This is a genomic window from Immundisolibacter sp. (assembly GCF_041601295.1).
Lineage (GTDB): Bacteria > Pseudomonadota > Gammaproteobacteria > Immundisolibacterales > Immundisolibacteraceae > Immundisolibacter.
Genome location: NZ_JBFIII010000006.1, coordinates 1 through 47,187, shown reverse-complemented (window position 1 = coordinate 47,187; position 47,187 = coordinate 1). Strand labels below are relative to the sequence as shown.

Here is a 47,187-nt window from a genome sequence, read left to right as displayed (position 1 = left end):
CGTTGGCATGCGGATTGGCACCCATGCGCCGCACGCCGGTGGGCGCCAGCGCCACCAGTTCGCGGATGGGCGCGCCGAGTGGGTCGAACAACTCGTGCGGCCGGTAGCTGCGCAGCCATTGTTCGAGCAACCGCAGGTGCTCCGGGTTCTTCAGGTCACCGAACGGTACCTGGTGAGAGCGCCAGCTGCCCTCGGTCTTTTTACCGTCCACTTCCTTGGGGCCGGTCCAACCCTTCGGGGTCCGCAGGACGATCATCGGCCAACATGGGCGTTCGGCAACGCCACCGGCACGTGCGCGCTGCTGGATGGCGCGAATCTCGCCGACCACGGCATCGAGCGTGGCCGCCATGGCCTGATGCATGACCGCCGGGTCGTCGCCCTCGACAAAGTACGGCCGGTAGCCGTAGCCCACGAACAGGCTTTCGAGTTCCGCGCGCGGAACACGCGCCAGCAGTGCGGGGTTGGCGATCTTGTAGCCGTTCAGGTGCAGGATCGGCAGCACCGCGCCGTCAGTCGCCGGATTCAGGAATTTGTTCGAGTGCCAGGCGGCGGCCAGCGGGCCGGTTTCCGCCTCGCCATCGCCCACCACGCAGGCGACGATCAGGCCCGGGTTGTCGAAGGCGGCGCCGTAGGCGTGCGACAACGCGTACCCAAGCTCGCCACCCTCGTGGATCGAGCCAGGCGTCTCGGCGGTGACGTGGCTGCCGATGCCCCCCGGGAACGAGAACTGCCGAAACAGCTGTTGCATGCCCTCGCCGTCACGGGTCAGGTTCGGGTACAGCTCGCTGTAACTGCCTTCCAGCCAGGTGTTGGCGACCAGTGCCGGGCCGCCATGGCCGGGACCGGCAACGTACAACACATCAAGGTCGTTCCGGGTGATGACCCGGTTCAGATGCACGTAGATGAAGTTGAGCCCCGGCGCCGTGCCCCAATGACCGAGCAGCCGCGGCTTGACGTGTGCGAGCGTCAGTGGCTCGCGCAGCAGGGCGTTGTCGAGCAGGTAAATCTGCCCGACGGAAAGATAATTCGCCGCCCGCCACCAGGCATCGAGGTCGCGCAGCGCGGTGGCGTCGAGCGGTGCCTTGTCGGGTAAGCCTGGCGGTATGTCCTGAGTCGTCGGGTTCATGGCTGGATCTCCGTTTGTGCGGCCAGGCAGGCGCGAAGTTCGCGCGCGATCTGCAATTCCTCGTTCACCGGCACGACCCAGACGCCGACCCCGGCATCGGTCGTCGATATCCTGGCTTCGACGCCGCCAACGGCCGCGTTCGCTGCAGCATCGATCTGAATGCCGCACCACGCCATGTTTGCGCAGATCCGCTGACGAATGGAAGGCGCATGTTCGCCGATGCCACCACCGAAGACGATTGCCTCCACGCCTCCAAGGACCGCGATGTAGGCGCCAAGATACTTGCGTGCCCGGTGGCAAAAGGCGGTGATCGCGAGACCTGCGCCCGCGTGGCCCTGCGCTTCGAGTGCCAGCAACTCGCGCATGTCGGCGCTCGCGCCCGACAGGCCGAGCAAGCCGCTGTGGTGGTTCAGTGCGGTCTCCAGCCGAGCGGTCGACCAACCCTGCCCACCCAGATGAAGCAACACACCCGGATCGACATCGCCGGGACGGGTGGCCATCACTAAGCCCTCCAACGGCGTGAAACCCATGCTGGTCTCGACCGGTCGACCGTCCTGGATGGCCGCTATCGAACAACCATGGCCAAGTTGCAGCGTCACCACCCGGCCCGCGCCACTCACAGCGCGGCCACGTTGGTCCAGGTAACGATGCGCGATGCCATGAAAGCCGTAGCGGCGAATGCCAAACTCGCGCCTCCACTCGGCCGGCAGCGCATAGGCCATTACATGCTCGGGCAGCGCGTGAAAAAACGCCGTGTCGAACACTGCCACCGCCGGCACTTCGCCCAGTCGTCCGCGACACTCGCGGATCACCGCCAGGGCCGACGGGTTGTGCAGGGGCGCCAACCCGTTCAGTGAGTCAAGCCGCCCAAGCACTGCGTCGGTGACGCGCACCGGCGCACTGAAATGCTCGCCGCCATGCACGACACGGTGACCGACGGCCGATATCCCGGCCAGTAGATCGTGCCGTGCCAGCAGGCCCAGCACGGCCTGGGCCGCCTGCACGTGATCACGTGCTGCCAGCGGCTCGCGCCGTTGCTGGCCGCGGCAGGTCCAGTCCAGCGTCGCCTGTGTACCGAAGTCGCTGACCGTCCCGTGCGCCATCGCGACGGGTTCTTCAGGTAACTCAAACAGCCCGAACTTGAGCGACGAGCTGCCGCAGTTGAAAACCAGAACCGGCCTGGAACTGGCCATGGCGTTTGCTTCGCCGGTTCGGGCGCTCATCAGTCACCGCCCCCGGACCGTAGCAACCCGAAGACGGTGGCCGACCGGGCCGGGGCGCGTCCTACGAACCCGCCAGCCACATGTAGCCCAGGACACCCACGGCAATGCCAAGGCCCAGACCGAGGACAAAAATCAGGACCGGTCGGCGTGCCGTGGCCGGTGCCTTTGATGCGGTCTTGCGGCTGGCCGGCCGAGGCGCGCGTGGAGTCGGCGCGGCAGGAATACCGCCCGGCAGTACCACCGCAACCGCGCACGGACCTTTTTCTCCGGTCTGCGCCTGAAACTCGACCTCCAGATCAGGTCGAAGCAGCTCCTTGTCGCCGGTGAAATCGGTGTAATGGAAAAAATACTCGGTGCCTTGATCGCCTTCGATGAAACCAAAGCCCTTACGGAAATAAAAACGTTTTACGGTGCCTTTCATTGAGCTGCGCTGAAAAGTTGAGTGGCTACGCAGGAATCGCTCCCATGAGGAGAATGCGCAGGTTTAAGAGGGTGGCCGGGAGCACGCGACGGGTCGTTATGAGACCGTGATCCTGACCATGTCGCCGGGCGCCCTGGCCGCCCGCCCATCAATACCCGTTGCGGGTGAGGGGCGCCGAGCATTATAGCCGGGCTGACCCGGCGCCGCCCGCGGCGGCCGCTCAGACGTCTGAGCGGCCTGAAATCGACATGCCGGGGGCCCCTGGGATTGCTGCCGGATCATGCTGCAGTGGCACCGCGCGCAGCAGGCGCCAGGCCAGCAGAACCTGCACCGCTGCCACCAGCAGGCTTGCCGCGTACACCGCCGACACGGCCCGCTGCACCACAACGGCGTCCACCTGGGCGCTCAATCCCGCCAGATTTGCGATAACCCCTGCCAGGGCGGAACCAAACGCGATACCCAGGGTGCGCACCGTGGGAATGCTGCCGGCGGTAATGCTCTCCTCGCCAGCGCTGGCCTGATGCATGGTGAAGGCGATCAGGTGGATGCTGAGCATGCCCACCCCAAACCCGAGCATGGTCAGGCACACGCCAACCGCCATCGCGGGCAGATGGCCCATACCCGCCAGCAGCACGCCGGTCATGGCAAACATCAGCAGCGGTCCGCCAACGATGGCGCGCCGTTCGGCAGCGCCATGCCAGCGCGCGGTGGTCAGCGACGCGGTGGTCCAGCCCACCGCCAGCAGGCTGGCGAAATAACCGGCGTGAAGCGGGCGCAAGTCATAGGCCTGCTGCATCAGCAGGGGCACGAACACCGTAATGCTGGTATGCACAATGGACGAGGCAACGAACAGCCCATAGGCCAGGCCCACCGCCGACCGCAACGACGCCGCCCGGCGCGGAAACAGCCGCTCGCTGCTGCGCCGGTCCAGCGCGAACGCATGCGCCACCATCATCAAGGCAAGCGCCAGAATAGCCAGGCGTAGCGCCTCGCCGGCGGCCTGCCCGGCGCCAGCCACGCACAGCACCCCGCCACCGAGCAGCATTACACGACCGATGGGAAACGGCTGACCGGACCTGGGTGCAAGCGTCCGCGGCAGGTGGCGGGCGGCCAGAATCGTGAACAGTGCAATGATCGGCACATTCACCCCGAAGGCACCGCGCCACCAGCCGGCTTCGGCAAACATGCCGCCCAATGCCGGCCCCAACAGCGCGGCGGCGGCCCACATACTGGAGATCGACGCCAGCATCAGCTTGCGCAGCTGGGCTGTATATAGCTCGCTGACCAGCGCCATCGACTGCGCCACGATGAGCCCACCCCCCAGGCCTTGCACGCCACGGGTGACGAGCAACCACCCCATGCCCGGCGTCAGGGCACAACCGAGCGAGCCCAGCAGGAACAGGCCGCCTGCAATTACATAGGCACGCCGCGGCCCGTGTGCGGCGCGCAGCGGACCACTGCTGGCGGCGCCGACGATGGAGCCGACCATGTACAGCATCGACACCCAGGCGTAGAAACGCAGGCCGCCGATGTCCGCCACCACGGTCGGCATGACGCTGGCGACCAGGAACACGTCCATTGCGTGCAGGGCGATGCCAAGACTCAGCGTGACCGTGACCGGCCCCCGCCCGCCGCGCAGCAGATCGACAAAACCAGCCATCAAGGATGGCCGTCAGATACAGCGGGCGAGGCCGCCGTCCACTTGCACGATGGTTCCGGTGACGTAACTGGCAGCAGCGGAGCACAGGAACACCGCCACGCTGGCGATCTCCGCGGGTTCGGCGGCACGGCGCAGTGGCACGTGGGCCAGCTGTTCGGCCTCCAGTTGCGACACCGACAAGCCGCGCTCGGCCGACTGGCGCTGCATCAGACTGAGCCAGCGGGCGGTGCGCACCGGGCCCGGATTGATGGCATTGACCAGGATGCCGTGCGGCGCGCCCTCGTCGCCAAGCGCCTTGGTCAGGTTCATCAGACCCGCGTTAGCCGCGCCACCGGCCAGGTAGCCGGCAGACGGCTGACGACCGGCCCCGCCAATGATGTTCAGCACCCGCCCGCCACCGCGGGCTACCAGCAGCGGCCAGACCGCGCGTGTCAGGCGCACGTAACCCCAGAACTTGAGCGCAAAATCCTCCTGCCACTCCAGTTCGGTCTTGCTCAGCAGTGATCCGGCGCGGATAGAACCGGCGTTGTTTATCAGCACATCCAGCACGCCGAAGCGCGCCTGATGCGCGGCCACCAAAGTCGCGATTCCGGCCTCGGTGGCCAGATCGGCGGGCACCGCCAGCACCGCGTTCCCGTGGCGCTGCTCCAGGTCTGATGCCCATGCACGCAGCGGCGCCTCGCGGCGGACACACAGTGTCAACTGCACGCCCTCGGCGGCGAGCGCCTCAGCGGTGGCCTTGCCGATGCCCTCGCTGGCTCCGGTAACGATGGCAATCTTGCCGCTTAGCGCGAGTTCCACGGTCTGGCTCCTCCTTAATGATTGAGCGCAGTGTATCGGCAGGCGGCGTGATAATGGTTTGCAACCCGCCGCTGTGCAGAGTCCCCCATGAGCCGCGCTCTCGACTACCTGACCCAAGCCCGCCCGGATGCCATGCAGCCCTATTTCGCCTTTTTGAAGGCAGCCGGGCGGCGGCTGGACCCCAAGACCCGGGCGCTGATTTCCCTGATCAGCAAAGTGCATGCACAGACCGAACGCGGTTTTCGCCAGTACCTGACGCGCGCGCTACGCAGCGGCGCCAGCGCCGACGAAGTGCTCGACGCATTGCTGATGGCATTTCCGATGCTGGGCCTCACCCGCGTGGTGTGGGCAATCGATCAACTGCTGGCTCTGGACCTGCCGGAGTTTCGCCTGAGTGCGCTCGGGGCGACCGCCGACTGGCATGCGCTACTGCCGATGGACGAGCTCCCGGCGCGCGGCACCCTACGCCGCGAGGTGCGGGGCCGCGCCGTATTCATCCACCGTCAGGCCGACACGCTGATGGTGTACGACGCGCGCTGCCCGCATCAAAGCACCGACGTCCCGGAACTGGCCATCCAGGGTGAACGCCTGACCTGCCCGGGGCACGGCTGGGTGTTCGACCTGAACAGCGGCGCCTGCATCGAAAAAGGCAAGCGACCACTGCTGGCGCTGGCCCACAAAGTGGAAGACGGCCAGCTATGGGCGTTCTGGTGAACCTTTGTCGGCTGCTACCGGTGGCGCTGCTATTCGGCCTGGCGGGCTGCGCGCCGTTACTCACAACCCTGACGCCCGGACCAGCCGCGGTTACCCGCGGCGTGGCATTCGACCCGGACACCGGTCTGAGGCTCGACGTGTATGCCCCGCCACAGGCGAAAGACGCGCCCGTGGTGGTGTTCTTTTACGGGGGGCGCTGGCAGGACGGCTCACGCCGCCACTACGGCTTCATCGGCAAAGCGCTGGCAAGCCGGGGCGTGGTGGTCATGGTGCCGGACTACAGGGTGTACCCGACGGTGCGTTTCCCGGCGTTTCTGGACGACTGCGCACGGGCGGTGGTGTGGGCCCACGAGCACGCGGCACAGTTCGGCGGCGACGCCGGAAAACTCGTGCTGATGGGCCATTCCGCCGGCGCCTATAACGCCGCCATGCTGGCGCTTGATGCCGACCTACTGGCAAAGGCTGGCGGTTCGCGGCAGTGGCTGCGCGGCATGATCGGGTTCGGCGGGCCTTACGATTTTTTGCCCATCACCGACCCGATTCTGCGCCAGGTGTTCGGGCCGACCGAGCAGTGGCCAGGCACGCAACCGGTCAACTTTGCCAGCGCGGGCGCGCCACCGCTGCTGCTGCTGCACGGCGCGGACGACACAACCGTGCGGCCGCGAAACAGCGAGTCGCTGGCGGCGCAGGTCAACGCCCAGGGCGGCACCGCCACCAGCGTGTTGTTCCCGGACCTGGGCCACGTGTGGCCGCTGGTTGCACTGGCCGGCCCCCTGCGCTGGCGCGCCAATGCACTCGACCAGGTCGATGCCTTTGTGCGACAGGTCACCGCCGCGCCCGAGCACGGCGGCTGAGGAAACGTTGACCTGTTCCGCTTGCCATGAATGCCGGGCTTGGCCAGCCGTGATTCAGACGATGCCGGTCACAGCCCGAGTTTTTGCCTGATCAGCTGGTTGACCTGCGCCGGATTGGCCTTGCCGGCGGTGGTTTTCATTACCTGCCCGACCAGGAAGCCGAGCACCTTGTCCTTGCCGGACAGGAGCTGCTCAACCTGCTCCGGGTTGGCCGCCAACACCCCGGCGACCGCCGATTCGATGGCCCCGCTGTCGGTGAGTTGCCGCAAGCCCCGGGCATCGATGATGCGATCGGCGTCACCCTCCCCCAGCCACATGGCGGCAAACACGTCCTTGGCCATCTTGCCGGACAGGGTGTTGTCGCTGATGCGGCGCAGCAGTCCGGCCAAGGCGGCCGTGCCGATGGGCGCCGCGCTGATGGGTAGGTCGTCGCGATTCAGCGCGGCAGCGAGTTCGCCGTTGATCCAGTTGGCGGCAAGCTTGGCGTCAACACCGTTCGCGAGCACCGCCTCGAAGTAATCGGCCAGTTCCCGCTCGGCGGTCAGCAGGTCGGCGTCGTAGCTGGACAGGCCATGCTGGTCCATGAAGCGCTGGTGTTTGGCGGCCGGCAGCTCCGGCAAAGCGGCACGAAGCTCGTCCAGCCAGGCGGCTGACACCTCTACCGGCAACAGGTCGGGATCGGGGAAATAGCGGTAATCGTTGGCTTCTTCCTTGCCGCGCATGGCACGGGTTTCGTTGCGATCGGCATCGTAAAGGCGGGTTTCCTGGACGACCCGGCCGCCGCTTTCCAGCCGCTCAATCTGACGTTCGATTTCGACGTTGATGGCGCGCTCGACGAAGCGGAAGGAGTTGATGTTCTTGATCTCGGCGCGGGTACCCAGCTTGCTGTCGCCCACCTGGCGCACCGACACATTGGCGTCGCAGCGAAACGAGCCTTCCTGCATGTTGGCATCGGAGATTTCCAGATACCGCACCAGGGCGTGCAGTTTTTTAAGGTAGGCCACCGCCTCGGCGGCGCTGGACAGTTCCGGCTCGGACACAATCTCGATCAGCGGCGTACCGGCGCGATTGAGGTCGATGCCGGTCTGGCCCTGGAAGTCCTCGTGCAGGGACTTGCCGGCGTCCTCCTCGAGGTGCGCGCGGGTGATGCGGATACGCTTGACGGTGCCGTCCGGCAGGCCGATGTCCAGCTGGCCACCGGCAACGATCGGCAGCTCGTACTGGCTGATCTGGTAGCCCTTGGGCAGATCCGGGTAGAAGTAGTTCTTGCGCGCGAACACCGAGCGGGGCGTGATCTGGGCGCCGATCGCCAGACCGAACGTGACCGCCATGGCCACCGCCTCGCGGTTGAGCACCGGCAGCACCCCCGGCAGGGCCAGATCGACGGCGCAAGCCTGCGTGTTAGGCGGCGCGCCAAACTCGGTCAACGCGCCGGAGAACAGCTTGCTACGCGTGGCAAGCTGGCAGTGGACTTCAAGGCCGATGACAGTTTCCCAGGTCATCGGCTCAGGCCTCCGGCGGGCGGCGCAGGTGCCAGTCGGTGACCTGCTGGTAGCGGTGCGCCACATTCAACAAGGACGCTTCGTCGAAGTCGCGGCCGATCAGTTGCAGCCCCACCGGCAACCCCTGCACCAGTCCACAGGGCACGGACAGTCCGGGTAGGCCGGCCAGATTGACGGCCAGCGTGTAAATGTCCGACAGGTACATGGCCACCGGGTCGTTACTTCTCTCGCCCAGCCGGAACGCCGGGCCGGGCACGGTGGGGCCGGCAATCACATCCACCTGCCCGAAAGCCTCCAGGAAGTCGTTGCGTATCAGCCGGCGCACCCGCTGCGCCTTGAGGTAATAGGCGTCGTAATAGCCGGCCGAAAGCACATAGGTGCCGATCAGAATACGCCGCTTGACCTCGGCGCCAAATCCTTCGCTGCGGCTGCGTTGATACAAGTCCTGCAGGTCTGCCGGATTGTCGCAGCGGTAGCCATAGCGCACACCGTCGTAGCGGGCGAGATTGGACGATGCCTCGGCTGGCGCGACCACGTAATACGCCGGGACTGATAAGTGCGTATGTGGCAGGCTGATGTCGACCAATGTGGCCCCGAGCCGCTCCAGTTCTGCCAGCGCAGCCCGCACGGCGTCGCCCACGGCGGGGTCGAGGCCGGCGTCGAAATACTCTCGCGGCAAACCGATGCGAAGACCTTGCAGCGATACGCCAAGCGCGGCCGTGTAATCCGGCACCTCGCGCTCGATACTGGTCGAATCGCGCGGGTCGAAACCGGCCATCGCCTGCAGCAGCAGCGCCAGATCCTGTGCACTGCGTGCCATGGGGCCGCCCTGATCCAGGGAGGACGCGAATGCAATCATGCCGTAGCGGGAGACCCGGCCATAAGTGGGCTTCAGGCCACAAATGCCGGTCAGCGCCGCTGGCTGGCGGATGGAGCCGCCGGTATCGGTGCCCGTCGCCGCAGCGCACAGCCCCGCCGCTACCGCCGCGGCCGAACCGCCGCTGCTGCCGCCGGGCACGCGCTGGCTATCCCATGGATTGCGCACCGGGCCGTAGAACGAGGTCTCGTTGGACGAACCCATGGCGAACTCGTCCATATTGGTCTTACCCAGCACCACGGCACCGGCGGCGGCCAGACGCATCACCACAGTCGCGTCATAGGGCGCGATGAAGTTGTCCAGCATCCGCGAGGCGCAACTGGTGCGCACGCCGTCGGTGCAAAAAATGTCCTTATGGGCAATCGGGATGCCGGTCAGCGGACCTGCACTGCCGTCGGCAAGCGCGGCGTCGGCCGCCCGCGCACCGTCCAGTGCGGCCTGTTCGGTCACTGTCAGGTAGGCATTGAGCATGCCGTTTCTGGCGACGATCCGTGTCAGATAGGCCGTCACCAGTTCATTGGCCGAATAATCACCTCGACGCAAGGCGGCCGCCTGCTGGCTTATGGTGTCATCAAGCATTGGCAAAAGCCGTCTGAAAACGCTGGCGGCGGTGTAAACTTTGCGTCATTCGATGACCTTTGGCACCAGATACAGGCCGTCCTGCACCAACGGGGCACCGGCCTGAAAATGACGCCGCTGGTCTGTTTCAGTTACCGCGTCAGGGCGCAGGCGCTGGCTGGCATCGACGGGATGGGCGAGCGGTAACACCTGCGAGGTATCGACGCTGTTCATGCGTTCCACCAGTGCCAGTATGGCGTTCAATTCCGCCGCATATACCGGCAACTGCTCTGCGGGTACCCAGATACGAGCCAGATGTGCCGCTTTGCGGACCTCATCGTTACTAATCGACACCTGCTTCCTCACCGTCGGTTGTGATCGTGCCGGGCCATTGCTAGATTGCGCCGCGACAGTACTTTTATCGCCTTGCCAACACCTTAAGGCTTGCCGGACCCACTAAATGTTCAAAAAACTGTTTGGGCTTTTCTCGAGCGATCTCGCCATCGACCTTGGCACCGCCAACACCCTGATCTCGGTCCGTGGGCGCGGCATCGTGCTGCAGGAGCCATCGGTGGTGGCCATCCGCCATGGCGCCAGCACCAACGGGCGCAAGGTGATTCAGGCGGTTGGCATCGAGGCCAAGCGCATGCTGGGCCGCACGCCGGGCAACATTACCGCCATCCGGCCGCTGAAAGACGGCGTAATCGCCGACTTCTACGTCACCGAGAAGATGTTGCAGCACTTCATTCGCAAAGCGCATGAGCGCGGTTTCTTTCGTCCCAGCCCGCGGGTGGTGGTGGGGGTACCGTGCGGTTCGACGCAGGTCGAGCGGCGCGCCATCCGCGAATCGGCGCTCGGCGCCGGGGCCCGGGAAGTATATCTAATCGAGGAACCCATGGCCGCTGCCATCGGCGCCGGATTGCCGGTGAGCGAGGCTACCGGCTCGATGATCATCGACATCGGGGGTGGCACCACCGAAATCGCCGTGATCTCCCTGAACGGCCTGGTCTATTCCGAATCGGTACGCATCGGCGGTGACCGCTTCGATGAGGCCATCATCAACTACGTACGGCGTAATTACGGCACCTTGATCGGCGAGACGACCGCCGAGACCATCAAGCACCAGATCGGATCCGCCTACCCGGGCGACGAGGTGCGTGAAATTCAGGTCAACGGCCGCAACCTGGCCGAGGGCGTGCCGCGCGCGTTCACGCTCAACAGTAACGAGGTGCTCGAAGCGCTGCAGGATCCGCTCCACGGCATCATCGCCGGGCTGCGCAAGGCCCTGGAGCAGATTCCGCCAGAGCTTTCATCGGACGTCGCCGAACGGGGCATGGTGTTGACCGGTGGCGGTGCACTGCTGCGCGGTATCGACAAGCTGTTTGCCGAAGAAACCGGTCTGCCGGTGGTGATCGCGGACGAGCCCATGCTGTGCGTGGCCCGCGGCGGCGAGATGGCGCTCGACTTCATCGACCAGGTGACCGACATCTTCGACGAGGAGTGAGCCGGCGCCGCGCTGGCGGCCTGGCCGCGTTGCTATCCGTGCCCCATGCCTAGTCTGTTCCGGCGCCGACCCTCGCTGGCCTTGCGTGTGCTTTTGGCGGCGCTGGCAGCGTTGCTGCTGCTGTTCGTCGACCAGCGTGGAGCAGCCCTGGAGCCACTGCGCGGGGTGGCCCTGACCCTCCTGCACCCGCTACAGCAAGCTGTGGATCTGCCCTTTCGAGCCTGGTCCTGGGGCGCTGACGGCTTGCGCGAGAGGCAAGCCCTGCGCGAGGAAATTCTGGCCTTGCGCGAGGATCGACGCTACCTGCGCCTGCAAGTACAGACGCTGGCCGCGGTGCAAGCCGAGAACCAGCGGCTGCGCGCGCTGGTCGATTCCGTGGTGCGAACGCCACAACCATTGCGGGTTTTGATCGCAAGTACCGTCCGGGTCAGCCTTGACCCCTACGTCGGTCAGGTGCAGGTCGACAAAGGCCTGATGCACGGGGTGTTCATAGGTCAACCGGTACTCGACGCCGACGGCGTGATCGGTCAGGTACTGCATGTCGCTGCGCAGACCAGTCAGGTACTGCTGATCACGGATGCCCGCCACGCGATTCCGGTCAAATCCATACGCAGCGGCGTGCGCGCCATCGCGTCGGGCCGCGGCCCCCCAGGTGCACTCGACCTGCCCTTTCTGCCCAACCACGTGGATATTGAAGTCGGCGATGTGTTGGTCACATCCGGTCTGGACGATGTATTCCCGCCGAACCTGCCGGTCGCCATGGTCAGTACCATCAATCGTATCGGCGAAGGCGAATTCGCCGAAGTGCAGGCGACGCCTAGCGGGCATCTGGACCGTATTCAGGAGGTGCTGCTGGTGTGGCCACCGGAAGCCGCGGTGGAACCTCCGGTTGACCCAAGCGCCGGGCCTGCCGACTCACCGGTCCAATGAGTGCCGCAGCCGCCCAGCCCGGACCCCTGGCGGTCGTCCTCAGCGTGGTGGCGGCCTGCCTGTTAACAATGGCCCCAGTGCCGGCCTGGGCCACCCACTGGCAGCCACCCTGGCTGGCCCTGGTACTTGCCTATTGGTGCCTCGCGCAACCCGACCAGGTGGGCATCAGCGTGGGCTTCACACTCGGACTGCTGCATGACGTGCTGACCGGAACGCCGCTGGGCCAGCACGCCCTGGCCCTGTCGGTGCTTGCCGCCATCGTGCTGTGGGTGCACCAGCGTATTCGCGTGCTGCCGCTTCCCCAGCAAGCGCTGCTCCTGGTGCCGGCGCTGGCCCTGCATCAGGCCTTGCTGGCGCTGGTCACTGGCAGCGGCGGCCGGCCTTTGGCAATGACCATGCTGCTGCCGGCACTCAGTGGCGCGTTGGTGTGGCCATGGCTCTTTCTGACTTTGCGCGATCTGCGCCGCGGCAGCCGTTTCTAGGACCATGCCCCGCCAGCGCCAAACCATCAAGGATCCCGCGGCGGAGCTACGCCTGTTCCGTAAACGGGTAGTTCTGGTGCTTGCACTGATGGCCCTGATCGGTGGATTGCTTGTGGCGCGCCTGGCCTGGCTGCAAGTGGTACAGCACGACCGCTACGCCACTGCGTCTCATAACAACAGCATTCGGGCCGAGGTAATCGCCCCCGCACGCGGCATCATTACCGACCGCAACGGCACGCTGCTGGCAGAGAACGTATCGAGCTTCAGCCTCTACCTGACCCCAGAGAACGTACCGGATCTGGATGCCACGCTACGGGGGCTGGAAGCGTTGGTCAGCCTGCGCCCGGCCGATCTCGAGCGCCTTGCCCAGTTACGGCGCAGTCGGCCGCGCTTCGAGGCTCTGGTGTTGCGTCGCTATCTGGACGAAAGCGAGGCCGCCCGTTTCGCGGTACATCGACACAATTTCCCCGGGGTCGAGTTGCGTGGCGATCTGTCCCGCCATTACCCCCACGGCCCACTCACCGCGCACGTGGTCGGCTACGTTGGACGGGTCAATGAAACAGAACTGGTGCAGGCCAGTGCCGAACAACGCGCCACCGACAGTATCGGCAAGTCCGGCGTGGAGAAATCCTACGACGCCGAATTACAAGGCCGGGTCGGCTATCAAGAGGTGGAAGTGGACGCCCAGGGACGGCGACTGCGGATACTCAACCGCAGCCGCGCTCAACCCGGTACCCCGCTGCGCCTGAATCTTGACCTTGACCTGCAACTGGCCGCCAAGACCGCATTGGCGGGCCGTGCCGGTGCCGTGGTGGCCCTCGACCCCCGTGACGGGCAAGTTCTGGCGATGGTCAGTGAGCCCACCTTCGACCCCAACCTGTTTGTGGGTGGTATCAGCGTGGAAGACTACCAGCGCCTGCTGACCAACCCGGACCGGCCACTCATGGACCGGGCATTGCGCGGCCTGTACCCGCCCGGATCCACGATCAAGCCGCTGATGGCGCTGGCCGGACTTACCAGCAACACTGTCAGGCCAACGGACCACGTCTGGTGTCCAGGCTGGTACCGGCTAGGCAACTCGCCGCGTCGCTACCGCTGCTGGAAGCGCGAGGGGCACGGCCAGGTCGACATGCACCGGGCCGTACCGCAGTCCTGCGACGTGTATTTTTACGACCTGGCACGCAGGCTGGGCATCGATCGCATGCACGACTCGCTCAGCCGCTTCGGCCTGGGTGCGCTGACCGGCATCGATCTGCCGGGCGAGTTGGCCGGGGTGCTGCCGTCACGAGCCTGGAAACGCAGGGTCCGCAAGGAAATCTGGTACCCGGGCGAAACGCTCAGTGCCGGCATCGGTCAGGGTTACAACACCGCCACCACACTGCAACTGGCGATGGCCACTGCACTGGTGGCAAGTCGCGGCACAACCCCCACGCCGCGGCTGGTGCCACCGCCCCTTGGCCTGCCGGTCTCAGCAGCGGAACACCCACCCGTAGCCAGTGCCCAGCAGTGGCAAACGGTGAGCGATGGCATGCACGCCGTGGTGTCACCCGGCGGTACCGCTTACCGGGCCCTGCAGGACGCGCCTTATAGCGCGGCCGGAAAAACCGGGACGGCACAGGTGTTCGGCCTGAGTCAGCGCGCCGACGATCGCGGTCGCGATGTTGCCAAACACCTGCTTGACCATGCGCTGTTCATCGCTTATGCGCCGTTTGAGGCGCCACGAATTGCGCTCGCCGTACTGGTGGAAAACGGCGTCTCCGGCAGTGGCACCGCCGCGCCGGTCGCCCGTTTGGTGCTGGATGCGTGGCTGCTAGGCGAGGGTGACCGGTGATCGGCTGGTCCGCACCATGGCGGCGAGTGGATATTGACTGGCCCCTGCTGACCGGTCTGATCGGCCTGTGTGGCGTTGGCCTGCTGCTGGCGTACAGCGCCAGCGGTGGTGATGCGCGCGCCCTGCATAGCCAGGGCGCGCGGATTCTGATCAGCCTGCTGTTGCTGGGGGTGGTGAGCCAGGTGCCGGCAGTCTGGCTGCACCGCCTGGCGGCGCCTGCCTATCTGCTGACCGTGCTGCTGCTGGTGCTGGTGGACGCGATCGGCGCCATCGGTCAGGGCGCGCAGCGCTGGCTGGAGCTTGGACCACTGCGATTCCAGCCGTCGGAACTGGCCAAACTGGCGGTGCCCATGATGGTGGCCCGTTACCTGAGCGATCGTCCCCTGCCACCGACACTGCGAGACGTCGCGGCCAGCGCCGCGCTTGCACTGCTGCCGGTGGTGCTCATCGCCGCCCAACCGGATCTTGGCACGGCACTGCTGGTGACCGCAGCCGGCATGTCAGTGTTGTTCCTGGCGGGCCTGGGCTGGCGCCTGATCGGTCTTTTTGGGGCGCTGGCCGCGGCCACGGCGCCTTTGCTGTGGTTCTACGGCATGCGCGACTACCAGCGGCAACGGGTACTGACCTTGTTCGACCCCGAGCGCGACCCGCTGGGCAGCGGTTATCACATCATTCAGTCCAAGATCGCCATCGGTTCGGGCGGCTTTTACGGCAAGGGCTGGCTTGAAGGTACACAGACCCGCCTGCATTTTCTGCCCGAAAGCGCCACCGATTTTGTGTTTGCCGTGTTCGGCGAGGAGTTCGGATTATTGGGCGCCATCGGCCTGTTGTTGCTCTACGGCTTTATCATTGGCCGTGCCATGCATATCGCCAGCCAGGCCAGCGACGGTTACGGGCGCCTGCTCGGGGGCGGACTGGTATGCACTTTCTTTGTTTACGTCTTGGTCAATATCGGTATGGTCAGCGGCATTCTTCCCGTGGTCGGGGTGCCCCTGCCGCTAGTCAGTTACGGAGGCACATCCATGGTGACGTTAATGCTCGGCTTTGGCATGCTCATGAGCATCCGCGGCCACCGCAAGCTGTGGCCGGCATGAGCCGCCTGCTGGGGCTGTTGCTGGCGACCGCGTTAACGGCGCCGGCGTCGGCAATGTCACTGGCCGACCATCCGCCGCTGCGCGAACTGGTCGACCGCCTGGTGCAAAAGGATGGTTTCGACCGCGCCTCGGTCGAGCGGACGTTGGCCGCCGCCAGCTACCAGCAGAGCATCGTCGATGCCATCAGCCGGCCAGCCGAGAAAATGCCCTGGCATCGCTACCGGCCGATTTTTCTCACCCAACAGCGTATCGACGGCGGGGTGGAATTCTGGCAACAGCATGCCGAGTTGCTGGCACGCGCCGAACGCGACTTCGGCGTTCCGGCCGCGGTAATCACCGCCATCATCGGTGTCGAAACCCGCTATGGCGCCATCACCGGCCGCTACAAGGCGCTTGACGCACTCGCCACGCTGGCGGTCGCAGGCCTGTCCCGCAGCGGTTTTTTCGCCGGCGAGCTGCGCGAGTTGCTACTGCTGGGACGGGACGAGCACCTTGACCCGCTCACCTTGACCAGTTCGTACGCCGGGGCGCTCGGTCTGCCGCAGTTCATCCCGTCGAGCTATCGCGCTTATGCGATCGATTTTGACCAGGATGGTCGTCGGGATCTGCTCAGCAGTCCGGCTGATGCCATCGGCAGTGTCGCCAACTACCTGCATCGCCACGGCTGGCAACCCGGACAAGCGATCAGTGCCCGGGCGACGGTGACACCGGCGGGCGCGGCACTTGCCAATGGCGACCTGCTGCCGCGGCATACCCTGGAGGCGCTGCGCCAGGGCGGGGTCAGTGTGCTTGGCGACGATTTCGAGGTGCAACCCAATGGCCCGGCCAGCGCCACACCGCTGAATGCGGCACTGATCCGTTTCGATGGCGATGCGGGAGATGAGTACCACCTGGGATTTCGAAATTTCTATGCCATTACACGCTATAACCACAGTGCTCTGTACGCCTTGGCAGTGACGCAACTGGCGGCGGCTATCGATGCTCAGCACGGCGCGACACCTTGACGGCAGGCCCGGTATCAGCGGTGTCCGGCTCGGCCTGGGGCTGCTACTGGCGGTCCTGGTCGCCGGCTGCGCCGGCCCGACAGCGCGACCCGGACCCGACTACCGCAAGGACGGCCCGCCAACAAGCCCGGTCGATATCAGCGCGATCCCGGACGCCGTGCCGCGGTTCGAACCACTGTGTATACCCTGTCTGCGGCCCTATCGGGTCGACGGTGTCGATTACCAGCCGCTGCCCAGTGCCGCCGGTTACCGTGCTCGCGGCACGGCCAGCTGGTACGGACGCGAGTTTCACGGGCGTCCCACTGCCAACGGCGAGTCTTATGACATGTTTGCCATGACCGCCGCCCATCCGACCTTACCCATCCCCAGTTACGCGCGCATCACCAACCTGGGCAACGGCCGCAGCGTCGTGGTCAGGATCAACGACCGCGGACCGTTCCGACGCGAGCGCCTGATCGACGTGTCCTACGTCGCAGCGGCCAAGCTCGGCCTGATCGGCACCGGCAGTGCACCGGTCGAGCTGCGCACCGTACTGCCGGGCGACGCCGTCGTTGCTCGACACGAAGAACCCGTTCCCGCCGATGGGGTCTACCTGCAGGTGGGCGCGTTCGCCGACGCCGGGACGGCGCAGCGCCTTGCCACCCGCCTGCGCCGCGAGGCGTTCCCATCGGTCAGCGTGCACACAGCGGACACCGGCGGACGACGCTTGCATCGGGTACGCATGGGGCCCTTGCCCGGCACACTGCTTGAATCGACCCTGGCGCGACTGCGCGACCTGGGCCTCACGGCGCTGCAGGCGGCGGTGCCCTGATCCGGACTTTCACCCTCTGCGTGCCGGGCCCGCCAGGGCGCCAGCACGCTTACACCCAAACCAAGAGTAGGCATGTACCGTAAATTCCGCTTCGACAGGCGCGTCCTCGGCCTGGCCCTGATGGCCATTGGCACCGCTGCGGCGGCCGCTCCGGTACCGAGCGCGCCACAACTTTCCGCCCGCAGCTATGTGTTGTACGACTACCACACCGGCCAGGTACTGGCGGCCAAGGATCCCGAAACGCCGCAGCCGCCGGCCAGCCTGACCAAGATCATGACCGCCTACATCGCCTTCGATGCCTTGCAAAAGGGCGATCTTAAACTGGACGAGCAGATCACCATCAGTACCGACGCCTGGCGCACCGGTGGCTCGCGCAGCTTCATCGACCCGGCCAAGCCGGTGCCGGTGGAGGTCCTCGTCCACGGCGTGCTGACCCAGTCCGGCAACGATGCCACAGTGGCCCTGGCCGAACACATGGCCGGCACCGAAACCGCCTTTGCCGACCTCATGAATGCGCAGGCCGAGCGCCTGGGGCTTACCCAGAGTCACTTCGTCAATTCGCACGGCCTGCCTGCAGACGATCACTACTCGAGTCCGCTCGATATGGCGCGCCTGGCAGCAGCGACCGTCCGCGACTTTCCCGACTACTACCCCTGGTACTCACTCAAATCCTTCAGCTGGAACAACATCACCCAGCCGAACCGTAACCGGCTGCTGTTCTGGGACAAGAGCGTCGACGGCCTGAAGACCGGCTTCACCGATGCCGCTGGCTACTGCCTGGTGACCTCGGCAAAGCGCGAGGACATGCGCCTGATTGTCAGCATCATGGGCAGTGCCAGCGATCGCTCCCGCTTCCAGGAAGCCCAGGCCCTGTTCAACTGGGGCTTTCGCTTTTACGAAACTCATCGCCTGTTCCCGGCCGCCGAAAAACGGACTGACGCACCGGTATTCGGCGGCGCCCAACGCTCGGTGGCTCTGGGCCTCGCCGAAGATACCTACGTCACCGTGCCACGCGGCAAGTACAAAGAACTGGCCGCGGTTGTGGAGGTTGCACCGCGCCTGACCGCGCCCGTCGCCAATGGCTCGGCGCAGGGCACGCTGCGCGTCAAACTCGGCGACGAGCTGCTGCTGGAGCGCCCGCTGGTTGCTCTGGAGGCGGTCGAGGAAGGCAGTATCTTCAGACGCGCCGTTGATGCTGCCCGTCTGTGGTGGCAGGAGTAGCCGTGGCCAATGCCTTGCCGGGCGAGGCGGACACCACGGTTTTTCTTGACGGGGCGTTCCTGCCGTTGTCGCAGGCGCGGGTGCATCCACTCGATCGGGGCTTTATCTACGGCGACGCGGTATACGAAGTAATCCCCGCCTATGGCGGCCACTACCTGCGCCTTGATGCCCACCTGGCACGCCTGGAGCACAGCCTGGCCGAGGTGCGCATTGGCAACCCGTACCCGCGGGCGCAGTGGAATCACCTGCTGACCGAGTTGTTGGATCGCCATGGTGGCGGCGATGCGTCGATTTACCTGCAGGTCAGCCGGGGCGTCGCGCCCCGCGATCACGCCTTCCCCGACTGCCCACCGACTGTGTTTATCATGCCTCGGCCGCTCCAGCCGGTGCCCGCAAAGCAGGTCGATGGCGGCCTGAAGGCCATCTGCCGCGAGGACATCCGCTGGCACTGGTGTCAGATCAAATCCACCTCCTTGCAGGGCGCAGTCCTGCTGCGCCAGCAGGCGCTGGACCTCGGCGCCGACGAGGTCATCCTGCACCGTGACCGTTGGGTCACCGAAGGCGCGGCCACGAACGTGTTTGCCGTCATCAGTGGCAGCGTGGTCACGCCACCGCCCAGCCACTGGCTGTTGCAGGGCATCACCCGCAATCTGGTGCTGGAACTCGCCGCGCAGATCGACCTGCCCGTGGCCGAACGCCCTCTTGGCCTGGAAGAATTGCAGGGCGCCGACGAAATCTGGCTGTCGAGCTCCACCAAGGAAGTGCTGGCCGTGACCCAGCTCGACGCCACCCTGGTGGGTAACGGTCGACCCGGGCCAGCCTGGCGACGCGTATGGAACGCCTATCAGGCGTTCAAGGCCGACCTTCGCGCACAGTGAACGGCTTGCAGCTGCGCCGCTTGGGACGGGTGGATTACGCCACCTGCCTGGCCGCCATGCAGCAGTACACGGACCAGCGTACGGTGGATTCGCCGGACCAATGCTGGCTGGTCGAGCATGCACCGGTATTCACACTCGGTCTCGCCGGCAAGCTCGAACACATTCTCGCCGCGGGTGATATTCCCGTCGTGCGCAGTGACCGCGGTGGCCAGGTCACCTACCACGGGCCGGGGCAGGTCGTGTTGTACACGCTGCTTGACCTGGGGCGCACAGGGCTGGGCATCAAGGCGCTGGTCGCGGCACTTGAACAGGCCGCTATTGATCTGCTGGCGGTGCATGGCATCGACGCCGAGCGTCACCCCGGGGCGCCTGGTGTCTACGTGGCTGGCGCCAAGATCGCAGCACTGGGTTTGCGCGTGCGGCGCGGCTGCTGCTACCACGGCCTGAGCCTCAACGTGGCCATGGACCTGAAGCCATTCGACCGCATCAACCCCTGCGGCTACGCCAACCTGGCCGTCACTCAGTTACAAGACCTTGTGCCGGGTGCCGCGCAGCCGGCCAGGATCGGCGCACAGCTGGCCGCAAATCTGGCCTTGGTCCTCGGCCGCCGCCTGTCAGACAACTGACATCCGGCAGCACACGCTCAAGCCCGCAGCGCCGGGTCGGTCAAACCGCAAGCGGCAGCGGTAAGCAGCCGCTTCAGTGGGCCGATCCGGTCCACTGCCAGCAGCCCAAAACCGCGCAGTGCGCGCAGTGGGGCGTTATCGGCGCGAAACAATCGCTGCAGACCGCGAATGGCCTGCACTACCGGCAGATTTTCACTGCGCCGGCCGCGCTCGTAGGGACGCAGAGTTTCCACCCATCCGAGGTCACGCCCGCTGCGGTGTGCCCGCACCAACTGATGGGCCAGCGCCGCCGCGTCGCCAATTCCCAGATTGGCGCCGAGTCCGGCCAGCGGATGCACCACATGCGCGGCATCGCCCAGCAGGGCGAGACGCGGGCCAAGATAACGCTCGGCTTCAAGGCCACGCAGCGGGATCACCCGACGCTCGTCGACCGCCGTCACGGCGCCCAGGCGGTGGTCGAACGCGCCCGCCAGCTCACGCGCAAACGCCTCCTCTGGCAACTGCGCCAGACGCTGCGCCTCGCCCGGATTGGTCGACCAAACAATCGAACAGCGTCCGTCAGCCAGCGGCAGAAACGCCAGCGGGCCGGTCGGCAAAAAACGCTGGCGGGCGGTATCCGCATGAGCGTGCTCAGTGGCGACGTGGCACACCAACGCAGACTGCCCGAAATCGTCGTGGACACAGGCCAAACCGGCCCGCTCGCGCAGTGGCGAGGCGGCGCCATCGGCGGCGACCAGCAGCTGCGCCGTCAACTCGCGACCGTCGCCAAGGCCGGCGGTCAGTCCCCGCTCATCCACCCGCCAATCGGCGAGCGTTGCCGGCGCCAGCACACCCGCCGCCGACATTTCGCGCAACCGCCCGTGCAGGGCCGCCAGCAGCGAACGATTCTCAACAATACGGCCCAGCCAGGGCTGACCCACCTGGGCACTGTCAAAACCGATACGGCCGGCGGAACCGGCGTCCCACACCTCAATGCGACCGAACGGAGCCTGGCGCCCAGCCGGCAGCCGTGACCAGACGCCAAGCCGCTCATACAGGCCCACGGCGGCGGCATGGATGGCGCTGACCCGCGCATCCAGCGGCTGCCCGGATGTCGGCGCCGGTGGCGACGGCCGATGATCGATCAGTGTCACCGGCACCCCGGCGTCGGCCAGCAGCACGGCCAGCGTGGCACCCGCAATGCCGGCGCCAACGATTAGCACCGCGGCATCGCTCATGACGTATATCCGCGCTGCAAACGGCTTTGCGGGGCGGTGACGCCCATCGCCCGCACCATCAGGCGACGTTTCAGAGGCGCCAGCACATCAAGGGAGGCCAAACCGAGCCCGCGCACCGCCGCCAGCGGCGGTGCCGGATTCTCGAACAGGCACGGCAACCAGCGGGTCGCCTGCCGCACGCCGCGCCAGTCGGCCTGCCGGCCTTGCTGATAGGCCCTTACCAGGTCCGCGCTGCCGGGGTCGGCGCCAACCGCCGCCGCCGCTGCCAACCCGGTGGCAAGCTCAGCCACGTCGCGCAAACCAAGATTGAAGCCCTGGGCCGCGATCGGGTGCAGCGTATTGGCGGCGCTGCCGATGGCCACCAGGCGATTGGCAGTGGTGCCTGTCAACCAGGCTTCGCGCAAACGCACACAACGGGACTCGGTAAGTGCAACAAAGCGCCCGGCGCGCCAGCCAAATGCACTTTGCAGCAGCGGGATCAGGTGCGCCGCCGGCAAGGTGATCAGGTCCTGCGCCCGCTCGTGGGGCAGGGTCCACACCACCGTGTAGTCCAGCGGATGTGCGCCAGGCAGCAAGGCCATTGGCCCTTCCGCCGCGAACCGTTCGTGGGCCACACCGGAATGGGCGCGATCGGTATGCAGCCGCCCCAGCAACACGCTGTGAGGCAGTTCGCGCTGGTGCCGACGCAATCCGGCCAGGCGGCACACGGCAGAATCACTGCCATCGGCGGCGACCAGAAGACGGGTCGTTACCTGATACGCCACGCCATCGGCTTTGCATGCCGTCACGGCAAGCGCCTCACCGCCGTCTGCCAGGGCTGTGACCGCGACCGCGGCACGCCGCACAGAGCTGTCCTCAAGCCGCGCCAATAATGCGCGCTGCAACGCGATGTCACCCAGCACCCAACCGAGTGCCGGCTGGCCAAGCTCGCTGGCGGCCAGACGCGTCACCCCAGGCCAGCCTTTCTCCGTCACTTCCACGCGCCGGATCGGCGTCGCCTGCTCGGCCAGCGTTGACCAGACATCAAGTCCCTGCAGAATGCGCTGGCTGCCCAAGCCCAGGGCCAACGCGCGCCGGTCCGCGGCTTTGGGGTCCGGAAGCGGCGCGGCATCAACCAGCAACACGCGCAACGGCAAATGCGCCAGGGCGCAGGCCAGCGCCGCACCGGCCGGGCCGGCACCGGCGATCAGCACATCGCAGTCGGCGGTCATGCGCTTGCCATCAGGGTCTCGATTTGAGCCACAGTCTTGGGCACGCCGCCGGTGGTGACTTCATGGCCACGGCGGGTGACCACGACGTTGTCCTCAATGCGGATGCCGATGTTCCACCACTTCTTAGCCACGCCGGGCGTGCCGGCGGCGATATACAGGCCCGGTTCGACCGTGGTGACCATGCCGGGCTCGAACACCCGCCAGGCATCGCCGAGCTTGTACTCGCCCACATCATGCACGTCCATGCCCAGCCAGTGACCTGTGCGGTGCATGTACACGCTGCGGTAGGCGCCCTGTTCGATCAGGTCCGTCAGTTCACCCTTGAGTATCCGCAGGCGCAGCAGGCCGGCGGTCAGCACCCGTACCGCCGCCTCGTGCGGTTCGTTCCAGTGGTTACCGGGGCGCACCTTGTCGATTGCTGCCAGCTGGGCATCCAACACCAGCTCGTACAGGGCTGTTTGCTCCGGGCTGAAGCGACCGTTGATCGGAAACGTACGCGTGATGTCGGCGGCATAGCAATCGATCTCACAACCGGCATCGATCAGCAACAGTTCGCCGTCGTTCAGGACGGCGTTGTTGTCGACGTAATGCAGGATGCAACCGTTGGCGCCACCGCCGACAATCGGCTCGTAGGCCGGCAGGCGGGCACCGTTGCGGATGAACTCGTGCCGCAATTCGGCCTCGATCTCATACTCCATCTTGCCGGGCCGACAGGCCCGCATGGCGCGGACATGAGCAGCCGCCGAGATGTCCGCCGCCCGGCGCATGACCTTGAGTTCCGCGGCACTCTTGAACAGGCGCATGTCGTGCAGCAGGTGACCGAGGTCGACAAACTCGCTGGGCACATGCACACCAGCCCGTACCTTGGCACGTAAACCGTTAACCCATCCGAGCACGCGCTGGTCGAATTCGCTATCGGCGCCCAGGCTGTAAAACACCTTGGCGCGGTTCTCCAGCAGCCCCGGCATGATGTCATCAAGATCGGCGATTGGAAACGCATCATCGGCGCCAAACCGTTCTATGACACCCTCGGGACCGGCGCGCCGGCCGGTCCAGGTTTCCTTGGTCGGGTCGCGCTCGCGGCAAAAGACAATAAACTCGCCCTGCGGCCGGCCTGGAATCAGGATCGCCACGGCTTCCGGCTCGGCAAATCCGGTCAGGTAGAAAAAATCGCTATCGGGGCGAAACGGAAACTCGGTATCGCGGTTGCGCAGATGGTGCGGATTCGTGGGGATAATGGCGATGCCGTCCCCCATCTGCTGCATCAGCGTGCGGCGGCGGCCGGCAAGTTCTTTTTGTTGCATGGGCAATAGTCAACTAACTGCGGTGGGGCTCACTGGTCTGCTTTACAAATACCGGAACATGAAAGCGCGTCTTCCGGCTCACGGTGGCGCTGCGCATCCTCGCAATCCCGACGCCGGTCGCTGCGGTTCGCGCCTTGCCCTGAGCCGGAATCCATCGGTCTGATCATGCTCATTGATGTAAGAAGCAGGCCACTAGAATACCGCCGCGCCGGTCCGCACTGCGCATAGCGCTCACCTTGGAGCACGAACCATGGCACAACAGGACCCGACCACCGATTCACTGGTGACACTGGAGCAGCGCTTGCAGGCAGCTGTGCGGCGGGTAGAGCAGTTCACCCTTGAATACCGCGCCATGCGTGCCCGGCACCAGCAGCTGCTCACCGAGCGAGCGGATCTGGTGGACAAAACCGAAGCCGCCCGCAACCGGGTTGAGGGAATGATCTCCCGGCTCAAGAACATGGAGCAGCCATGAGCAAAGAAGCCAGCGGCGTTACCGTGCGGGTACTCGGAAGCGAATACGTGATTGCCGCCCCCCCAGACCAGCGCGCCGAGTTGCTGGCTTGCGCCGGGCACCTGAACGACAGGCTGCGTGAGCAGGCCCGCGGCGGGCGGGTGGTCGGTAACGACCGGCTACTGGTCGTGGTCGCGCTCAATTTGGTGCACGAACTGATGCAGGCGCGCACCGCGCTGAGCGAGCAAGCCACTGCCTTGCAGCGCCTGGTGGCACTTGAGGCCCGACTGAGCTCAGCCTTGCATGCACTTGAGCCCGCACCCTAATCCGGGTGATGATCCGCATCGGGTACCCACTGCGGTGTTCGTTAGCGGATCAGACTATTTCTTGAACCACAAAGCGCGAGCTTTGGAAGCTGATCGATGGCCGGTGTGCAAGACCGCCCTGGTAGCGGGAAGCCTGAAGGTCGTCTCCTGCTTCCGCCTTGAACCCCCGGTTCAAGAGTGAAGATCCACGACGGCACAAGTGGTGGGGCCCACTAATCCCCCGGCAGCCGACGGCGTGTCGTCGGCTGCTTCCCTGCCGGCGCTGCGCCGACGCATGCGCATCGCGCGTAGGCAGCTGCCGCGCCACGAGCGTCTGGCAGCCAGCGCGGCGCTGGCCAGGCAACTGGCCACATTGCCCGCCTTCCAGCGCGCCCAGCGTGTGGCTGGCTATTGGCCGGCCGACGGCGAAATCGATCCCCTGCCCGCCCTGTTGCGCGCCATTGCCGCCGGCAAAGCCTGCTACCTGCCGATTCTGTCTCCACAACGACCCGGACGGCTTCAGTTCGCCCGCTGGTGGCCTGGGGCGCCGTTACGCCATAACCGCTTTGGCATTCCCGAGCCTGTTGCACAGAAAAGCGCTTGGCTGGACTCGCACATGCTGGATCTTGTGATACTGCCGCTGGTGGCGTTCGATGGGAGCGGCAATCGCCTGGGCATGGGTGGGGGCTTCTACGACCGCAGCTTCGCCTTTCTCCTTAACCATGCCTGGCGCAGGCCGCGCCTGGTCGGCGCCGCCTTCAACCTGCAACGGTTAGCGAACCTGCCGCGGCGGGTCTGGGACATTCCGCTCGACGCGGTGGTCAGCGAGCAGCGAGTGTGGGCATTTACGCCGCTTTGAGGGGTTTTCTGGCTGTGTTTTAATGCGCCCCCCCTCTGCCAGTCCCCGCAGCCCATCCGCACCCCTGAGGGTTTGACCATGTCCGATAGTTATCTATTTACCTCCGAATCGGTGTCCGAAGGCCACCCCGACAAGATCTGCGACCAGATTTCCGACGCCATCCTGGATGCGTATCTGGCGCAGGATCCGGACGCGCGCGTGGCCTGCGAGAGCCTGACCAAGACCGGCCTGGCCATGGTGGCGGGCGAGATCAAGGTAACGCCAGGCGTCTACATCGAAGCCGAGGACATCATCCGTGGCGTCATCCGGGACATTGGCTACACCAGCTCGGACATGGGCTTCGACTGGGAAACCTGCGCCGTTTTCAATGCGCTGGGCAAGCAGTCGTCGGACATCAACCAGGGCGTCGACCGCGCTGATCCGGACGACATGGGCGCCGGCGACCAGGGTCTGATGTTCGGTTATGCCTGCCGCGAGACCGACGTGCTGATGCCGGCGCCGATCACCTACGCCCATCGCCTGGTACGCCGCCAGGCCGAACTGCGCAAGAACGGCAGCCTGCCGTGGCTGCGCCCGGATGCCAAAAGCCAGGTCAGCTTCCGCTACGAAAACGGCAAGCCGGTACACATCGACACGGTCGTCCTGTCCACCCAGCATTCGCCCGAGATCAGCCAGGCCGACCTGCGCGAGGCGGTGATCGAGGAAATCATCAAGCCGGTGCTGGGTGAGTGGCTGTCGGACAAGCCGACGATTCATGTCAACCCGACCGGGCGCTTCGTGATCGGCGGCCCGATGGGCGACGCTGGCCTGACCGGGCGCAAGATCATCGTCGACACCTACGGTGGCATGGCTCGCCACGGTGGCGGCGCGTTCTCCGGCAAGGATCCGTCCAAGGTCGACCGTTCGGCCGCCTATGCCGCCCGCTACGTAGCCAAGAACATCGTCGCTGCCGGCCTGGCCGAGCGCTGCGAAGTGCAGCTTTCGTACGCCATCGGCGTCGCCGAACCGACCTCCATCATGGTCGACACCTTTGGCACCGGAAACGCCGGCAACGCTGTGCTCACGCGCCTGGTGCGTGAACATTTCGACCTGCGCCCGGCCGGCATCCTGCGCATGCTGGACCTGAAGCGCCCGATTTATCAGGCCACCGCTGCTTACGGACACTTCGGCCGGGACGAGGCCGAGTTCATGTGGGAGCGCACTGACCGGGCCGCTGCACTGCGCACGGCAGCCGGCTAGATCCCGCGGCGACCATCACCCCGCCGATTTGCCATACTGTGCCCGTCCTGATCATCACTCAGGGTGGGCGTTACTCTGACGTGCCGTCCCGCTCACATGGAGGAATGTCATGAAAACCGCCCGCAGCTTTTTCATTGCCATCGGCATCTTTTATGCCGTGTTCAATTTTGTGGGCACGCTGCCGTTTGCAACGGCGTCCTTCCTCGGCTCGATGTATCCGGGGGTCGACCTGCACAGCGGCGAGCCCGTGTTCCAACTTCTGCAGGATGCCTGGATCATCGTTGGCATCCAGCTGGGCGCCATCGGTCTGGTAGCGCTGTGGGGGGCGCGCGATCCGCTGCGGTATGCGGCTGTGATCCCGGTGGTGATCGTGACCGAGGTCGTCGACGGCGTGTGGGATTTCTACAGCATCACCTGGAGCCACGAGGTCGCCTGGATGGGCGTGATTACCATTGCCATTCATCTGGTGTGGATCGCCTGGGCGGTCATCGCGTGGCGGGCATTATTCCCGGCCACGGCGTCGGCTGGTGCCCAGCCCAACAGCTGAAGCTGACACAGGGCATCCCCCGTCCGAGCAAACCTGCGGTGCGCAGTTGTTGCGCGGGGTTACCGGCAGCAGAGGCCGGCGTTTACACCGGCCCGTCACCAAAAATGTCCAGGCACCCGCCGCGGGCGGCACCACGCCGACGACATCGCACCAATGCCCCGCCCTGCTGGCCGGCCCTGGAGCTGACGTTATTTCTTTTTCGCGGGCGCGGGTTTGGCGCCACCGGCCTGCCATTTCGCGCGCGCCTTCTCGATTGCCGCTAGCAGCCGCTTCTGTCCGTTGGCCGTGGCCCGCTGCTTGGCCTGGTCAAGGCGGCTGAGCGCGTGCGTCGGCTGCTTCGCTTCGCCGTACAGGTTGCCAATGCTCAGGAGGGTCAAGGCGGGATTCGCCGAGTTGGCAGCGGCTTTGTCGAACGCCGCACCGGCAGCCGTCAGCTGGCCGGTCTTGAGCAGCAAACGTCCGGTTTCGAAGTGCGCCATCGCCGCAGCAGGCTTTTTCTTTGCAGCGGCCCGAAACTGTTTCAGCGCCTCGCTGGTACTGCCCTGGCGTTCGAGCACTCGCCCCAGTAGCAGGTAGCCGGCGGCACGTGTGTCATCGGCCTTGATCGCATTCCGGTAAGCCACCGCTGCCTTGTCGAGTTGGCCTTGGTCCTGCAATGCACGACCGTAGTTGATTTCCGCCACATACGCCGTCGGGCGCAAGGCCAGGGCCTTGCGGTAATGGAACTCCGCCTTGTCATAGGCCTTCTGCTGCCGGTACAGATCGATCAAACGGACATGAGCCGGCAGGAACGTCGGGTCGCTGACCAGCGCCGCATCAAGCGCCTTGATCGCCGCGGCCCGGCTGCCTTTGGCGGCCAAGGCGTCAGCACGCCGTGCATAGGCAGCAGCGCTTTGATCCTGCCGACGCAGGGCGTTGAGCAACGGGTCAGGCTCAGGTGCACCGATGTTCCGGAAACGTCGGGCCAGGGCCGCATAACGTCGTGCCTCACCGGCCTTCCCAGCATCCTTCAGCAAACGCGACAGGCCCCTATTGGCCGCGCCAAATTGCGGCGCTATCGCCAGGGCCTGTCGGTAGGCCTTGATTGCCTGGTCCTTGTCGGCGCTCGCTTCCAGCGCCCGGCCAAGACCGAAGTGAGCTTGCGCCGAGCGCGGACTTTGCTTGATCGCCGCCTGAAAGCTTGCCACCGCCTGGCGGTGCTGTTTGGCGCCAAGCTGGGCCGCGCCCAGCCGCAGGCGCGCCGGCATATAGTCCGGCTCCCGCTCGAGCACGCGCTCAAGCGTGGCCCTGGCCTTGTCCGCCTGGCCGGCCTGACCCTGGGCAAGCGCCTGGTAATACAGCCACTTGAAGTTGTCCGGCTTGAGCCCCTGAAGATGTTCGTAACACGTAACGGACAACGCCGCGGACGGTGGGTAGGTCTGCAATGTCATGCAGTAACTGCCGACCGCGTCGACGTCCTTCGGCAGCTCAACCGCGGCCCGATGTGTCCGCTGTAGATGCGCTGCAATGCCCGGCGCGATGATCTTCTGTGGCACCTCGGGTAGCGCCGGGATGGCCTCGCCGCAAGCACTCAAGGTCAGTGAAGCGACCCCGAACCAGAAGACGGCTTTAGTCGCCGGCGGAATCAGGGCCGAGGGTTTGGTGGTGCGATAAATCATGGCGTTCCGTTTCTGCAAGCGGGATGAACTGGATTGGTCTCGAGGTTCGAAGGCAGGATAGCATTCGCGTTGCTGGGTCACCCGGGACAGGCCGCGACCCGCGCGCCGGTCCAGCCAGCCGCAGCCGCGGGTATGCCGGCACAATACACATCAGGGCAACTTGCCCGCTGTGAGGAAGCGCAGCTCCCAGGTCAGACTGGCGCCGTGCGACGTCAGGCGGGGCGTGAGGTACTGGTCGATGCCAGCCAGCGTGGTCTGTTCGCTGGATTCCAGCCCAAACAGCAAGGCACAGAAGCGGGCCATGGCCGGGCGGTCGGGAAATGTCCACGGGTAAGCAATTCGCTGCGCCGTTTCCACCCTCAAGCCCGCGCGGTGCAGTTGCCGCTCGGTATCCGTGGACAGAAAGCGGCCCCGATGTCCGGCCGGATTGTGTGTGTCGACAAAGTCATTCAAAAATCGGGCGACCGGCGAGTTCTCGACTACATCCGCCAGCGCCAGAAGCCCACCCGGCCGCAGGCAGCGCTGGGTTTCGCTGAAGAAGCCGGCGCAGTCGGTCACATGGTGCAGGGCCGCCAGGCAGATAAAACGGTCGACGCTGTCCCCGACGAAGGGCAACTGTTCGATCTCGCTGAGCACCACCTGACCGGGTGGCCCACACAGGCGCGCAAAGGGCAATGAGGGCTCGACCGCCAGATACAGGACATCGGTGGGTAAATAATCGCGCAGATAACCGCCGCCGGCGGGGACGTCGCACACCGTCATGCCGGCCCGCACCCGGGCGGCCGTCAGCATGTGCTGAAACTCCAGCTGGCGTGCCCGCGGCCAATCCGCCATGGCGCGATGGTAGGCGCCGCCGCGGTGGTTGAAAATCTCGCGGTAGCCGTCCCGTTCAGGCACTGCGATTACGGTCGCGACGCAGCACCATTTCGATGACGCCGGTACGAATGCGCTCTACCGCTGCGTTGAGATAACCAAAGGGTGCCTGGTGGCGCTGGATGACGTTAACGCAGGCGTTGATTTCAAAAACCACCAGGTCGCCATCGGCATTGAGCCCACAATCCACCCCGAAATAGTCGAGTTCCAGTTCGCGCCGAATCTGCGCCAGCGCCTGTTGCACCGACTCCTTGAAGTGCCGCTCTGGATGGTCGAGGAAGGCCTGCTCCTGCGCAATGAGTTCAAGATTGTTCTGCATCACCGTACTGCGGCTGCGGGAATGGATGTTCCAGTGGTCGGACGCAATCAAGTGGCGCGGATAAACCCGGCCATCCAGCATGATCAGGCGATACTTGCGGTACAGCCCGTCCGGACTGCGAAAATCCACGAACTCGGTCAGGTAGTAGCCACGGCCATCGAAGGCGAAACGCTCAAGCTGCCCCAGATCGGATTCGCTGTCGACCCTGAGCAAACCGGCCCCGCCATGCTGGCCCGCCGGACGAATCAGAAACGGCATTCCGATGTCGCCGTCGGCCATCGCGGCACGGATATCCGACAGACGCCGGGGCGCCAGTCGGACAGTGCGCGGCACCACCAGGCCCGGCGTGTTATGCAGCAGTCGATAGATATTGTCCCGGGTGGTCTTGCGTACGTTCTGGGGCCGGTTCAGCACCGGCACGCGGGCCTGTTCCAGAAGTTCACTGGCCCGGTCCAGGCTGCGACCGTGACTGTCCGGGTCGGCAATACAGTTGAAGATGACCGCGGGCATGGCCATTTTGATGGGCGCCTCACGCAGGCAGCCGAGCAATAACTGGCTGACGGAAAGGTTCGGGTGCCCCAGATCGCCCATCAGGTCGATATTGCCGGTGTAAGAAAACTGCACCCCATTGGAAATTCCCACAATGGTGGCATTGCTCAGATCATCCAGACCGTTGATAAGCAACACTCTGGTCGCCGGAGTTGTGCGACTCGCGGTGGGAGCGGTGGCCTTACGGCGTTTCGGATTGTTTTGGGGCACGTGTTTGGTTACCGGCAAGCGACGAATGGGTGCGGGATTGAAATAAAGGATCGTGACGGATCGCGGTGCCGTGCTGTTCGGCAGCGCAAGCTGATGGCGATTATGCCGCCGCCGGCTGCGTCGGCACCACATCCGGCGCAACTCAGGACAACGGAGCGACGACCGTGGCACGGGCGACAAGGCGGCATCCGCCCCCGACATGTCGCCGCCACCTGGCTCGCTACCGGAAAACTGCTCAACTCAGCCATCATTGAACTCGGGTCGCCTCGATCAGCTTGAACGACAGCTCCACCTCAACGACCCGATGCAGACAAAAACCCGCCGCCGTCAGAAGTGCCCGAAACTCGGCTTCGGTCCGCTCCCGCCCCCCTGGCCCGATCAACATGTTCAGGTCGATCCGGGCAAGGGTCTGATGCTCGGCCGACACTCCGAGCCGTAACGGAACAACCCGTTCGACCAGCAGAAGCCTGCCCTGCGCGGTCATCGCCCGATAGCAGTTGCGCAAAATCGCCAGGCTTTGCTCGTCGTCCCAGTCATGCAGCACGCTTTTGAGCAAATAGGCATCGGCGGGGCCGGGCACGGCCTCGAAGAAGTCGCCGGCGACGATTTCGCAACGCTGCGCGAGCCCCGCCTCGGCGATCAGGCGCCTGCCCGCTTCAATGGCATGTGGCAAATCGAACAGCACGCCCCGCACTGCCGGGTGAACCCGCAGGATGGCGGCCAACAGCTGGCCGGAACCACCGCCGACGTCAACAATCCGCTGCAAGGTCGAAAAGTCGTACGCGTACACAACCCGGGTGGCAACCAGACGGGTCAACTCGACCATCGCCTGATTAAAGATCGCCGCCACTTCAGGATCGCGCTCGGCGTGCTCGAACGCCTTGTTCCCGGTGATCAGATGCCGGGCGCTGCGACCGGTCCTGATGCTGTCGATCAGGTGCCCCCAAACTGGCCACTGAGAGCCCCCGGAATACAAGGCCCAGGCGCGCAGGGACTCGGCGCTGTCGCCCCGCAGCAAAGCGCCCATGGGCGTCAGGGCGAACACTCCGTCCCCAAGCTCCTCGCAGATGTCGAGCGTCGTCAGCGCCCGCAGCAAGCGATGCAGGGACGGCGCATGCGTCTGTGTCGCGCCGGCAAGTTCTTCGCTGCTCATGGCGCTGTCGGCAAGCAGATCCGGAATGCGCAATTGCGCAGCAGCGTAGATCGCCTGTGACATCCACTGACTGGCAATCAGGCTCGATAAACGCGTGGCTGGGTCGGGGATCGTCACAGGGATTCGCTTGTTCATTTGACTGCCTGCCAGTCACTACGGGACTTACTCATGGAACCCGCGGCGCCGGCTCAGCCCGGTATGGCACACATGAACTCCTCGAACTTGCCGGCCTTGGTACGCGGAATCGTCGGCATATAAACAAAAACAATCAGGAAGGGGTAATCCAGCGACTGCTGGATATGGACGCGCAAACGCGCCTCCTCATCGCCGGTGAGCGGCCTTTCAACCGCCAGGCGCACCTCAATTTGCTCCAGAGTTCGCTGAATGAACTGGTACTGGCGAATCGGCGCTATGTCGCGAAAACCCCGGTAGCCGACGATCGGCAGACGACGTTCACCCGTGGGCAGGCGCACCAGATTGCGGACCCGTCCGATGATGCGCTTCAGAACCGGCAGGCCACGTCCGCAGGCACACGGCCCGCCCACCTCGGCCAGATCGCCGATTTCGTAGCGGATAAGCGGCATCGCGAAATTATGCAGGCTGGAGACCACCAACCGCCCGACAGCGCCAGGCACGCAGGGCCGTCCGTCGTCGTCGAGTACCTCGACCAGCACGTTCTCGGACTGGACGTGGTAATGCGCGTGGTCAGGACATTGCAGGGCCAGGTAACCGAATTCCTCCGAGCTGTAGGTGTCGGTCAGCGGAACACCCAAAACGCGCAGGCAGTCCGCGCGCAACTCGGGCGAAACGATTTCGCCCACCATGATCACCTCGGAAAGCGCCGGCAGTCGCACGTTAGCGTGTTCGAAGTATTCGATAAGCCCGTGCAAATTGGACGGGAACGTGAGCAGGTAGTGCGGGTTGTGCCGCTCCAGCCAGCGCGCTTGCACCACGATATCGGTGCGCAGATCAAGGCGCATGGACTGCCCGCTGCTGAACAGGCGACTGGTGGCGCGACTCCAGCCGGCAAACGTCTCGCCGTCGGGCGCCGCGGCGCCGGCCGCGAAGACCCGGATCGCCGCGAAACGACCCTGGAAGTCACGCCGGTGCCAGAAGTGATTGCGCAGCGTGCACAGCTGCCAGAAGTACTGGCAAACCTGTGTCTTGGTGACCTTCACTGGCTCGCCCGTCGAGCCCGAGGTCTGCGCCACATGGTGCCCACCGTGAGCCGGCGGTGGTGCATCGCTCATCAGTGCCGCGCTGGCCCGCTGTATGTCGGCGCGCGTGAGCAGGGGAATCTGCGACCAGCGTTGCGCGTCCAGTCCGGGTGTGAGCTCCCAGCCACCCGCGCGCAGCCGCTCGCGGTAAAAGGGCACATGAATAGCGGCGTGTTCGAGTAGCGGCGCCAATTGCTCAAACTGCCGCTGGCGCAATTTGTCCGGTGGCTGCCACTGGCTATGTTCCAACTGATAGAGCCCTGCCATGAGGCGGGCAGCCTGCTCGTCCGGGTAGGCGGGCCACCTGATGCCCGGCAGGGCGCTGTTGAACCTCATGCTGCCTGGTAGATCAGTGTCGGACAGCGCTCGCCCAGTTCGTAGCCGCCAAACTGGCAATCGAGTTCCGTGAAAATTCCTTCAACGGCAGCCCTCAATTCCGGCAACGTGGGGAAGGTGTAAACGGCGGGAGCGCCACGGTAAACATCAATAGTGGCAATGGTGCCCTCGCTCCAGCCGGTGCGCGCGGCGAGTGCCTTCACATCCACGCCAGCGGCGTGCCACGCCTCCCAGATTCTGGCCACCGGAATACCTTGCTCAATCGAACCGTGCAAAGACTGGGCAAGACGCCACTTGAAGGCGTGAAAGCCGGCGATCCTCCCGGCGTGCAGATCAGCGAACACCTGTTCCGGCTGCTCGCTGACCTGGGGGCGCAGAAAGGCGCGCAGGGTAAAAATCCCCCCCGGCACCAATACGCGCCGCAGTTCCCTGGCCACGCTTCCATACTGGGCGCGGTAATCCAGCGCGTTAAAGCAACCGTCACCGTGAACGGAGTCGAAACAACCGCCACCGAACGGCAGCCGCTGCCAGTCCGCACAACTGACACTGCCCCCCGGGGGCGGCTCAGGGAGCCAGATACTGTGGATCATTTCCATGCTGCGATCGGCGGCCACCAGATAGGTCCCATCGGGCCAACGCATGTGCGCGATCTCCGGTGTCACACCCAGCAGCAGCGCGCGACCCAAGCCAACTGTGCCCGGTCTGCGGGCATTTACAGCCGATTCCAGTGGGCGAATATCATCCACACTCGGCCGCAGCGGGGAGCCATGGTGGGCCCACTGCTGGGCGTGGACTTTCCAGTGATCAGACTTTTCCATGACTCCCCTGAACTGACGGCAAGACCAGACACCCGCGGGGTCACCCGGTCGGTTTTGCAAACAGCCATCTACCACCCACGTCCAACCCGGCCCGAAGCGAGCCACCGCCATCACGGCGGCCCGTGGGCAGCGGGGCGCAAGGGAAAACGATATGCAGCCGGATCGGCGACACTGCGAGCCTCAAGAATCAAGCGCAACCCAACCGTAGTCAAGCGTTAAATACCCGGATGACCGACTCGTCCACGTCCCCAGGCCGCCACGCCAGGCTTCTGCTGCCAGACCGCCTGCGCGCCTTGCTCCAAGATTGGGAAGTGACTCAATGGAGCGATCGGCAGGCGCTTGACAGGTCCCAGGCGCAACGCCTCGCCGCCCTGCTCTACCACACCTGGCAACAGGTGCCCTTCTACCGGCAGCGGTTGCTGGCCGTGGGCTACCAACCCGGTCGCGCGGTAACACCCGACCTGTGGCAAGCACTGCCGATCATGACACGCAGCGAAGTGCAAGCTGCCGGGACTGCACTGCGCGCGCAGAAATTACCACCGGGGCACGGCCGCAGCGTGGAGGTCAGCACATCAGGCTCAACCGCCACGCCTGTCACGATCACCAAAACCGGGCTGGCGCAGCTCATCTGGTGGGCCGTGACACTGCGCGAACATCATTGGCAACGGCGTGATGTTTCGAGAAAACTCGCGGCAATCCGCGTGTTTAAGGACGACCGGGCGAAATCACCGCAGGGCCGGCTCGAGGGCTCCTGGGGTCCACCCACGGCGCTGGTCTGCTCGACCGGTCCCGCCATTTTGCTGGACGTCGAAGTCGGGCTGCACCGACAGCTGGAATGGCTGGCCGAGCAAGATCCTGCCTACTTGCTGAGCTTGCCGTCAAATCTGCGAGCCTTGGCGAACCTCAGCCTGGCGCAAGGCGTTCGACTGCCGGGATTGCGTCAGGTCCGCTGTGTCGGCGAGCCGGTCGACGATGACGTGCGACACGCGTGCAAGGCAGCATGGGGCGTCGACGTAAGCGACGTTTATTCGAGTCAGGAACTCGGTTACCTGGCCCTGCAGTGCCCGCATCATGATCACTACCATGTGCAGGAAGAGGTCGTCCGGCTGGAAATCCTGCACGCTGACGGCCGTCCGTGCGGGCCAGGCGAGGTGGGACAGGTAGTGGCAACCCCTCTTTACAACTTCGCCACCCCCCTGCTTCGGTATGCCCTCGGAGACTATGCGCAAGTCGGCGACCGGTGCCCGTGTGGCCGCGGCCTGGCGGTGCTTAGCAAGATTCTTGGCCGCGAACGCAATATGTGGGTTCGGCCCAATGGCGATCGCTGGTGGCCACAACTGGGCAGCGGCGCGATGGCGAGCTTCACATCAGTACGGCAGTGGCAGATCGTACAGAAAAGCCGGCAGGCGCTCGAAATTCGGCTAGTCGCACCGCTGCCGCTGGACAGCGCACAGGAGGCTGCGCTGCGCACCCTGGCTGCCCAACGCCTGGGCGAGTACTTCGAAGTACAGCTCACCTACTGCAACGAGATACCCCGGACACCATCCGGGAAATTCGAAGACTATATTTGCGCCATAACTGATGCGTAATTCGCTGCACAAACACTTGAGCGCATGACGGGCCCTTTTCCTGCACTGCGGCTCGGCGCAGGACTGTGCTGCCAGTGGACCGTAACGTCGTCCGTGCTCAATGAGGCAGGGTCAGCGTCGCCGAAGTACCACCACCAGGGTGGGCAATCCGACTGCAAACAGCCTGTAGATCGATAAAGGAAGCGCCGCGAGACACGCGCCGATCCACGACGGCACCTCCAGGTGATACCGGGCCGGCCATCGGGTAATGCGTGGCGCGTAGTCCGTCAGATCGAAGTGCTCGTCGCAAAACGTCCGCAATTGCCGCAACGAGAGCAGGTGGAGCGGCTCGCGGTAGCGACCCAGTAGGCGCAGCGCCCGTTCGAACAGCGACTGTGGCAGCCAGTGCAGCAACCACACTCGATAGTGCACTTCCCACGGCCATAGCCGATTCGGCGTGGCCAGATAAACCAGGCCGCCTGGGCGCACCACCCGGGCCAGTTCATCCAGGTGCGAAGCCGCATCGTCAAGATGCTCGATGACGTGGTTGGACACGGCAAGGTCGAAACTGGCACCGGCAAACGGCAACGCGGTGCCCGCCCGCACATACCGATAACCAACGGCCGCCTGCCGCTGGTCGCGCGGATCGATGCTAATCACGTCGCAGGTCTGGCCGAGAATCTGCGCAATCTGGCCATTGCCGGTGCCCACATCCAGCAGCCGCCGACCAGCGCTGGAGCCGCCTGCGGCCTCCTCCAGTACGGTGCGTATCTTCAATGCCTTGGCGCGGCGGCCGGCGTTGACCACGAAGCCGGGCTGCGGACCCGTCATGGTCATGCCAGCAGGTCCTTCAAACGTTGCACCGCCTCTTCAATCCGCTCACGCGAAGTGGTGTAAGCAAACCTCAGGTGAGTGCTGGCAGTATGTTGGCCAAAGTCCAGACCCGGCGTCGCGGCGACACCGGCTTCCGCCAGCAAACGCAACGAGAAGGCGAAACTGTCGGTGGCAAAACGCTGGCAACCGGCATAGATGTAAAACGCGCCCTGCGGGGTGGCGGGAATATCGAAGCCGATCTGGCGCAACCCCGGCAGTAACACGTCCCGCCGTTCCCGAAACGCCGCCCGGCGTTGCTCCAGGATGGCGAGGGTCACCGGCTCGAAAGCTGCCAGCGCAGCGTGCTGGGCCGGCGTTGGTGGCGAGATGAACAGATTCTGGGCCAGTTTCTCCACGGATCGCAGCAAGGCATCGGGCACAACCGTCCAACCCAGGCGCCAGCCAGTCATGCCGAAGTACTTGGAGAAGCTGTTTACGACGATGGCCTCGCTGTCGCACGACAGCGCACTGGTGCTGTCAGGCCCGTAAATCAGGCCGTGGTAAATCTCGTCTGCGATCAGTGCCACGCCGCGCTGGCACAGCAGACTGGCAATGGTTTGTAGCTCGTTGCGATCGATCACGGCGCCGGTGGGGTTGGACGGAGACGCCAGCAGCACCGCCCGTGTGCGCGGCGTAAGCGCAGCCTCGATCTGGGCCGCGGTCGGTTGCCAGTTGCTGTGTGGCCCGACCGGCAAGGCCACCGGCAGGCCACCGGCCAGGCGCACAAAATTGCGATTACAGGGGTAGCCTGGATCGGCCATGAGCACCTCGTCGCCGGGGTCGACCAGTGCCCATAACACCAGTTGCAGCGCGCCCGAGGCGCCTGGCGTCACCACCACGCGGCGTGGCTCCACCCGAACGCCGTAACGGTCCAGATAAAAACCGGCGATGGCCTCGCGCAGTGCGGTCATGCCAAGCGCCAAGGTGTAATGCGTGTGGCCCGCCCGCTGGGCGCGCACGGCAGCTTCGACAATGGGCTCGGCGGTATCGAAATCGGGCTCGCCCACTTCCATATGCACAATATCGCGACCGGCGGCCGCGGCGGCCTGAGCGCGACCCATGACCTCCATGACATGGAACGGGGCGATATCCGCCATACGGGCGGACGGGCGAAAGCGATCGGTCATTGGCAGGCGAGGCGGCAGACGGGCTGCCAGGCAGTCTAGCAGCGGGCGTTACAATTCGACCGTCATGCCGGTCCTTGCCAATGCCATCGACGCCCTGCTGCCGCAAACCCAGTGCGGACAGTGCGGTTACGCCGCCTGCCTGCCGTATGCGCAGGCGCTGGCTGCCGGCGAGTGCGGCCCCAACCGTTGCCCACCCGGCGGCGATGAGACTCTGGTGGCGCTCGCTGGCTTGCTCGGTCAGCCGATTGTGCCTCTGGATGCGAGTTGCGGTGAAACCATGGCGCCCCGCCAGGCGCATATCGACTCGGACACATGCATCGGCTGCACCAAGTGCATCCCGGCCTGCCCGGTGGACGCCATCGTGGGCGCCAGCAAGCGCCTGCATGCCGTACTGACCGACGAATGCAACGGCTGCGGCTTGTGCCTGGCACCCTGCCCGGTGGACTGCATCAGCCTGCTGCCGCTGGCGGCCCAGAGCGACCCGCAGCGCACCGCCAGGCCGGCAATCAACCGGCGGCGCCACCAGGCCCGCCAGCGACGGCTGGCCGCGCACCGGGTCACTGAAAAACCAGTGCCAACCCCGACCCGTCAGTCGCCAGAGGTACAAACAGCTCTCGCCCGCGCCCGCGCACTGTTAGCCACCCGTCGCGCATGAACGCGCAAAAACGCCGCGCCATCTATGAGCGCCTGCGCGCTGGCTTGCCGGTGCCGACCACCGAGCTGAAGTACCGCTCACCATTCGAGCTGCTGGTCGCGGTGATCCTATCGGCGCAGGCTACCGACAAAAGCGTGAACCTTGCCACCGCCACGCTGTTCGCCGCCGCCGACACGCCCCAGGCCATGGCTGATCTTGGGGTTGCCGGCGTCAAACAGCACATCAGGCGCATCGGACTGTTCAACACCAAGGCCGAGAACATCGTCAAAACCTGTCATCGGTTGCTGAAACAGCACGGCGGCGAGGTGCCGCGCGAACGCGGGGCGCTGGAGGCGCTGCCGGGCGTCGGCCGAAAAACCGCCAACGTGGTACTCAACACGGCGTTTGGCGAACCCACCATCGCCGTCGATACGCACATCTTCCGGGTAGCCAACCGCACTGGCCTTGCGCCCGGCAAAACCGTGCGCCAGGTGGAGGATCGTCTGCTCAAGGTCACGCCGCCGCAGTTTCGTCACGACGCGCATCACTGGCTGATCCTGCATGGGCGCTACACCTGCCTGGCGCGTCGACCGCGCTGCGGACAGTGCACTCTGGCCGATCTGTGCGAGTGGCCTGATCGGGCGATGGCAGTAGCCATGGCGGTCCGTGCCTGATGTTCGGCCAGGACCGAGACAGCCTGCGCGCCGCTTACGCTGGGGCCTGGCAGCGACATCTTGAGCGCCTGCCCCTGGACTTGCAGCAGCAGCGCATCGTGGATGTGCTCACCATGCACCCCGAGTACCAAGCGTTAATGATGGACCCGGCGGCGCTTGCGCGGGATTTTGACGGCAGCGGCGGCGTCACCAATCCGTACCTGCACATGGGCCTGCACGTCGCCATTCGCGAACAGCTGGGCACCGGCTTGCCGCCAGAAGCCACACAGGCCCACGCGCGCCTTGCCAGCCGCCTGGGCGACAGGCATGCGGCCGAACATTGTCTGATCGATTGCCTGGCGCAAACGCTGTGGCAGGCACAGCGTGACGGCCGCGAGCCGGATTTTGAACAGTACCGGGAAGCCTTGCGCGGCCTGTAGCCACCGTCCGCCTGCAACATGCCCCTGGGCTGCTAAACTGCACGCCACTTCAGGCCGTTACGGTCGCTCCTGTGCAGTCCGCCCATGAACGCACCCTTGCCCAGCACCGCCGCCGACCGCTTCGCGCTGGATACCATGCGCCGCATCGTGGCCGACCTTGGCACCTATCGGCCCTGGCTGTACTGGCTCGATTTTGGCCTGAGCGCCGGCCTGGGTTACGCCCTTGCGCTAACCTACCTGACCGCCAGCGGCCCGGTCCTGGTGCAGATTCTGGCCTTTGTCGGGGCCGGTGTGCTGCTGTTTCGGGCGGGCACCTTCATGCACGAGATCGTTCACATGAACGGCCAGGCCATGCCTGCATTTCGTCTGCTCTGGAATCTGAGCTACGGCATTCCGCTGCTGATGCCCTCGCTGATGTACCGCAATCACCTGGATCATCACAACATCAACCGCTTCGGCACACCGCAGGACGGCGAGTACCTGCCGCTCGGGGCTGCGCCAACCGGCGAGACGCTCAAGTACCTGGCACAGGTACCGATCCTGCCGCTGCTGGCGGTGTTGCGGTTTTTGGTCGTCACACCGCTGTCGTACCTGCACCCTGGCCTGCGCCGCTGGGTGATGCGCCGGGCCTCGTCCTACGGCAGCAACCCTTACTACCAGCGGGATATCCCGCCCGACGAACCCCTGCGACTGTGGGCATTGCAGGAATGGGCGTGTTTTGCCTGGCTCGCGTTTATTACCAGCCTTTTCTTGAGCGGCGTCCTGCCGTGGACCATGCTCGGCAAGGTTTACCTGCTGATGAGCTTTGCCATCGGCCTGAACTGGATCCGCAACCTCGCCGCCCACCGCTACGTCAACACGGGCGCCCGCATGAGCTACCAGGCACAGCTTGAGGACACCTTGAACATCACCGGCCAGACCTGGCTCACGGCCCTGCTGTTTCCGGTTGGGCTGCGCTACCACGCCTTGCATCATTTGTTTCCGTCCATGCCGTATCACGCCATGGGCGCAGCCCACCGGCGCCTGATGGCGCAACTGCCGGCGGATGCGTCCTACCGCGTCACTGACTGCCCGAATTTCTTTGCCGCCGCCAGCGCGCTGTGGCTTGGTGCCCAGCGTAGCACCGACCGTGGCGCCTTGATGCAGACCTGGCGCAAAGCCGATCCGGCCAGTGGCTGACGCAACACGCGTCGGAATCATCAGCAATCCAGCCAGTCGACATAACAGCCGTGGTGGCCTGGCGGCGATTGAAACCGTACTGGCGGCATATCGAGCCGTACCGCATTGCCTGGCGCGGGATCCGGACGAAATCGAAAATGCTCTCGGCAAGCTCGCCGCCACCGGGGTCACGCAGGTCGTCCTTAACGGTGGCGACGGCACCGTGCAGGCGGCGCTGACCACGCTCGCGCTACGCTCGCCATTCCCCCAGCCACCGCAACTGCTGGTCCTGGCCGGCGGAACCAGCAATATGACCGCCTACGGGCTTGGCAGCCACGGCCGACCGCAGCGTCTGCTGCAGCGCCTGCTGACAGGTGCTCTGACCACCACCCGCCAACGCGTACTGATCGTGCAGGAAACCAACGGCGCCACCCGGTGCGGTTTTTTCTTTAACGCGGGTGGCCTGCCGCAGGCAGTGAGCGAATGCAACGCCTTTCGTGAGCGAACCCCATGGCCCGGCATGCGCAGCGCGCTGGGCACCGGGCTTTGGATCACCGGCCGCCTGAGCCGCATGCTGTGGGGTCAGGCGCCGGTTACGGCAGTCCCTATCATGCTTTGCCTGGACCATACAGCGTCGATCCAGCACGACTTTCTGGTGATCGTATTGACGACACTGCCACGGCTGGCGTTTGGACTCACCCCGTGGTGGGGCGGTGGCAGCGGTGCGCTTCGATATACCGGCATTCGTCGGCCGGCGCGGCGCCTGCCACTGGCGCTGCCTGGCATTTTGCGCGGCCACCCACCGGCCTGGGCCAATGCGGCCGCAGGCTATGAAAGCGCAGCGCCGGGCACGGCAGTTCTGACGCCTGACGGCGTCTATGCCCTGGATGGCGAGGGTTATCAGCCGCCTGCCGGCACCGAGTTGAAGGTAAGCGCCGGACCCGAATTCGAGTTTCTGCGCCCGTGACCACCCTCGCCGGCCAGAGGCTTACGGCAACCATCGACGATCTCATCAATACGTCGGCGCCGGCCGGCGCCCACGCACTGGCCGAGACCCTGCGCCTGCGCCATGGCGACTCGGTGGCTGCGGTGCTGTTCTACGGCTCTAACTTTCGGCGTGGCGACGACCGCGAGGGGCTGCTGGACCTGTATGTGCTGGTCGACGACTGCCGCGCGGCCCTCGGCCGGCGACTGCCAGCACTGGCCTGCCGGCTGCTGCCACCGAATGTGTATTACATCGAAATGCCACACCAGGACCGTACCGTGCGTTGCAAGTACGCAGTGCTGGATCGGGCTAGCTTCTGCCGCGGCATGCACGCTGCCCAAAGCTATTTCTGGGGCCGTTTTGGCCAACCGAGCGGACTGTTGTATGCACGCGATACCAAGGTACGCAGCGAAGTCAGCGCGGCACTTGCACAGGCGGTATTGACCCTGCTTGGACGGGCGGTACCCCTGCTTGCGCCGCGCACCGACGAGGCAACCTGGTGGGCTGTCGCGCTTGGCGCCTGCTACGCGGCGGAGCTTCGCCCCGAGCGCCAGGACGCCGTGACCGCACTGGTACGGGACATCGCGCCGTGGCGGACCGCCCTGACACCCATTGCCGCGCCCTTGCTCGCCGGCGTCACGCCGCTCACTGACGGGTACGGCATCGATCTGAGGCCGGCGGCCCGGCGACGCGGGAGACTCGCCTGGACAGCCCGCCGGATGCTGGGCAAGACGCTGAACGCGGCGCGACTGGTCAAGGCCGCCTTCACCTTTGTCGGCGGTGCCGATTACCTGCTGTGGAAAGTGGAACGGCACTCCGGCGTGCGTATCGAAACCACACCGTTCCTACGCCGCCATCCGCTGCTTGGCATCTGGGGCATAGCGTGGAGGCTGTGGCGTCGGGGTGGGTTTCGGTAAGTCCGACTCAGCTGGCGAACCAGCGCGCCGCCAAACTGCTGGCAGGCACTTCACGCCCCACCTGTGTCAACCAGGATTGCAACGGCCCGCGGCGGCGTTCGACAATCGCCAATCCGACACGGCCCCATAGCACCAGCGTCGACAGCACAGTCCAGCCCGCCACCAGCCAAAGACCCAGTCCTGGCTTGCCGACCAGCAGACAAGCCGTCAGCAGCAGCAGATTCGGATTACGGCGGGCGGTGATGAGGCGATTGTAGGAATCGAACAACCGCCACACGAAAAGCGAAAACTTGGCGCAAACGAGTTGGAACAGCCCTTCGGCCAGCCGCCCGGCCACATAACCGGCCACGATCACCCATATCAAGGGCTGTACGGGTACCTCTGCGGCCGGCAACCCCAGTGCCCATGCGGCATACCAAAACGGTGGATGAATCAGGTCGATGCCATGGTCGAGGACATCGCCAAAGCGGCTTGAGTTGACCGTCACCCGCGCCAGTTTGCCGTCGACCGTGTCAAGAAAGGTCATGGCCCAACCGCACACCAGACCCACTGCCAGCCAGCCATACCAGAACGCCAACCCCGCCGCCACCGTGAGTACCAAACTGCCCAGCGTGACCTGGTTGGGCGTGATGCCACGATCAGCACAAAAGCCGGTCGCAAGGCGCGCCGGTGCCGGCCACCACCACTTGGTAATGAAGTCGGTAACCCCCTTGTAAGCGGTACCGAACAACCGCCGCTCAAGGGCGGTCCGATCCTGCGCGGTAATCGGCAGGACATAAGGAATAGAACTTTTGCGCAGGCGTTCCTGGTAGGCGCTGGCCAGATCGCCAGGGGTCTGGATGACGAAATCGTCCGGGGGCTGCGAGCCCGCCAGTACAGCTCGGGCCCGGGGCGCTGCGTCGGCCGGCGCGTGTACTGCCACCAGCTGTCCGTCGGCACCGCGCAGCGCCACACCAGGCGCCTCGGCCAGCGCCGCTATGACACGCTCGTCATAAAGGTAATCGGCGCGCAGACACAGCACGTTTTGCCCAGGCGCGGCCGGCGCGTGTTCGTCCAGCACATCGATGCCGAGCTTGGCGAGCACCCGGCATAGGCGCTCGCGCCCACTCAAACCCCACAGGCGAACCGGCCCGTCGCCGGCAAGGTACGCAACGGATTTCACCTGAAAACATCCCCCACTGGAAAAAAAAGGCGCGATCGTATATCAAGTCGACACTGGCGCATTCCGGCAGCCGCCAAATCCACCGGGGCGCACATCGCTCAAATGGCTTCATCCGACACAGCGCCCACCATCGTCGCCCCGACCACCTGGTCGCTGGCACATCTGTCCGATCTGCACCTGACCGACCCGCTTGCCGGCGCTGGCGTGCGACTGCGCGGCAAACAGTGGCTGGGGCGCATCTCCTGGCGTCGGCGCCGCATCCACATCCACCAACCGGCGGTACTGTCCGCGCTGGTCACGGACCTGCGGGCGCAATCCCCTGCGCACGTCGCGATCAGCGGGGATCTGGTGCAACTGGGCCTGCCGCATGAGTTCGAACAGGCCGCCGACTGGCTTGCCCGATTCGTGCCGCCAGCGCAGTTGATGCTGGTCCCGGGCAACCACGAGGCCTACCTGCCCGGGTCCTGGCCGCAAGGCCAAGACCACTGGCGACCTTACCTGATCGAAACGCCGCAAGGCGAACCGAGCCTGCAGCGCCGCGACAAGCTGCTGCTGATTGGCCTTTCAAGTGCGGTGCCTACCCTGGCCGGTCTGGCCAGCGGCACCTTGGGCAGCGCACAGCTGCAAGCGCTTGAAACGGCTCTGGCGCAAGGGGCCAGCGAGGGGCTGTTCCGGGTCGTGGTGCTGCACCACCCCGCGGCCCCCGATTTGGTCGGCTGGCGCAAGCACCTCACTGATCAGCGGCAGTTTGCGGCTGTGATAGCCCGTCAGGGTGCGGGCGTCATCCTGCACGGTCACGCCCATCGCACCACGCTTTCGCGTCTCCCGGGGCCACATGGTCCGGTAGCGGTCATCGGCGCACCATCCGCGTCCGCGCTCGATACCCGCCCAGGCCGTATGGCCGGATACAACCTGCTGCGTATCGAACAGCTGGGACGCGATTGGCAGATGCAGCTTGGCCGGCGTACGTACAGGCCCCATACGCGTGACTTCGAGTGGCTGGAACACTGCAACCTGACCAGCAGCGGTTAGTTACCTGCGGTCAGCCAAAACGCAGTTTTCTGAACAGAAACAGCCCAGGTATTGGCGCTCCCTGGACCTGAAAAACTTCTGGAACTAGCGCAGACGGCGCAGCAATCGTGTCGCAAACATCAGGATCAGCATCGGTAGCAACAGCGCCGTCAACGGGGCCGGAAGGTCAAGCAGCAGGCCCAGATAACCCAGGGTCTGGCTGGCAAAATACAGACCAATGCCAGCAACGGTACCGCCCAGAACACGGCGACTCAGGGTACTGGCGCGGTTACTGCCCATCACCAGCGGCACGGCAACCAGCAGCATCGCCAACGTCACCACGGGCTGGGCAATCTGTTGCCACAGGCGCAACTCCTCGTGCGGCGCCCGCTCGGATCGGGCACGCAGATCCCGCACATAGAAGTAAAGATCCAGTGGCGACAGAGACTGCGGCGGCACCACCAGTACGCCCAGCTGCTCGGCGCTCAGAAATGACGCCCACCGTAACTGCGGAAGTGCCCTTGCGCGCGCCGGTGACGGGTACAGGCGCTTGATGACCACGTCCTGCAGCAGCCACTGGTTATCCTGCTCCAAACGCGCCTGCTCCGCGTGTACATAGCGTCGCAGGCGACCTGCATCGTCGAACTCGTAAATCGCCACATCGGACGGTGTACGCCCGCGCAACATACGCCCGACGTTCACGTAGTGGCGCCCATCGCGCGACCAGAAGCCACCGCGAAAATCTACAGACACATCCTCGGCTTGTGCTGCCGCCCGCATCCGCTCAGCCCGCATCTCGAGTTTCGGCGCGACAAACTGGGCGGTCAGCAGCATCAGCGTCAGCAGCACCAGGCCTGGCAGCAGCACCATGCCGATGACCCGTCGCAATCGCATTCCCGCCGTACGCATGGCGAGGATCTCGTTGCTGTCAGCGAGCAGGCCCAGCGGCACCAGCGTGCCCAGCAAGGCAATCACCGGCGTTGCATCAAGCAGGCGCCGTGGCAGCAACATCAACACATACAGAAAAGCGTCGGCCAAACGGTAGGTCGGGCTGACATCGTCGATCTGCTGGATGATCTCGATAAAACTGAACAGCGCCACGAACACCAGTGCGACCAGCAGGTATCCCTGCGCCATGGCGCGGGCGATGTACCGAACGAGAATCATGGTCGACGGCGGCGCAGCCGCGGCAGCCACATCAGCACCGCCAACAAGGCAAACCCAAGCAGGGGCAGCAGCAACACGCCCGGCCACGGCGCGAGCTTGCCATCCTCCACCCAATCCACGAACAGAACCAGCAGGTTGTAGTACACCATGCACCCGAGCAAGCCCACGGCCAGATTGCCTGAGCGGCTGCGCCGCGGCGGCATGCGGCTGATGGGCAAACCCAACAAGCCTAACAACAGCGTGGAAAAAGGCGCCGCAATGCGCCACTGCAACTCGGCCAGGTCCTCAAGACTGTCAGAGTTGGCCAACTCCCGGGTGCTGGTGGCTTTGCGGCGTTTACGCACGCTTGCCTGCTCGTCTTTCAGACGCAGCGCCAGCGTGCGGTAGCTGATTACAACGTCGCTGCCCATCGTGTCGCCGCTGGCGGAATCAAGCTGGTAGTAATGCCCGTCCTTGAATTCCAGTACCTGGCGACCGCTGGCGTCGGTGACCTGCCGAACCCGTTGTGCGAACACCACGCTGTCGGACTGGCCACCTCCACCGGCATGAGTAAATACCTGCAGCCGCTCGTCACCGTCGGCCGCCTCGCTGAACATCACCACTTCGCCGGCAAAATCGGCATAAAACCGCATCGGCGGCAGGCGCTTGAGTTCAAACCGGCTGTCGGCACCGGCCTGCAGCTGATACAGCGTCTGATAAACCTGCGGCCGCATGGCCAACGATGCCAACGCCACCACCAGTGCCACGGGTATTGCCAACCACAACACGGCCTGGAACAGCCAGCGCTCGCCCAGTCCGCTTGCGGCCAGGGCAGTGGTCTCGTGGTCCCGCTGCAAGCGGCCCAGGCCCAGGGCAACCGACAGTAGCAATGCCATCGGCACAATCGCGTCCAGGCTGACGAACAACTTCAGCCCAACCAACAGCAGCGCCACGCTGCCGGGCAACGTGCCACTGGCCGCCTCGCCCAGGAAGCGCGCCGAGCTGTACCCAGTGAACACGAGCAGCAAGCTGCCACAAACGACCGCGAACGGGCTTGCCAGCTCGCGTAGCAAATAGCGTCGAATAATCATGGCGCCGGCGGGTTACAAGACGACGATGTAGCGGGCCGG

Annotated in this window: 46 protein-coding genes, 1 other RNA gene and 1 pseudogene; 26 read left to right on the top strand and 22 right to left on the bottom strand. The window is 65.1% G+C overall.

Going from position 1 to position 47,187, the window contains the following annotated elements:
- From ABZF37_RS01745 to ABZF37_RS01725, 5 genes and pseudogenes are all read right to left on the bottom strand, one after another.
- Positions 1-1,126: pseudogene (locus ABZF37_RS01745) on the bottom strand (phosphoketolase); the annotation flags it as partial.
- The gene (locus tag ABZF37_RS01740) at positions 1,123-2,349 is read right to left on the bottom strand and encodes an acetate/propionate family kinase (RefSeq protein ID WP_372716101.1); all 1,227 of its coding nucleotides are present in this window, start codon (positions 2,347-2,349) and stop codon (positions 1,123-1,125) included. The pseudogene ABZF37_RS01745 and the gene ABZF37_RS01740, both read right to left, overlap by 4 nt.
- A gap of 61 nt (positions 2,350-2,410) precedes the next feature.
- Positions 2,411-2,770, bottom strand: coding sequence for a cold shock domain-containing protein (locus ABZF37_RS01735; protein ID WP_372716099.1), 360 nt, complete (start codon positions 2,768-2,770; stop codon positions 2,411-2,413).
- Positions 2,771-2,990: 220 nt separating this feature from the next.
- Positions 2,991-4,430, bottom strand: a complete 1,440-nt coding sequence (locus ABZF37_RS01730; RefSeq protein ID WP_372716097.1) for an MFS transporter — start codon at positions 4,428-4,430, stop codon at positions 2,991-2,993.
- A gap of 12 nt (positions 4,431-4,442) precedes the next feature.
- Entirely contained in the window at positions 4,443-5,231 is a 789-nt protein-coding gene (locus ABZF37_RS01725; protein WP_372716095.1) for an SDR family NAD(P)-dependent oxidoreductase, read from the bottom strand.
- Between the two features lie 87 nt (positions 5,232-5,318).
- On the opposite strand from ABZF37_RS01725, the gene ABZF37_RS01720 reads away from it, so the two are divergent.
- Together ABZF37_RS01720 and ABZF37_RS01715 are read left to right on the top strand one after the other, a co-directional pair.
- Positions 5,319-5,945 (top strand): Rieske 2Fe-2S domain-containing protein, encoded by a 627-nt coding sequence (locus ABZF37_RS01720; RefSeq protein WP_372716093.1) that lies wholly within the window; start codon positions 5,319-5,321, stop codon positions 5,943-5,945.
- The gene (locus tag ABZF37_RS01715) at positions 5,942-6,799 is read left to right on the top strand and encodes an alpha/beta hydrolase (protein WP_372716091.1); all 858 of its coding nucleotides are present in this window, start codon (positions 5,942-5,944) and stop codon (positions 6,797-6,799) included. Before ABZF37_RS01720 ends, ABZF37_RS01715 begins: the two co-directional genes overlap by 4 nt.
- A gap of 68 nt (positions 6,800-6,867) precedes the next feature.
- Here the strand turns inward: ABZF37_RS01715 and gatB are convergent, their stop codons facing one another.
- From gatB to gatC, 3 genes are read right to left on the bottom strand one after another with little or no spacing between them, the layout of a single operon-like run.
- Positions 6,868-8,301 carry an Asp-tRNA(Asn)/Glu-tRNA(Gln) amidotransferase subunit GatB gene (gene gatB / locus ABZF37_RS01710; protein WP_372716089.1) on the bottom strand — a complete coding sequence of 478 codons (1,434 nt, stop codon included), beginning with the start codon at positions 8,299-8,301 and terminating at the stop codon, positions 6,868-6,870.
- A 4-nt stretch (positions 8,302-8,305) separates the two neighbouring features.
- Positions 8,306-9,757 (bottom strand): Asp-tRNA(Asn)/Glu-tRNA(Gln) amidotransferase subunit GatA, encoded by a 1,452-nt coding sequence (gene gatA, locus ABZF37_RS01705; RefSeq protein ID WP_372716087.1) that lies wholly within the window; start codon positions 9,755-9,757, stop codon positions 8,306-8,308.
- A gap of 45 nt (positions 9,758-9,802) precedes the next feature.
- Positions 9,803-10,090, bottom strand: coding sequence for an Asp-tRNA(Asn)/Glu-tRNA(Gln) amidotransferase subunit GatC (gatC, locus tag ABZF37_RS01700; protein WP_372716084.1), 288 nt, complete (start codon positions 10,088-10,090; stop codon positions 9,803-9,805).
- A gap of 106 nt (positions 10,091-10,196) precedes the next feature.
- On the opposite strand from gatC, the gene ABZF37_RS01695 reads away from it, so the two are divergent.
- The 10 genes from ABZF37_RS01695 to lipB all read left to right on the top strand — a co-directional run bounded on the left by ABZF37_RS01695 (position 10,197) and on the right by lipB (position 20,117).
- Positions 10,197-11,240 carry a rod shape-determining protein gene (locus tag ABZF37_RS01695; RefSeq protein WP_372716082.1) on the top strand — a complete coding sequence of 348 codons (1,044 nt, stop codon included), beginning with the start codon at positions 10,197-10,199 and terminating at the stop codon, positions 11,238-11,240.
- Positions 11,241-11,285: 45 nt separating this feature from the next.
- A complete protein-coding gene (gene mreC, locus ABZF37_RS01690; protein ID WP_372716080.1) occupies positions 11,286-12,170 on the top strand; it encodes a rod shape-determining protein MreC in 885 nt (294 codons plus the stop codon).
- Positions 12,167-12,652, top strand: coding sequence for a rod shape-determining protein MreD (gene mreD / locus ABZF37_RS01685; RefSeq protein WP_372716078.1), 486 nt, complete (start codon positions 12,167-12,169; stop codon positions 12,650-12,652). Before mreC ends, mreD begins: the two co-directional genes overlap by 4 nt.
- A 4-nt stretch (positions 12,653-12,656) precedes the next feature.
- Complete coding sequence (gene mrdA, locus ABZF37_RS01680; RefSeq protein WP_372716076.1) at positions 12,657-14,483, top strand: penicillin-binding protein 2; 1,827 nt, start codon at positions 12,657-12,659, stop codon at positions 14,481-14,483.
- A 26-nt stretch (positions 14,484-14,509) separates the two neighbouring features.
- Positions 14,510-15,577 (top strand): rod shape-determining protein RodA, encoded by a 1,068-nt coding sequence (gene rodA / locus ABZF37_RS01675; RefSeq protein ID WP_372716074.1) that lies wholly within the window; start codon positions 14,510-14,512, stop codon positions 15,575-15,577.
- Positions 15,574-16,581, top strand: coding sequence for a lytic murein transglycosylase B (mltB, locus tag ABZF37_RS01670; protein ID WP_372716072.1), 1,008 nt, complete (start codon positions 15,574-15,576; stop codon positions 16,579-16,581). Before rodA ends, mltB begins: the two co-directional genes overlap by 4 nt.
- Entirely contained in the window at positions 16,556-17,392 is an 837-nt protein-coding gene (locus ABZF37_RS01665) for a septal ring lytic transglycosylase RlpA family protein (RefSeq protein WP_372716070.1), read from the top strand. Before mltB ends, ABZF37_RS01665 begins: the two co-directional genes overlap by 26 nt.
- 72 nt (positions 17,393-17,464) lie before the next feature.
- Positions 17,465-18,613 (top strand): D-alanyl-D-alanine carboxypeptidase family protein, encoded by a 1,149-nt coding sequence (locus ABZF37_RS01660; protein ID WP_372716068.1) that lies wholly within the window; start codon positions 17,465-17,467, stop codon positions 18,611-18,613.
- Positions 18,614-18,615: 2 nt separating this feature from the next.
- Positions 18,616-19,491, top strand: a complete 876-nt coding sequence (locus ABZF37_RS01655) for a D-amino acid aminotransferase (RefSeq protein WP_372716066.1) — start codon at positions 18,616-18,618, stop codon at positions 19,489-19,491.
- Positions 19,446-20,117 (top strand): lipoyl(octanoyl) transferase LipB, encoded by a 672-nt coding sequence (lipB, locus tag ABZF37_RS01650; RefSeq protein ID WP_372716064.1) that lies wholly within the window; start codon positions 19,446-19,448, stop codon positions 20,115-20,117. The genes ABZF37_RS01655 and lipB overlap by 46 nt, the downstream gene beginning before the upstream one ends.
- A 17-nt stretch (positions 20,118-20,134) precedes the next feature.
- Here the strand turns inward: lipB and ABZF37_RS01645 are convergent, their stop codons facing one another.
- Genes ABZF37_RS01645 through pepP form a run of 3 tightly spaced genes read right to left on the bottom strand, consistent with a single transcriptional unit; the run spans position 20,135 to position 23,849 of the window.
- Positions 20,135-21,334, bottom strand: coding sequence for a UbiH/UbiF/VisC/COQ6 family ubiquinone biosynthesis hydroxylase (locus tag ABZF37_RS01645; RefSeq protein ID WP_372716062.1), 1,200 nt, complete (start codon positions 21,332-21,334; stop codon positions 20,135-20,137).
- Complete coding sequence (locus ABZF37_RS01640; RefSeq protein ID WP_372716060.1) at positions 21,331-22,545, bottom strand: FAD-dependent monooxygenase; 1,215 nt, start codon at positions 22,543-22,545, stop codon at positions 21,331-21,333. Before ABZF37_RS01640 ends, ABZF37_RS01645 begins: the two co-directional genes overlap by 4 nt.
- Positions 22,542-23,849 carry a Xaa-Pro aminopeptidase gene (pepP, locus tag ABZF37_RS01635; protein ID WP_372716058.1) on the bottom strand — a complete coding sequence of 436 codons (1,308 nt, stop codon included), beginning with the start codon at positions 23,847-23,849 and terminating at the stop codon, positions 22,542-22,544. The genes ABZF37_RS01640 and pepP overlap by 4 nt, the downstream gene beginning before the upstream one ends.
- Positions 23,850-24,099: 250 nt before the next feature.
- Here pepP and ABZF37_RS01630 point away from each other — a divergent pair, with 250 nt between their 5' ends.
- From ABZF37_RS01630 to ABZF37_RS01605, 6 genes are all read left to right on the top strand, one after another.
- The gene (locus ABZF37_RS01630) at positions 24,100-24,321 is read left to right on the top strand and encodes a TIGR02449 family protein (protein ID WP_372716056.1); all 222 of its coding nucleotides are present in this window, start codon (positions 24,100-24,102) and stop codon (positions 24,319-24,321) included.
- A complete protein-coding gene (locus ABZF37_RS01625) occupies positions 24,318-24,626 on the top strand; it encodes a cell division protein ZapA (protein ID WP_372716054.1) in 309 nt (102 codons plus the stop codon). The genes ABZF37_RS01630 and ABZF37_RS01625 overlap by 4 nt, the downstream gene beginning before the upstream one ends.
- 23 nt (positions 24,627-24,649) lie before the next feature.
- Positions 24,650-24,836, top strand: a non-coding RNA gene (gene ssrS, locus ABZF37_RS01620) — 6S RNA.
- Positions 24,826-25,464 carry a 5-formyltetrahydrofolate cyclo-ligase gene (locus tag ABZF37_RS01615; RefSeq protein ID WP_372716051.1) on the top strand — a complete coding sequence of 213 codons (639 nt, stop codon included), beginning with the start codon at positions 24,826-24,828 and terminating at the stop codon, positions 25,462-25,464. The genes ssrS and ABZF37_RS01615 overlap by 11 nt, the downstream gene beginning before the upstream one ends.
- A gap of 78 nt (positions 25,465-25,542) precedes the next feature.
- Positions 25,543-26,703: a methionine adenosyltransferase gene (gene metK / locus ABZF37_RS01610; RefSeq protein ID WP_372716049.1), complete on the top strand. Its 1,161-nt coding sequence runs from the start codon at positions 25,543-25,545 to the stop codon at positions 26,701-26,703.
- Positions 26,704-26,812: 109 nt separating this feature from the next.
- On the top strand, positions 26,813-27,250 hold the full coding sequence (locus tag ABZF37_RS01605) for a BphX family protein (protein WP_372716047.1): 438 nt from the start codon (positions 26,813-26,815) through the stop codon (positions 27,248-27,250).
- 188 nt (positions 27,251-27,438) lie between these two features.
- Here ABZF37_RS01605 and ABZF37_RS01600 read toward each other — a convergent pair whose 3' ends face one another.
- The 6 genes from ABZF37_RS01600 to ABZF37_RS01575 form a co-directional block, all read right to left on the bottom strand.
- Complete coding sequence (locus tag ABZF37_RS01600; RefSeq protein ID WP_372716045.1) at positions 27,439-28,908, bottom strand: tetratricopeptide repeat protein; 1,470 nt, start codon at positions 28,906-28,908, stop codon at positions 27,439-27,441.
- Positions 28,909-29,058: 150 nt separating this feature from the next.
- Positions 29,059-29,805, bottom strand: coding sequence for a class I SAM-dependent methyltransferase (locus tag ABZF37_RS01595; RefSeq protein WP_372716043.1), 747 nt, complete (start codon positions 29,803-29,805; stop codon positions 29,059-29,061).
- The gene (locus ABZF37_RS01590; protein WP_372716041.1) at positions 29,798-30,787 is read right to left on the bottom strand and encodes a RimK family alpha-L-glutamate ligase; all 990 of its coding nucleotides are present in this window, start codon (positions 30,785-30,787) and stop codon (positions 29,798-29,800) included. Before ABZF37_RS01590 ends, ABZF37_RS01595 begins: the two co-directional genes overlap by 8 nt.
- Positions 30,788-31,106: 319 nt before the next feature.
- Positions 31,107-32,147: a methyltransferase gene (locus ABZF37_RS01585; protein WP_372716039.1), complete on the bottom strand. Its 1,041-nt coding sequence runs from the start codon at positions 32,145-32,147 to the stop codon at positions 31,107-31,109.
- A gap of 53 nt (positions 32,148-32,200) precedes the next feature.
- Positions 32,201-33,565 carry a phenylacetate--CoA ligase family protein gene (locus ABZF37_RS01580; RefSeq protein ID WP_372716037.1) on the bottom strand — a complete coding sequence of 455 codons (1,365 nt, stop codon included), beginning with the start codon at positions 33,563-33,565 and terminating at the stop codon, positions 32,201-32,203.
- On the bottom strand, positions 33,562-34,206 hold the full coding sequence (locus tag ABZF37_RS01575) for a methyltransferase domain-containing protein (protein ID WP_372716035.1): 645 nt from the start codon (positions 34,204-34,206) through the stop codon (positions 33,562-33,564). Before ABZF37_RS01575 ends, ABZF37_RS01580 begins: the two co-directional genes overlap by 4 nt.
- A 488-nt stretch (positions 34,207-34,694) precedes the next feature.
- Between ABZF37_RS01575 and ABZF37_RS01570 the strand changes: the two genes are divergently transcribed.
- Positions 34,695-35,972, top strand: coding sequence for a phenylacetate--CoA ligase family protein (locus tag ABZF37_RS01570; protein ID WP_372716033.1), 1,278 nt, complete (start codon positions 34,695-34,697; stop codon positions 35,970-35,972).
- Between the two features lie 111 nt (positions 35,973-36,083).
- On the opposite strand, the gene ABZF37_RS01565 is transcribed toward ABZF37_RS01570, so the two are convergent.
- Positions 36,084-36,788 (bottom strand): methyltransferase domain-containing protein, encoded by a 705-nt coding sequence (locus tag ABZF37_RS01565; protein ID WP_372716031.1) that lies wholly within the window; start codon positions 36,786-36,788, stop codon positions 36,084-36,086.
- Positions 36,785-37,951: a pyridoxal phosphate-dependent aminotransferase gene (locus ABZF37_RS01560; protein WP_372716029.1), complete on the bottom strand. Its 1,167-nt coding sequence runs from the start codon at positions 37,949-37,951 to the stop codon at positions 36,785-36,787. Before ABZF37_RS01560 ends, ABZF37_RS01565 begins: the two co-directional genes overlap by 4 nt.
- Positions 37,952-38,015: 64 nt before the next feature.
- Here ABZF37_RS01560 and ABZF37_RS01555 point away from each other — a divergent pair, with 64 nt between their 5' ends.
- The 6 genes from ABZF37_RS01555 to ABZF37_RS01530 all read left to right on the top strand — a co-directional run bounded on the left by ABZF37_RS01555 (position 38,016) and on the right by ABZF37_RS01530 (position 42,738).
- Positions 38,016-38,606 carry an RnfABCDGE type electron transport complex subunit B gene (locus ABZF37_RS01555; protein ID WP_372716027.1) on the top strand — a complete coding sequence of 197 codons (591 nt, stop codon included), beginning with the start codon at positions 38,016-38,018 and terminating at the stop codon, positions 38,604-38,606.
- Positions 38,603-39,259, top strand: coding sequence for an endonuclease III (gene nth / locus ABZF37_RS01550; protein ID WP_372716025.1), 657 nt, complete (start codon positions 38,603-38,605; stop codon positions 39,257-39,259). Before ABZF37_RS01555 ends, nth begins: the two co-directional genes overlap by 4 nt.
- Positions 39,259-39,678 carry a DUF1841 family protein gene (locus tag ABZF37_RS01545; RefSeq protein ID WP_372716023.1) on the top strand — a complete coding sequence of 140 codons (420 nt, stop codon included), beginning with the start codon at positions 39,259-39,261 and terminating at the stop codon, positions 39,676-39,678. Before nth ends, ABZF37_RS01545 begins: the two co-directional genes overlap by 1 nt.
- An 84-nt stretch (positions 39,679-39,762) precedes the next feature.
- Positions 39,763-40,857: a fatty acid desaturase gene (locus tag ABZF37_RS01540; protein WP_372716021.1), complete on the top strand. Its 1,095-nt coding sequence runs from the start codon at positions 39,763-39,765 to the stop codon at positions 40,855-40,857.
- A complete protein-coding gene (locus tag ABZF37_RS01535; protein WP_372716019.1) occupies positions 40,850-41,803 on the top strand; it encodes a diacylglycerol kinase family protein in 954 nt (317 codons plus the stop codon). The genes ABZF37_RS01540 and ABZF37_RS01535 overlap by 8 nt, the downstream gene beginning before the upstream one ends.
- A complete protein-coding gene (locus ABZF37_RS01530; RefSeq protein ID WP_372716017.1) occupies positions 41,800-42,738 on the top strand; it encodes a hypothetical protein in 939 nt (312 codons plus the stop codon). Before ABZF37_RS01535 ends, ABZF37_RS01530 begins: the two co-directional genes overlap by 4 nt.
- A 7-nt stretch (positions 42,739-42,745) precedes the next feature.
- Here the strand turns inward: ABZF37_RS01530 and ABZF37_RS01525 are convergent, their stop codons facing one another.
- A complete protein-coding gene (locus ABZF37_RS01525) occupies positions 42,746-43,900 on the bottom strand; it encodes a CDP-alcohol phosphatidyltransferase family protein (RefSeq protein ID WP_372716015.1) in 1,155 nt (384 codons plus the stop codon).
- A gap of 102 nt (positions 43,901-44,002) precedes the next feature.
- Here ABZF37_RS01525 and ABZF37_RS01520 point away from each other — a divergent pair, with 102 nt between their 5' ends.
- Positions 44,003-44,932 (top strand): metallophosphoesterase, encoded by a 930-nt coding sequence (locus ABZF37_RS01520; protein WP_372716013.1) that lies wholly within the window; start codon positions 44,003-44,005, stop codon positions 44,930-44,932.
- Positions 44,933-45,016: 84 nt separating this feature from the next.
- On the opposite strand, the gene lptG is transcribed toward ABZF37_RS01520, so the two are convergent.
- Entirely contained in the window at positions 45,017-46,078 is a 1,062-nt protein-coding gene (gene lptG, locus ABZF37_RS01515; RefSeq protein ID WP_372716011.1) for an LPS export ABC transporter permease LptG, read from the bottom strand.
- Complete coding sequence (gene lptF, locus ABZF37_RS01510; protein ID WP_372716009.1) at positions 46,075-47,148, bottom strand: LPS export ABC transporter permease LptF; 1,074 nt, start codon at positions 47,146-47,148, stop codon at positions 46,075-46,077. Before lptF ends, lptG begins: the two co-directional genes overlap by 4 nt.
- Positions 47,149-47,187 lie beyond the last annotated feature (39 nt).

Bases quoted from the DNA above. Each gene is read 5' to 3' on its own strand.
- ABZF37_RS01740 (WP_372716101.1), bottom strand. From the start codon at position 2,349: ATGAGCGCCCGAACCGGCGAAGCAAACGCCATGGCCAGTTCCAGGCCG.
- ABZF37_RS01735 (WP_372716099.1), bottom strand. From the start codon at position 2,770: ATGAAAGGCACCGTAAAACGTTTTTATTTCCGTAAGGGCTTTGGTTTC.
- ABZF37_RS01730 (WP_372716097.1), bottom strand. From the start codon at position 4,430: ATGGCTGGTTTTGTCGATCTGCTGCGCGGCGGGCGGGGGCCGGTCACG.
- ABZF37_RS01720 (WP_372716093.1), top strand. From the start codon at position 5,319: ATGAGCCGCGCTCTCGACTACCTGACCCAAGCCCGCCCGGATGCCATG.
- gatB (WP_372716089.1), bottom strand. From the start codon at position 8,301: ATGACCTGGGAAACTGTCATCGGCCTTGAAGTCCACTGCCAGCTTGCC.
- gatA (WP_372716087.1), bottom strand. From the start codon at position 9,757: ATGCTTGATGACACCATAAGCCAGCAGGCGGCCGCCTTGCGTCGAGGT.
- ABZF37_RS01695 (WP_372716082.1), top strand. From the start codon at position 10,197: ATGTTCAAAAAACTGTTTGGGCTTTTCTCGAGCGATCTCGCCATCGAC.
- mreC (WP_372716080.1), top strand. From the start codon at position 11,286: ATGCCTAGTCTGTTCCGGCGCCGACCCTCGCTGGCCTTGCGTGTGCTT.
- mreD (WP_372716078.1), top strand. From the start codon at position 12,167: ATGAGTGCCGCAGCCGCCCAGCCCGGACCCCTGGCGGTCGTCCTCAGC.
- mrdA (WP_372716076.1), top strand. From the start codon at position 12,657: ATGCCCCGCCAGCGCCAAACCATCAAGGATCCCGCGGCGGAGCTACGC.
- mltB (WP_372716072.1), top strand. From the start codon at position 15,574: ATGAGCCGCCTGCTGGGGCTGTTGCTGGCGACCGCGTTAACGGCGCCG.
- ABZF37_RS01665 (WP_372716070.1), top strand. From the start codon at position 16,556: ATGCTCAGCACGGCGCGACACCTTGACGGCAGGCCCGGTATCAGCGGT.
- ABZF37_RS01660 (WP_372716068.1), top strand. From the start codon at position 17,465: ATGTACCGTAAATTCCGCTTCGACAGGCGCGTCCTCGGCCTGGCCCTG.
- lipB (WP_372716064.1), top strand. From the start codon at position 19,446: ATGGAACGCCTATCAGGCGTTCAAGGCCGACCTTCGCGCACAGTGAAC.
- ABZF37_RS01645 (WP_372716062.1), bottom strand. From the start codon at position 21,334: ATGAGCGATGCCGCGGTGCTAATCGTTGGCGCCGGCATTGCGGGTGCC.
- ABZF37_RS01640 (WP_372716060.1), bottom strand. From the start codon at position 22,545: ATGACCGCCGACTGCGATGTGCTGATCGCCGGTGCCGGCCCGGCCGGT.
- pepP (WP_372716058.1), bottom strand. From the start codon at position 23,849: ATGCAACAAAAAGAACTTGCCGGCCGCCGCCGCACGCTGATGCAGCAG.
- ABZF37_RS01630 (WP_372716056.1), top strand. From the start codon at position 24,100: ATGGCACAACAGGACCCGACCACCGATTCACTGGTGACACTGGAGCAG.
- ABZF37_RS01625 (WP_372716054.1), top strand. From the start codon at position 24,318: ATGAGCAAAGAAGCCAGCGGCGTTACCGTGCGGGTACTCGGAAGCGAA.
- metK (WP_372716049.1), top strand. From the start codon at position 25,543: ATGTCCGATAGTTATCTATTTACCTCCGAATCGGTGTCCGAAGGCCAC.
- ABZF37_RS01605 (WP_372716047.1), top strand. From the start codon at position 26,813: ATGAAAACCGCCCGCAGCTTTTTCATTGCCATCGGCATCTTTTATGCC.
- ABZF37_RS01600 (WP_372716045.1), bottom strand. From the start codon at position 28,908: ATGATTTATCGCACCACCAAACCCTCGGCCCTGATTCCGCCGGCGACT.
- ABZF37_RS01585 (WP_372716039.1), bottom strand. From the start codon at position 32,147: ATGAACAAGCGAATCCCTGTGACGATCCCCGACCCAGCCACGCGTTTA.
- ABZF37_RS01580 (WP_372716037.1), bottom strand. From the start codon at position 33,565: ATGAGGTTCAACAGCGCCCTGCCGGGCATCAGGTGGCCCGCCTACCCG.
- ABZF37_RS01575 (WP_372716035.1), bottom strand. From the start codon at position 34,206: ATGCGTTGGCCCGATGGGACCTATCTGGTGGCCGCCGATCGCAGCATG.
- ABZF37_RS01565 (WP_372716031.1), bottom strand. From the start codon at position 36,788: ATGACCATGACGGGTCCGCAGCCCGGCTTCGTGGTCAACGCCGGCCGC.
- ABZF37_RS01560 (WP_372716029.1), bottom strand. From the start codon at position 37,951: ATGACCGATCGCTTTCGCCCGTCCGCCCGTATGGCGGATATCGCCCCG.
- ABZF37_RS01555 (WP_372716027.1), top strand. From the start codon at position 38,016: ATGCCGGTCCTTGCCAATGCCATCGACGCCCTGCTGCCGCAAACCCAG.
- nth (WP_372716025.1), top strand. From the start codon at position 38,603: ATGAACGCGCAAAAACGCCGCGCCATCTATGAGCGCCTGCGCGCTGGC.
- ABZF37_RS01545 (WP_372716023.1), top strand. From the start codon at position 39,259: ATGTTCGGCCAGGACCGAGACAGCCTGCGCGCCGCTTACGCTGGGGCC.
- ABZF37_RS01540 (WP_372716021.1), top strand. From the start codon at position 39,763: ATGAACGCACCCTTGCCCAGCACCGCCGCCGACCGCTTCGCGCTGGAT.
- ABZF37_RS01520 (WP_372716013.1), top strand. From the start codon at position 44,003: ATGGCTTCATCCGACACAGCGCCCACCATCGTCGCCCCGACCACCTGG.
- lptG (WP_372716011.1), bottom strand. From the start codon at position 46,078: ATGATTCTCGTTCGGTACATCGCCCGCGCCATGGCGCAGGGATACCTG.
- lptF (WP_372716009.1), bottom strand. From the start codon at position 47,148: ATGATTATTCGACGCTATTTGCTACGCGAGCTGGCAAGCCCGTTCGCG.